The sequence below is a fragment of the Eubacterium sp. AM05-23 genome, from assembly GCF_003477535.1.
GTDB lineage: Bacteria > Bacillota > Clostridia > Eubacteriales > Eubacteriaceae > Eubacterium > Eubacterium maltosivorans.
In genome coordinates, this window is sequence record NZ_QUDF01000022.1 from 1 (window position 1) to 50,782 (window position 50,782).

Below are 50,782 nucleotides of genomic sequence, written 5' to 3' on the forward strand. Positions count from 1 at the left end.
TTTGTCTTAAATTTTTAACTTTTTGGACAATTTTTCTTGACATTCACAAAAAAAAGAACACGATGGATACTCGTGTTCAGAGTGCAGACAAACCTTAAAAGCAAGCGATAAAGCGTTAAAAAGAGGCCTTTGAATTGAGAATGGAAAATTGAAAATGGAGAATTACAGGAACAAAATGCCGTTGCATTTTGATGAGATGCGGCCGCAGGCCGCCAGCTTAATCGCTTGAGCTAACCGCGAAAGCGTACCAAAATTTTCCATTACCCATTGTCAATTCTCCATTCATATTGCCCAACCTTTATCTCCGCATCATACAATCGCCTTTTTCTTCTGTCAAAACAGCCCCGCCCTTAAAACATACTCATAAAGCTCATCTGGTTGGAGTCCGGCAGACTGTTCAGGCAGCCGAACTGCTCGAGCTTTTCGATGTTGGATTTATTGACCTTGGCGCGGGTCTGCAGATCCTCTTTGGAGATAAAGGGCCGTTTCTGAGCTTCCTCGTAAATCTGCATTGCCGCCTTGTCCCCCAGTCCGTCAATGGCGTTAAGCGGTGGCAGCAGCTCGTTGCCAACGATTTTAAACTCGCTGTAGTGGGACTCGTAGACATCCACATTTTTAAAGCCAAAGCCACGGCAGTACATTTCAAGCGCCAGCTCCAGCGAGGTCAGAAGCTGCTGGTCCTTATTGCTGGCCTTGTTGCCCTGGGCGCGGATTTCCGCCAATGTTTTTTTGACCGTCTCCTTACCGTTGGTCATCTTTTCCAGATTAAATTCCTTGGCCCGGATACTGAAGTAGGTCGCGTAGTAGGCCAGTGGATAGTAAACCTTGTAGTAAGCGATACGGAAGGCCATCATAACATAAGCTGCCGCGTGGGCTTTAGGGAACATGTACTTGATCTTTTTACAGGAATCAATGTACCAGGCCGGCACATTGTTTTCCTTCATATAGGCTTCCTCTTCATCTGTCAGGCCCTTCCCCTTACGGACATGCTCCATAATACTGAAGGACTCCTTGGGCGCCAGTCCCATTGAGATGAGGCCAAGCATAATATCGTCACGGGTACAGATAACATCCTTGATGGTCGCGGTTCCAGAACGCACAAGGTCCTGAGCGTTGTTGGTCCAGACGTCTGTCCCGTGGGATAAGCCGGAAATACGGATCAGGTCCGAAAAGGCCGTGGGCTTGGTGTCCAGCACCATCTGGCGGACAAAGTTGGTCCCAAACTCTGGAATCCCGCAGGTTCCAAGAGGAATGTCAAAATCATCTTCCTTCAGGTCCAGGGCGCTGGTTCCTGTGAACAGGCTGATGACCTTTTCGTCGTCCAGCGGAATCTCCTGCGGGTCGAGGCCTGTGATATCCTTGAGCATGCGGAGCATGGTCGGGTCATCATGGCCCAGAATATCGAGCTTCAGGAGACGCCCGGAAATGGAGTGGTAATCGAAATGGGTCGTCATGGTGCCGCATTCCCGGTCATCAGCCGGGTACTGGATCGGCGTAAAGTCATAGATATCCTTATCCTTTGGCACAACCATAACCCCGCCGGGGTGCTGGCCTGTGGTACGCTTAACGCCGGCGCAGCCCTCAATCACACGTTCCATCTCTGCTCGCGGCGCGGTGACACCATTTTCATCAAAGAAATTTTTCACATAGCCAAAGGCTGTCTTATCCGCCAGTGTTGCAATGGTTCCGGCGCGGTAGACCTTGCCCTCGCCAAAGAGCACCTCTGTGTAATGGTGCGCCTCTGGCTGGTTTTCGCCTGAGAAGTTAAGGTCAATATCCGGCTCCTTGTCGCCCTCAAATCCAAGGAAGGTTTCAAAGGGAATATCAAAGCCGTCCTTATTCATGGGATGGCCACATTCCGGGCAATCGGCGTTGGGAAGGTCAGGCCCCACCCCTACCTTTGTGCTGTCAAAGAACTCATAATGCTTGCAGTTCGGGCAGACATAGTGAGGCGCCAGTGAGTTAACCTCTGTGATCCCACACAACATGGCAACCAGCGACGATCCGACCGACCCTCTGGAACCAACCAGATAGCCATCCTCCAGGGAATGGTGCACCAGCTTCTGGGCGATCAGGTACAGGACCGAGTAGCCGTTGCCGATAATGGAGTCCAGCTCGCGCTTCACGCGCTGCTCCACAATGTCTGGCAGCGGGTCACCGTACATCTCATGGGCCTTTTTATAAACCATATCCCGGATCTCATCATCCGAGCCCTCAATGATGGGCGGGAAGGTGCCGTCAGGTATGGGCTTCACGTCGTCAAACAGTTCCGCCACCCTGCGCGGATTGGTAACCACCAGCTCATAGGCGGTCTGCGGGTCCACATAGGTGAATTCATCCAGCATTTCCTGGGTCGAGCGGTAGTAGAGCGGCGGCTGCTCATGGGAATCCTTGTAGCCCTGTCCGGCCTGCAGAATCTCTCTGAAATAAGCGTCGCTGGGGTCCACAAAATGGACGTCCCCGGTGGCGACCACCAGCTTGCCCTTTTCCCGCCCAAGCTCAATGATTCGCCTGTTAACATCAGCCAGCTCTTCCATGGAGTGCACGGTCTCATTCCGAAGGAGATATTCATTATTTCCCAGAGGCTGTACCTCAAAATAATCATAAAAATCAGCGATTTCATCCAGACGGTTCTTGGGCACATTCTTCAGCACTGCCTTGTAGAGCTCCCCGGCCTCACATGCGCTGCCGATGATCAGATTTTCCCGGTGGGCTGCCAGCAGGGATTTCGGTATCCTGGGCCTTCTGTAAAAATAATTGATGTGCGCCTCGGAAACCAGCTTGTACAGGTCCTTCAGCCCCGCCTGATTTTTGGCGTAAATAATAATATGGTAGGTATCGCCGGATTTTATGATCTGCTCTACGTCCATCAGGCCGTTGAGCCCGGCCACCTCATCCACATCCTGTTTCTGGGCCAGCTCCATGAGCTTGACGAAAATCTTCGCCGAGCACACCGAGTCGTCCAGAGCACGGTGGTGGTGTCCCATATCTACCTTAAAATAACTCGCCAGCTTTTTGAGGTTATGCTTGTTGATGGTTGGAATCAGCGTCCTGGACATGGCGAGTGTGTCAATATAGGTGATATTGTTCTCCAGATGGTGCGCATTAAGCGCAATCTCCATAAAGCCCATATCAAATTTTGCGTTGTGAGCCACCAGAATGAGATCGCCGCAAAATTCATGAAAGGCCCTGACCGCCACCTCTTCTTCCTCTCCGGCTTCTACCATCTGGTTGGTAATCCCAGTAAGGTTGGTGATAAACGGCGGAATGGGGCGGTGTGGGTTGACGATCTTGGAGAAGGTATCCACGATATGCTTGTTTTTAATCTTGACCGCTGCGATCTCGATGATATTGTCCTTGCCTGGGATCAGGCCAGTGGTCTCAAGGTCGAAGAAAACAAATTCGCCTTCAAAGCTTTCGTTCTGTTCCCCGGTTACAATATACTGGTCATCGTCCACCAGATAGCCCTCGACGCCGTACAGCACCTTGATGCCGTATTTTTTGCTCAGGGACATCATTTCAGGGTAAGCCTGAAGCACGCCGTGGTCAGTGATACCGATGGCGTCATGACCAAAATCATTGGCCTGCTTCATAATTTTAGCCACCTTGCTCACCGCGTCCATGGAGCTGTACTGGCTGTGAAGGTGAAGCTCGACACGTTTTTCCTCTGCGTTGTCACGCCTTACCGGCGCTGCGGCCACCTCCATATTTTTAGGTGTCAGCACCTTTTCGTGGGAGTACTCATCATAATTGATATTGCCCTCAACCTTAAACCAGCGGTCCTTTTTCAGATTTTCCTTGATCATGCCCACATTCTTCTTCCGGGCGAAAATCTTACAGGAGACACTGCCGTGTTCATCGGTAATGTTAAAGGTAAAAAGGGTCGTTTTATCAGTAATTTCCCTGGAATCAATGCCAAAGACCCGGCCGCTGACCACGATGTTGGTGCTGTCAAGCACCGCGCCGGTACTAAAGTCAATTTCTCCCATGGACTGGGCCGGACGCTTGATTCTGTCCCCCATAACCACTTCGCCAACGCCCAGCACTCGGGCTTCCTCCTCTTTGCCGTCCTTTTTACCGGACGCGCCGCTACCTGCCTTGGCCGGCGGGGTATCCTTTATAACTTTTAAGCGCTTATTGAGCGCATCCTCTTTCTTTTTGGCCAGCGCGTCATAATCCACATTTTCCATAAGCTTGTGGACTGACTGCTTCGTCCCGGTTTCTTTATTTCCCTCATCCTCTGGCGAGATAATAACGCTCAGACTCTTGGTATAATCAAAAATATCCACGAGCTCTCTCTGGACTGAGATGCTGTCACATTCAGGAATTCGGGTTTTAAAGGTAAAAACCAGCTCCTGGCTCGCAGAATTCACCTCGACACGCTGGGGCTTAAGCCCATATTTTTTAATGAGTTCTTCCAAATCATTTTGTTTGTGTATAATCGGATTCAAGGCGTCCACCTACATTCTTTTGATTTCTTCCATCAGGGCATCGATGATTTCGTCCTCTGCCACTGTTTTAAAAATTTCCCCTTTTTTAAAAAGAACCCCTTTTCCTTTTCCACCGGCAATGCCGATATCCGCTTCCTTTCCCTCTCCCGGGCCATTGACCACGCAGCCCATCACCGCGACCTTCAAGTCCTTTTTCACATGCACAAGCCGGCGGTTCATTTCCTCCGCGATGCCGATCAGGTCAATCTCTGTGCGTCCGCAGGTCGGACATGAGACAACCTCCACCATGCCTTCTCCGCTCTGGTACATGCCAATGGACTTTAAAATATCCCTGGCCACATAGATTTCATCCACCGGATTGCCCGTGATGGATACCCGGATCGTATCCCCGATACCATTTAACAGCATATAGCCAATGCCAATGCCCGATTTAACCGCCGATGTCCGCAGGACGCCGGCCTCCGTAATGCCCAGATGCACTGGATAATCGTATTTCTCAGAAAAAAGTGTGTAAGCGTCAATGGTAAAACGCACATCCGACGCCTTCATGGATACGACAATGTTGTTAAAATCCAGCTCCTCGAGATAAGCGATATGTTTTTCAGCGCTTTCCACCATGGCTTCCGGTGTGGGGTGCCCGTACTTTTCAAGCAGCTCCTTTTCCAAAGAGCCCGCGTTCACCCCGATACGGATAGAAATATTGGCCGCTTTGGCCGCTTCCACCACCAGACGCACCTTCTCCTTATCCCCGATATTCCCAGGGTTAATCCGGAGCTTGTCCACGCCTCCCTTAATGGCCTCCAGCGCCAGCTCATAATTAAAATGGATATCTGCCACCAGTGGAATGGATATCTGTTTTTTTATGTCTGCGATGGCTCTGGCTGCCTCCAGATCCGGCACAGCCACCCGCACGATGTCGCAGCCGGCAGCCTCCAGATCCTTTATCTGGCGCACCGTCGCCTGAACATCTCTCGTGTCTGTATTGGTCATGGACTGGATCAGTATGGGATGATCTCCCCCGATCATACGGTCTCCGATGGGTACCTCTCTGGTTTTATGACGTCGTATTTCCATATTTTTCACCTTACTTATTAATATTTTCAAAATTAAAAGCCCCAATTCACTGCTGCTTCATTGGGGCAAAACGTATCCTTGATTTTAGTTGATAATTGAGCGTTGATAGTGGATCGTTTTTGAACCCTTTTTCTGACGAAAAAACGAGTTAAACAGCGGCACAGGCCGCTATCTAATCAAATGTGCAGCGCGCATTTGCACCAAAACTTTCCACTTTCCATTTTCAACTACAAGAGCTGCTCTCTAAATCTTTTCCTCTCAGCAAACAACGATATCCAACTGAATCCTCAGCCGATTATCCGCATCACGTCATTCACCGCAATGACCACAGCCAAAAGCATCAGGGCCATAAAACCGATGTAATTGATCATGTTTGCTTTTTTAGGATCAAGATCCCGTCCAACCAGCTTTTCGATAATGATAATCATAATCTGTCCACCGTCAAGCGCCGGAAGCGGCAGTAAATTGATAACGCCCAAATTGACTGAAATTAAAGCCGTAAAAGACATCAGCGCAATGATTCCATACTGGAAAAAGTCGTGCACCATGCTGACCATACCGATAGGGCCTGCCACATCGTTCATCCCCACCTGTCCGGTCACCAGCATATAGAGGCTCTGGTAGATGGTGATCCCAAATTTGCCTGTAGTTTCCAGGCCAAGGCCTAAGGCCTGTAAAATATTGGCTCCTTTAAACAGATAAATCAGCACCAGCAGCACAAAGGCGAACACGATGTTCATGGCCGCGCCAGCCACTAAAATGATAAAGCGCTGTCCCTTTGTCTTGTTGGAGAAGCTTCTGGGATCATCCGGGTCGATCGGTTCCCGAACCTCAGCGTCCTCTGCCGCTGTGTCCTCATCCGACTCACCAGTATCGCCCTCTCCTCGCATTTTGCAGAAGCCGCCCAGCGGCAGCGCCCGAATCGAAAACTGGGTTTCCTTTCCCTGCTTTGAATAAACCAGCGGACCCATGCCAATGGAAAATTCCTCGACGAAAACGCCAACCTTTCTGGCGGCGATAAAATGGCCCCATTCGTGAACCACTACCAGTATGGATAAAATAAGCAGTGTCAGCAGAACCATCAACACATTTGTTAATATAGTCATAATTTTAATACCTCACGCAAGTCCAGCGGTGTAGGTTGCGAAAATATAAACAAGGGGAATGATAAAAAGAATGCTGTCAAAGCGGTCTAAAATGCCGCCGTGTCCAGGCAGTATCTTTCCAAAATCCTTAATGCCCATCTTACGTTTAATCATGGAGGCTGTCAAATCGCCGCACTGGCCCGCAATGGAGCCCACAAAGCCGACCGCCGCATATAAATAAACCGGCAGATCCATCTGAAAGCCAAATTTCATGATGACGCCGTAAAGCACCATGCAGACAGCCGAGGTAATCAAACCGCCAACGGCTCCGGCAATGGTCTTTTTAGGGCTTATCTCCGGCGCCAGCTTTGTTTTACCGATGGCGCGCCCGACAAAATAGGCCGCCGTATCGGTCGAAAACGCAATGACAAAAACCATCCACATATAGTAGATGCCCAGCTTAATATTTTCAAACATCATCAGATAACCAAACAGCACTGGAATGTAAATCAATCCAAAAAACGTTATAATCCCGCGGTAAATATCTGTTTTTCCATTTAATATTTCAAAACAGAATACAATGATCATGACGACCATGAGCGTCGGCACCAGCGAATAGTAGTCCAGCTTCATGGATACCAGAATAATCACACTCAAAATCTCAACAAAGGGCAGGCTGATCTTGTTCTCAAGCTGCCGGTTAAAGGCGCCTGAAAATTCAATCAAAGCAACTCCAGAAAGCACGAGACAGGCCACAAAGAGAAAGTAACCACCCAGATAGAGCAAACCGAAAAGAACAGGCAATCCAACAACTGCCGTCAATACTCTCTTTTGCATCTCAACCTCCCGCCTAAGCCGTGCCGAAGCGTCTGTTTCTCTGCTGATAAGCCTCTATCAGCTTATAAAAGGCGTCGTCGTCAAAATCCGGCCACCAGATATCATCAAAGAAAAACTCCGTGTAAGCGTTCTGCCAGAGCAGAAAATTGCTGAGACGGCTTTCTCCGCCGGTCCGGATCATAATATCCGGGTCCGGCAGATCTCTTGTATACAAGTGGGCTGAGATCATCTCCTCAGTCACATCCTCCGGCGCTGTCCCTTCCGCCATAATTTCCCTGACCGCGTGCACAATTTCATCCCGTCCGCCATAATTTAAAGCGACGTTTAAAATCAAACCGTCATTGTCCTTTGTCAGAGACTCCGCGTTAGCCGCTGATTTCTGAACATCCTTCGGCAGACGGCTCTTTTCACCGATGATCCGAACCTTCACATGGTTGCGGTGCAGCTCTGCGATTTCCTTCATAAAATATTCGACAGCGATCCGCATTAGCCCGTCGACCTCTTCCTGACTGCGCTTCCAGTTTTCTGTAGAAAAAGCGTACACTGTCAGTATTTTTATTCCCATATCAGAGGCCAGGTGCACCGTATTATGCAATGCCTTCATCCCGGCATTATGGCCAAACAGCCTTGGTTTTCTGCGCTGTTTGGCCCAACGCCCATTGCCGTCCATAATAATGGCAACGTGCACCGGCATATTTTCTTCTGATATATTATAGTCTTCTATTCCCATGTCACACCTCATTCATTGTATCTTGTAACATTATAATCTATTTGAGCTCTTTTGTAAATTAACACTTCGGACAGATTAATAATTTATCTTTTGTTTAAGCTTCAAAATAAAGTTTACATTCAATACCCATTACCCATGTAGAACAAACCTTATTATATTAATGTTATACTTAATAAAAAATATGTTATTTTTTATCCAAGAGCCCTTTACATTTTTCGTAAAACGTGCTATATTATATAATATAATTCTCATTTTCACACATTTCCCAAAGGCCTCTGGTATTGTACCAGGGGTTTTTACTTTATCGGACATTAAAAAAATGCCCCGAGAGGCATTCTTTTACCTGCTAAAAAATAGGACCGTTTAAATGCAGACCGCATTCTTCGTTTTCACAAACCCAGTCTTTTCCATTGCCATTTACTTTAGCGCCACATACCGGACAAATGCCGACACCGCCTTTAGGCCAGGTGAACTCAGTAAGCTCCATTTCCAGAAATTCGGTTGGCGCATCCTCACCCTGTACCTTGACAAATTTTAAAATCGGCTTCTTTCCTAACATATTAAGCATCTCCTCACTAAACAAATTTATAAGCTAAGTGTAGCATAAACCCCATAGCGATTAAAGATAAAATGTAAGCGTATTATGTGTTTTTTTTACCAATGCGCTTAAACAGGGACTTTCAGGCTTTCATTTCTTCTCATAAACGGAAATCCGTTTATTTTCCGTTTATGACCATTTCCTCAAGCTGTTTTAAATTATTGCTAGAGCTTTTAACAAAATATTCACTAACCATTTGAGGCACCTTTTGTTTATCCTCTTCAAAGACGCTTAAATAGGTATTATAGATTAATTTCACATCCGTATGCCCGAGTATTTGAGCCGCTGTTTTGGCATCAATCTTATTTGTACGAATCATCATAGTTGTAAAAGTATGACGATACTTATGTGGCGAATAATATGGAATGCCTTTTTTCTTTGAAAAAAGTTTTAACTGATCTGTAATATTTCGTGGCGTTTGAATTTTACCGTGGACAGACACAAAAATATACTTTTCCGTATTTAGTTTCTTAGTTTTTTCTTTTCGCCGTTTTTGATTAAAATCATGTAACTGCAAAAGTCGGTCCAAAACAAATCTCGGTGCATAAACGATACGGTTTGAAGTGGGAGTTTTAGGTGGATTGATCGAATACTTTGGCTCAAACTTACTAAAATCTTCAGGAATTTCAGGGCTGAGTGAGTAGGCTTTATAAATTTTGATACTGTTATTTTTCAAATTAATATCATCTACTGAAACACCGAGAAGCTCACTAATTCTTAAACCTGTAAACAACAGGGAAACGATGACTGTATGAAGCTCCAAATCGTTTTGTGTTAATGCCATCAATTTTTGACAATCCTCAATTGGTATTGCCTCGATCTTTTTTATTAGTTTATTGTTAATCGGAATACGCGGCTTTCTTTTTCCTTGTAAGGGATTGTTCTCAATGTAGCCACGGTCAACAGCATATTCCATTGTTTCATTAATCTGATATAATTCATTTTTAGCTGAATTTACACAAATTCCATCTTTTGAGTTCCCAAAACCATGCACTCGTTTTTTTAGATATTGTTCAACTAAAGAAGTCGTAATTTCGTCCAGTGTATAATCCTTAAAAAATTTTTTTAGACTTACAAATCTTATCTGATAAGTACCCAAGGTACTATCAGTAACATACCCTCTTTTACAATCGTTCATAAAATCAATCATAACGTCAATAAACTTTAGGTGAGATTCTGGTTTTTGAGATTGCAAAGTCTGGTTTTGAAGTCTGACAATTTCATTGTTTAATGAAGCATAATATCGATAAACGGCTTCATCTCTCAACCGAATGGCTACTTCTTTATCCTTCGCAGTTTTAGAAAATCTTAAAGGTTTACCATCACTCTTTTTTCCTATCTGTATTGTTGCTTCCCATGAACCGTTTTTTTTCTGCCTTACGCACCCCTCACCCTTTGGTGCACGTTTATAATTCAAAGTACTATTTAGCATTTACAAACCTCTGATTCCTAACCATCTGCCTTCATTTTACTTGAAAAGAACAAGGTTGTAAAATCTGCGTTGTCGGAACTGTTAACGACCATATAACTAAGTTAAGAGGAGTTATCCCCTTGCGTTTCTGTGTGAAATAAAATGAAGGTAAAATTGATTCGTAAATTAAACGTCTTGCATTTTCTTTTGCTATTCCAAAAAAGTCCTGTAGATCTGTAGTCGTTAAAACTTCTTTTCCATATTTATGATTAATTCTATTTGCTTCTAAATACAACAGATCTTTATCTACATAAAATATGCTGTTGCTTTCATTTTTATTATTAATCAAATTCATATTTTTATTATTGCTAATTAAGTTTATTTTTTTCTGATTATCTTGGATAGCTTGAATAATTTTTTTCATATCTCTTTGTTCTTGCATATTAACTGATAAGTGATTCACACTATTTCTCCTGATTAATAAAGTTAACCTGTATTAGTGATATAATTGCAGACTAACTGTTATGTAATTCCGGTTTGCCATGCACCACCGGCGGGGCATTATCTGAATAAGGTTTTTGGTGAGAAAACCACGAAAGTAAAGCGAATCCCTCTTCCTCCACTCCTTATCACAAGAAGTACAGCACGTAACCGTCGCATTGCCCTTTCTCCAGCGTCATTGCGAAAAATCTACCACGATTTTTTTATAGACATGGTTTATCGACAAGCGCCCATTCTAGCGTCGCTCCATGCCGGATCAAGGGGTTTACCCAGATAATCTTCATTCAATTTTCAAAGACCAACCTCAAGACTTTTTCTTTCTTATTTCGTCTTTCACTATTATTACAAATTTAAAAGAGTGTTTTGCCAATTTCTTAATTTTTTGTGTGTTATTTTTCATACATAAATCTTGGTTGAAAGGGGTGATTGAACACTTAATCTATTCGGAATGCTAGTATTTTTATGATTAATTTTGTTTCCAGACGCCGACGCATATCCTCATCAATCATGTAATGTTGATTTCCTTGTTCATCATAAATCATATGGCAGGATAACTTATTGATATACCTTGCATAAAAAGATAAAACATCATGGACCGCTTTGGCATCTCCATTAACGGCTGATTCAATCGTGCTGAAAGGAAGTATACGCTCAGGAATCTTATTCTCAAATTTATTCATATACTACCTCTTCCATTTTTCCTTTCAAGATTCCCAATGCTTTTGTTCGATGGTATTGAACAATGCTACGAGAAACATTCATTTCATCTGCTATCGCCTGGTCGGTCATATCTAAAACATATGAAGCTAAGATAATGTTTCTTTTAAACGGAGGCAGTTCAAACAAAGCTTTACTAATGTTATCGGCATTTATATAAATCATATCTCCAAAAACACAAAATAAATACTGATTTGTTAAATATTCATCTTGAATAAATAACTGCGATTTTTCTTTTTCAGTTAGTTCTGAAAAAAAAACCAGATTATTTTGTTTTCTTTTGTTTTCATTTGAAATATTAATGGCTTCATTTTTTAAAACCTTTTTACAATAGCTATCAAATGTATGCTGTATTCTTTTTTCATTATCATTAGTATCTTTATTTTTCATATTCCTCTTTCCTTACTATAAAATAAATCCACTCAATCTCCCCTTTCACTATTACTACAAAAATTGATCGTTTATCTGCCAATTTCTTAAGAAAAAAGAGCTAAAAATGAATAAAATCATTTTTAGCTCTTTTTATCATTACCTTATCTTTATTAACACTATATTTTCTACTTTTAATTGAACAAATTAAATAGATTGATTGCTATGTGTTTTTCTCTAATAAAATTAGAGTTTCAAAAAATAGTCACTACAACAAACTTTGCTGTCAATTCATATCTTCTTTCTTCATGTTTTTGTGCACTATATTGATATTAAAAAAACAAAAATATTAAGATTTTAATCTCTACTAAGACTCCGCCGCATTCAAATACCGTTTTGAGTAAATGCTATACCATTGTAGAATGAGAATCCGCCTGATAGCGCAACAGCGCCTTGACAGTATTTTCCTGAATCTCCTGAACCATTTCGTCAAACATCGCAAAACCTTCCTTAGTGTACTCTTTTACCGGATCGTTTTGCCCATAGCCTCTTAAACCAATCCCCTGCTTTGACTGATCCATATTGTCAATATGGTCCATCCATGCCATATCAACTACCTTTAAAAGAATCTCACGTTCAATCTGGTCTCGCTTTTCACTTCCGAGTACAGCTGAAAGCTGTTCCAGATGTTCACTAAAGAGCTGTCCTATTTTTTCCTCCAGCATTTCCCGTCTTTCAAGTTCATTAACAAAATCAAAATCAATCCCCGGGAAGAAGTTTTTTTCAAGAGCATCCTTCACACCTTCGATATCCCAGTTATCAGTGATCGGATCACTCAAAAAAATATCCAGTACAGCTTCAAAAATACGCTGACCCATAGAAAGGATCTGTTCATGTATATCTTCACCATCCAGAACCTGCTGACGTTGCTTATAAATAATCTCACGCTGCCGGTTCATCACATTATCATATTTCAAAACATTTTTTCGGTCATCAAAATTCTTGCTCTCCATTTTTCTCTGGGCGTTTTCAATTCCCTTTGTCAGCATTTTGCTGGTAATCACCTCACCCTCCTGAAGGTCAATGACCTGGCTCAGCTTTTTACTCCGCTCATCCCCGAATATTCTCAGCAACGGGTCCTCAAGGGATAAATAAAACCGGGACTCTCCAGGATCACCCTGCCTTCCGGAACGTCCTCTCAGCTGATTGTCAATCCGCCTGCTCTCGTGTCTTTCGGTTCCAATAACATACAAACCGCCAAGAGCCTGGACACCTTCCCCCAAACTAATGTCCGTACCTCGTCCGGCCATATTGGTCGAGATCGTTACCGCACCAAGCTGACCGGCCTTTGAAATAATTTCAGCCTCTTGCTCATGATATTTGGCATTCAACACAGTGTGTTCAATTCCCTCGCTGTGAAGATAGCCACTGAGCTCCTCTGATTTTTCAATAGACACTGTGCCAATCAGGACAGGCTGTCCCTTCTCATAACACTTTCTTATATCCTCAGTCACTGCCTTGAATTTTGCCGTTTCAGTCGCGTATATTGCATCCTCATGATCCACCCGGATCATCGGCTTATTAGTGGGGATCGTAACCACGTTTAAATTGTAAATAGATGAAAATTCATCCTCCTCCGTTTTAGCGGTCCCTGTCATTCCTGCCAGTTTATCAAACATACGAAAATAATTCTGAAACGTGATCGTGGCAATGGTCTGTGTTTCTGCATTGACCTGCACATTTTCCTTCGCCTCAATGGCTTGATGCAGTCCATCCGAAAAACGGCGTCCCGGCATGGTACGCCCTGTAAATTCATCCACAATCACCACTTCACCGTCAGCCACAATATAGTCCTTGTCCAGCTGCATCATTTTATGTGCGTAAAGGGCTTTGTTGATACAGTGAAAAAGCTCCATATTGACAATATCCGCAATGTTATCAACGCTGAAAAACATCTCTGCCCGTCGAATTCCTTTTTCCGTCAGCTGTACAGATTTCAGCTTTTCATCCTTTTCATAATCCTCTTCCTTCAACATTTTAACAAAGCGGTTCGCCAGACGGTAGAGCTTACTCTCAGGCCCGCCCGGTCCCGCAATAATAAGAGGCGTTCTCGCTTCGTCGATCAATACGCTGTCCACCTCGTCGATAATAGCATAGTGGAGACTGCGTTGAACCTGGCCGTCAAGGCTCAGAGCCATGTTATCTCTCAAATAATCAAATCCAAACTCATTATTTGTGCCATAAACCACATCAGACGCATAGGCTGCTTTCTTTTCCTCAGGAGATTGTCCGCTGACCACAAGACCGACCTTCAAGCCTAAAAATTCATGAATTTTGCCCATAAGCTCCCGGTCACGCTTTGCCAGATAGTCATTGACCGTCACAACAAAAACGCCCTTTCCCTCCAAGGCGTTGAGGTAAGTTGGCAAAGCGGCCACCAGAGTCTTTCCTTCACCGGTCTTCATCTCTGCGATATTTCCCTCATGCAGTACCAGACCGCCGACCAGCTGAACAGGAAAGGGCTTAAGGCCAATAGACCGGTAAGCCGCCTCTCTGACAACTGCAAAGGCCTCCACAATTAAATGATCCAGCGTTTCTCCATTCCGAAGCCTGTCCCGGAACACAGCTGTTTTATCCTTTAGCGCACGGTCGCTAAGCACCGCAACCTCACTTTCAAGCGCGAGTATCCGTTCCACTGTTTTATGAAGCCTTTTTACATCACGCCTGGATGGGTCAAAAATCTGATTTAAAGCTGTCAAAATACTTCTCCTTTGTTATCTCTATAGATTCTGCTTCCTAGCCCGTCAATCAACATATTCTGTTTTATATTGAAATTCTTCGCAATAGTCAGCCACCTTTGAATTTCTTTTACAGTACACAACCGTATTGCCTCTGTTAAAAAGCCAGTCTCCCATAACCTCAGGATCATGCAGAAGTACTACTTTTTTAAGCCTCGGGCATCCGTGAAACGCCCATTTTTCAATTATTCTGACGCTTTCCGGAATCTGAATGCTTTCAAGAAATTTACACTTTAAAAAAGCACTGTCGCCAATGGTCACCAGCCCTTCCGGCAGTGTCAAAGTATTAAAGGCACAGCCGACAAAAGCTTCCCTTCCGATTATTTTTAGTCCTGGCGGCAGGGTTACCCTCTGCAGCTGTTTACAGCCGTAAAAGGCACGAAACGTAATCTCCTCAATTTTTGGTGGGATCGCCACCTCCTGAAGATTATCGCAATCGATAAAGGCGTTCTCCCCTATTGTTTCCAGCGCTTCTGGAAGTTCAATTTTTTTTAAAGCACGGCAGAGCTTAAAAGTCCTCGGCCGAATTATCTTTAGCCCTTTAGGAAGATTGATCTCACGCAGCTTACGGCATTCCATAAAAGCAGCTTCACCAATATCCCGCAAGGTACATGGCAAATTGACTGAAGTCAGCTGTGTACAGCCTCTAAAAGCCCCTTCTCCAACAGATGTCACCGAAGCTGAAAGTTCCAGACGGTGAATTTTTGTAATATTCATACAAGCTTTTGACGCTATGCTATAGTATTCATTTCCAATGACGAGATGCTTAACCTTATTCTGTCTCGCAATGGGTGTCGTGTAAGCTTTCTTTTTTTGATTGTTTGGCTTAGAGGGATGCCTGAGGGCGGTATATTCCCCTTGATGTGTATTTTCTGCCATATTGTTTCCTTCCTCGCGTGTTTTTTACTTCTTTAATCTTACTGACTATTGATTCCAGTGTTTTCAAATCCGGTTTTCTCCACCTCGATCTCCGGTCTCAGCGGGATAGTCCGAAGCTCTGTACATCCTGCAAAGGCATAATCACGAATCTCCTTTAAAAAAGGAGGCAGCAGCACCGACTCCAACGCGGTACACCCTTCAAAGCAATGGTCGTTTATGCTCGTAATACGCGTACATGCCGATAAATCAATGGACTTTAAGGCATTACAATCTCTGAAAGTCTCAAAGCCTAGATCAATAAGATTTTTCGAGAAAAATATACTTTCCAAATGAACGCACTTCATAAAAGCGCCATCCTCAATGACCGTCACGCTGTCCGGGAGAACAACGGTTTTAATATCCTCATTTCCAGCAAAGGCATCCTCCTCAATTTGAATCACGCCTTCAGGAACCATTAAAACGCCATTGGCACATAAGCCCGCAGCGCTCTCCCTGTTAAGATAATATGGAACCTTCATCTCTCTTTCCCTTCTTTTATCAGTCTTTAATCAAGCCGTATTTTACCTTGATCCGCTCCAGCTTTTCAATTAAAGGTCTGGCTCCGAAAAACAGGAAAATGACTGTCGAGCAGGCATAAATCAAGTTAAAGGGCGCCCCCGAAAAATATAAGGGCAGTGCAGATTTCCAGGTAACATCCGTCTGATACATGAACACACTGGCTGTATCCATTAAAAAGCCATAAATAAAAAAGGTGGACATAAACCCAAAAAGGCAGAGCGGCCCTTTCTTCATCGTTAATCTTCCTTTTTTAAACAACAGCCCTGCTAAAAAGCCAATAATACCCGTTGCAAACATCTGCCAGGGTGTCCACGGCCCCTGCCCTATTAAAAAATTTGAGGCAAGCATGGATATCGCCCCAACCAGAAAGCCAGACTCAGCGCCAAAACAGACTCCTGCTACAATGACAACCGCAATGACAGGCTTAAATTGAGGCAGCATAAAAAACGCAGCACGCCCCGCCACCGCAATGGCTGCCAGAACCGCCAGAATGATCAGTTCCCTGGCCTGCGGCTTTCGCCCCTCAAACACCATTAGAAAAGGAACCATCGAATAAACCATGATCATCAGGCTTATAAAAAAATACTTCCGGTCTCCAATGCGGATACCGATAAAAATCGTGAGCGGAATGAGCACAAAGATCATCAAAAGTGCTGCCCAGGTACGCTTAGAGAGTTTTCGGTCTCTCGGTTTTTCAACCAGGCTGCCGTCATCCGGCCGCACCCATAGCTCACGGCTGCTTCGGACAGGCACCGCGTTTTCTCTTTTTTTAACGTCAATTTTTTCCTGCGTTTTACTTCCATTTAAAAAATCATCTAAAAATCGGTCTGAAGATTCATTTGGCAGCATGTGATCACATCCTTAACAGTAATAGCATTTTCAAATAAATGCCGTGACAGACGGTTGGCCGAGGTCGTATAAAAGCTGTTCCCTGAAAAAAAAGCTCGCGGCGTGCTCGCTGTCACAATATTGCCCTCAAAAAACAATCCACAGGTGTCTGCGTATTGCGCGCAAAACTCCACATCGTGTGAAACCATCACAATCGTCACGCCGTGCTCCTGAAGCCGCTTGAGAATTTCAGCCAGTTCCCGCTTAAAATGGTTATCCAGCCCCTTTGTCGGCTCATCCATGAGCAGAATACGCGGTTTCAGCAGCATAATTTTTGCAAGTGCCAGCCGCTGCTGTTCACCGCCTGATAAATCGTATGGATGCTGCTGCATAAGATGTTCGATATGCATCAGCTCCGCCATGCCCTCAACCGCAGTGCGCTTGTCCATATCGCTGTCAAACCCAGCCTGTCTGCGCTCATTCATACCACCGATGGCCTCAAACAGATCCATCTCCACAGTCTTTTTAACAAAAAGGCTCTGCGGACTTTGCGGTAAAACGCCTAAAAAGCCCTGAAAAAGCTCCTTATCTGAATACTTGCGCACCTCCTTACCCTCGAGCTTAACCTTTCCGCGATAGGGTCGGTTAATGCCCGAGATCAAAGACAGGGTGGTTGTTTTTCCCGTACCGTTCCCGCCTACCAGCGCATACAGCTGACCCCTCTTTATTTCCAGCGACAAATCACGCACAACATCCGGAAGATTTTTATCATACCTGAACCAGACATCTTTTAACTCGACTACCGTCTCTTCCGCTTCAAAATGATCCTCCTCAATGGGAATGCTTTTTTTCTCAACCGTTTTTCCTTCAAAAAGCTCCGACAGCCATTGCCTTCCCTCCCGCACTGTCAGCGGGCAGGGCAAATCATTGTCGATTCCGGCGTAAATCTGCATGGGCGCAGGCATGGACAAAAACATATCATGCCCCATGCCCCGCAGCTCTTTTCCGATTTCCCTCGGCAGACCCTGGGCAATCACGATCCCCTGATCCATTACAATGACCTTGTCCGCCGCAGGAAAAATATCCTCAAGACGGTGTTCTGTCATGACAATGGTCGTGCCCAGATCCCGGTTAATCTTTTTAACAGTTTCCAGAAAATCTGAAGCCGCAATGGGGTCAAGCTGTGAGGTCGGCTCATCCAGAATCAGCAAAGAGGGGTGCATCGCCATAATGGCCGCCAGGTTTAACAGTTGCTTCTGTCCGCCAGACAGCTCACTCACGTTTCGCCTGAACCATGCCTGAATCCCAAAATAAGAAGCCATTTCTGCCACTCTCAAGCGAATGGTTGGGGTATCATAACCCAGACTTTCAAGGCCAAAGGCCAGCTCATGCCATACCTTATCTGTTACAATCTGATTATCCGGATTCTGGAGCACAAAGCCAATCTCCGAGCTCTGTGTCCGGATATCCACCTCCGAAAGCTCTGTTCCTTTAAAACAAATTTCACCTGTCCGTGCTCCGTGGGGAGTAAGCACAGTCTTAAAATGCCGCAGCAGCGTACTTTTCCCGCAGCCGCTTTTGCCGCACAAGACAACAAAATCCCCATCATTTATTTCCAAATTGATATCATTAAGCGCCGGATTCTCCATTTCCGGATAAGTGAACATCAAATTTCTAATTTCTACTTCTGCCATATTATTTTAAGCAGCCTTGCTGCTTAAGCCTCCTTCATTTTTTCATACAATGTTGATACGATGGTCTTTAATCCCGCTTCACGGGCCATTTTTAAGGTGAGGGAATTTTCCGGACATTCTAAAATCGTTCGTGCCGCGAAGCTCTTAGGTGAAAAATACGCAACGTTAGCGCCTGTCTTCACATATTTAATTTTTTTACAGTTTGTAAAAGCATTTTTCTCAACAATTGAGACATCAAGCGGCAGGCTGAACGAAGCCAGCCCCTGACAGCCGTAAAAGGCATATTCATTGATTCTCAATAGTTCAGCGGGCCAGTTTATTCTTTCCAACCGCTCACAATTCTGAAAACACCCCTGGTCAATGATCCGGATAGACTCAGGCAGCTGAACTTTTTTTAAACGCCGGCAATCCCGAAAAGCCCTGGCCGGAAGTACTGTAATCCCTTCCGGAAGACTTATTTTCTCAAGTCTCCGGCAATTCGCAAAACAGCTGTGGCCTAAATACCTCAAGCTTTTCGGAAGCACAATTTCTTCCAGCGCGTCACAATTAAAGAACGCGCCCTCACCGATTTTCTCAGTACCCTCCGAAATGATGATTCTGCGAAGCTGCTCTTGATTCGCATATTGAAAATTTTCGATCCGCTTTCCAATGTGCACCGCTGATTCTTCCATCAGCACATCAGGTACAGGTGCTCTGTCAATCTGGCGGTGGTGAACAACCCTTAATGCCGTCCATCCCTCAACCGTCTCCTCCGAATAACCAATGCTTTTGAAAAAAGCGATCATCGCCTTATCCTCTGGCGGACAAAACAGCGTAACGGTCTGCATCAAAAAAGGTTTCAGCACCATTCCCCGGTGCAGATAAATGCTTCTTATTTTGCTGCCGGCAAAAACCTGATTGTTCAACGCTGCCTTTCCAAGAAAGTCAACGCGTTTCAGACGTTTTGTATCCCGAAAGCTAAAACGCTCAATACATACTGCATTCTCCGGAATGGTTAAGGCCTCCACCGGACACCCCTGAAAAGCGCCCTCTCTCACAGTTTTCAAGCTTTTGGGAAAAACAACTTCCTCCAGCCTCTTACAATCCGCAAAGGCTTTCTGTCCAATATATTCCACACCCTCTCCGATAAGAACCTTTTTAAGCTTTTCACGCCCGCAGTAGGCTCTCGGCGGTATTTCTCTGATACCAAAAATCAACAGGAAAGCGTCCTTTGAATAACCCTCAAATTCAAAAACCGCCGCCTCTGGATTCCGGTAAAGATAAAGTGCAAAACCATCCTGTTTTCGGCATAATATAAAACCTCCGGCTTCCATCCGGAGCCGGGAATCCTGATTCCATCGACAAACAACCCGTGCGTTTGAAGGGAAGACGGCCTGCCCAAATACCGGGATCCCGCCTTGAAATATTATTTTAGTTAAATGAATACAGCCTGCAAAAACATAACTGCCAATTTTTAAAAGCGATCTCGGCAGCACCAGCCGGCGCAGCTGTTCGCAATGCAGAAAAGCGCCATCCCATATCTGCTCAAGCCCTTCTGGTAAAAACAGCTCTTTGAGCCCAGCACCGTCAAAACAGTGGCTCTCAAGGCACGCCAACGGCCCTTTAAAAAGCAGCCGCTCAAGGCTTTCACAGCGGTAAAAAGCGTAAACCCCAATGGTTTTTATTTTTTCACCAAGCTCAATGGTTTCCAGAGAACGGCAGTTCCAGAAAGCACCGTCTTCGATACGTTTCACATGTTTAAGGCCAGTCACGCGCTTAAGCATAATGCAGTTTTTAAACAGCTCCTTTGATACCACCGTAAGACTTGAGGGCAGCCGAACGCTTTCCAACGCCTTACAGCTGCCAAAGGCCTCATCGCCAATAGACTCAATCCCGTCAGGGAGCACGACCTCCAAAAGGGACTCACAACCACAGAAAGCACGCTCATCAATGTGCAAAAGTGTCTTTGGCAGAACGATTTTGGTAATATTTTTCATATCCTTAAAAGCAGATACCTCAATGTCCGTAAAACCATTGGGGATAACAACCTCACCGCTTAAACAGTTGTTCAGGACATAACTTCTTCGCAAAACGGCTTTTGGCGAGCTCCGTCCAAATCCAATTTCCACTGTCCTCTGGATCAAAGCGTCTCAACTCCTTCACATCGCTCCGGCGCTTCAGGAATACTCCTCTTAAGCCACCGCCACTTGAGTTCAGCGGCGCCGTCAATGATAACCGGCATCATACAAAAGACAAAATAAAGCAGATAGGTCAAAAAACTGCCCAGCGTCAGCGGCTGCAGCCCAGACAGCTTAATCTGGGGATTATACTGTGCAAAGGCAAACCCCTGGGAAACACCTGCAGTTACGCAGGCCAGGACTGCCAGCATAATGACAGACGCCACCATATCCCGACGGTCAAAGCGGTAAATGGAAAAGGCAGTCCTGCCCTTGAGCCCATATCCCCGCGCCTTCATACTGTCTGCAGTTTCAATCGCATTTTCAAGCGCCCAGGTAATCATAATCGACAGAATAGTCACTCCATGCCGGGCCCGCTGAAAAATATTGCCGTTGCTCAGATCGCGCCCAATACATTTCTGTCCATTGCTGATCACCTTGATCTCCGCGATAAATTTGGGGACAAAACGCAGCACCATTGACAGGACCAGAGAAAGCGCAGGAATGAGCCTTCCAAACAAAAAGATAAATTTATCCGAGGTCATCACTTTACTGTAGCAGGAAAACCAGATAAAAACCGTAATCAGGGTTACCCCCATCATAATCCCATAGATGATGGACTCCATTGTCACCGGATTGCCGTTATTGAGATAAAACAAAATTGTAACCCCATAATGGTTAAACATCGGGTTAATGAGCATTACAATGATAATGATCGGCAAATAAATTAATGCAGCCTTCAGCGCTTTAAGCCAGCCCTTTAAAATAGCCGAATAGATAAAAGCGGAAAACAAAGAGACCGCCAAAAATACCGGATGAAGTATAAACATGCTAAAAACAAGCACCACGGTAAAATAGCCAAAATTAATAACCGGATGATAGCCTGAAAAAGAATCTTCCATATAAATTTCTCCTCGATTTTATAATACAATATTTGGCGGAAGCAGAGATGGTTTGCTCCCGCCGCCTGTCATCACACCCTTTGTTCTTATTTGTGTAACAGTACAGAACACTGATTTTTGAATGAAGCGGTGCAGGCATCTGCCCGAATGCTGCCCGTACGATTTCACCGCTTCACCCAACAATAGAAAAGATAGGGATGACAAGACGCTTAAAAGAGTAAGTTGTATGCGAAAGCTCCCCTAAGCGCCTTTTTAAAGGCTTATTCCATAAACCTTTAAAAAAGCACTCAGCTAAAAGCCGGTGACGGAGCGCATATCCAGGCGCTCCATCACCCTTTAATTTTTTTTACCACATACTGTTGTCGCCGACATCACGTCCGAGGTCACAGGTATAAACCCAGTTGATCACATCGCCGTTTTCCACAGTATACTGGCTGCACCCATAGTTCGGGAACCAGCCATTCACGTTGTACATCCAGCCGGAAACCTCACCGCAGTCAAACTCATAGAGCTGGTTGATGCCTTCCACATAGGCCGAATTGTAAGCCGGTGTAAAGCTGGATTCCATATGAATACCGTTGTCACGGCACACCCGTTTCAGCACATCGTGGACACTTTCACCTTCGCTGAACTGAACCGTCGTCGGTTTTAAAATCCAGCCATCCGAAGGCACAAAGCTTTCCTTGCCTTTGGTCAGGTTGCCCATGTTGTTGAGAATGGTCGAACAGCTGATGGAAATAGTACAGCTGTTGCCACCAGAGCCGGTGCTGCCGCTGCTGCCTGGTGTTGTTTCATCACTGCCTCCTGCTGCCGCTGTCGGTACCGGAGCAATGGTCTTTCCAGCCACGATATAGTAATCGCCGCCGGTTTCCACAATATTCATGGTCATCTTCGTGGTTTCAGAAGTATTGTCAAAGGTCACGTTGCTCATCTTGGCAGGCTGGCCGTTGTTCAGCTTACACAGAACAGCCGAATCCGCGTCCCATTTTTCCGGCAGCGTAACAGTGAGCTGCGGCACTGTAATGAGCCCTTTATTGCCCGTCAACGTGATGCCCAGACCGTAGGCGGCATCTCCGGCCGCGGCCTTAACATTATTGAGTGTGTCACCCTCCGTTGTAAAGTCTACCTTCAGGTTCTGATCCTCAGGATTATGGATATCCTTGCCGTTAAAGCTCCAGGTATACTGGTAGCCATACATGTTGCTGCCGTTAAAGGTCACCACTTTATCCTGTCCTTCAATGGAACGGAACTGTGCCGCTGTCACAACACCATTTTCCGGCAGCGGATTTGTATCCGCCAGCTGAACCACTTCCTCATCCGAACTTCCCTCGGTCAACCCGCTGATCGGGTCTTTGCACCCGGCCAGTGTCAGTACGGTCAGCATGAGAAGCGCCAACAGTAAAATCCCTTTTTTCTTAAAACCTCTTTTCATTTTGTATCCCTTTCTTATCTGTTCCAGCCTTTTAATAATACAGACCAAATTTAATCTTAACCCGCTCCAGCTTCTCAATCATCACTGGGCCCAGCAACGCCCCAAAGAAGGCTGTTCCCAGCCCATGCACCGCGTCGTAGGGTGCGCCGGAAATATAGAGCAGTTTCATGGAGCCCCAGTCAAAGCCCATTCCAGAGCCCGAAATGCCCGAGGACATAACCAGGGCTGCAATGTTCATGATGCCGCCATAGATGATAAAGGTGGCCAGAAAGCCAAAAACCGCCAGGGTCAGCCGGTCAACCGGCAGACGCCTGCGCTGGAGCAGCACACCGGCCAGCAGGCCAAGGGCGCCAAAGCCGTAAAGCCACCAGCCCACAAAAGGTCCCTGGGCGCCGGTAAGTATCCAGATACCAAAGCCCAGGGCCAGCGATACCACAATACAGATCAGCGGCCCCATAACCACCTTAAAATTGACTTCCTTTTTCGAAAATTCCTGATCCTTGTTAAAGCAGAGCCCGCCGAGAAATCCCAGAAGCCCCCAGCAGAACATCTGCCAGGGCGTCCAGGGCCCCTGGCTGGCAAACATGTTGACGACCAGCCTGGCCATAGCGCCAGTCAGAAATCCCTCTTCAGGCCCCAGGCAGATGCCGGCAATAATCACCAGGGCCGTCCCGGCCTGGAATGGCCCCAGCATAAAGCACGCCAGATTTCCGCAGGCCGTAATAGCTGCCATCACAGCGATCACAACAATCTCCCGCGCGTCGGGCCGGCGTCCCTCAAACCGCATGACAAACGGGATGGCCGTGTAGAAAATAATCAGCAGGCTGATAAACAGGTATTTCCGGTCATCCAGAAAGCGAATGCCGAACCAGATGGTCAGAGGGATCAGCAGGAAAATGATCAGCGCTGAAACCAGCGTCCGTTTTCTTTTTGCCGTATGTGTGCGGATATTTTCCGCTGCTCGATCCATCATGGCTTTTTAACCAGCTTGGGCCAGAGCCCGCATCCCGTAATATACAGCACCGCCATCGCCACAGCCGTACAGCTTAGCACAACCGCCGCTTTTTTTAGCTGTTCCGTACCCGACGGCGTTTTCGACACACTTTTGCTGTATGGCAGCATGGCGCCGTCAAAATCCCAGGGCTTAAACTCGTCCTCAGCCTGACCTGCCGTTTTTCCGGAAGCTCTGGCTGTCATGCCGTCGCTGCCCTCCTTATTGCCCTTCTGCACACCTAAACGGCCCTCTACAGCCGCCGCTTCCCGTACACCCTCAGAGGTGCCGGTCAGAGCCATCAGATGTCCCCGGTCGTTCCGGTAGTAAATTGTACCATCCGCATCACAGTTGAGGCTGCTGGTGGTATATTCCTGCTCATCGCCATCGGCACGGTAAATGACCTCTGCCTGCGGCGTGGTATTTCCCGCCCAGTCCTTCACGCGGACAATGGCACCGTCGTGGTTGTTGACCGTGATATAAAGGTAAACCGTCTGCTGCCCGTCTGCCGTATAGGCAGTGGTTAGCAGCGGCGAGGCCTTTGACGGACCGCCGATATCTGTCTGATAGATCGTTCTGAGAGAATCCGCGTCCAGAACAGCCAGCTTTCCATTCTCCGTATTACTCTGGTCAATGACCGTAGACTTGTTATAATCCTCCTCATGACCAGAGCCGTTTACCTTTTGGGTAGTCACGTACACACGGCCATTATAAACCACCGGCGATGTGGTCGAGGCCGCCGGCAGATCCGCAATTTTAGCCCCTGTGTAATGCCCGTCGCTGGTCACACCGATTTTGTAGCATTTCCCGCCGCCGGTAATCCCGTTGGAAGTGACACCGCCGCCCGCTGTAAAATAAAGGGCGTTAGTCCCCGCGTCATAGGCAATGCTTGAGCGGATAACGCCGCCGGTAGCATACCGGTCGATGAGCGCGCCCGTGGACTTATTCCTGGACTGAAGTACGCCAGAGTCCCCGCCGAAGATCACCGCGTTGCCAACAACGGTCGCGCCGCTCCAGTAATAGCCGCTGTCATCATCGGAGACCCATTTTGCACGCCGGATACCGTTGGTCTGGTAAATATCGCCATTGCTCGTGGTATCCACGCAAAAAAACTTCCCTTTATTGGTCGAACCGCTCCAGGTACCCGAGTAGATAAAGCCATCCGCATAGGTTACCTGGCAGTTGCTCTGCCCGCCAAAGCTCTCGGTCCGCCAGAGCGAATCCAGGGTATCCGCGTTAAAGGCCTCAATGGTTCCGTCTTCCTCCGGCACAAAGATCATACCGTCACCGTAGGTGGCGTAGGAGAAAAAGCCTACTTTCATGGCCAGCTTGGCTTCCTTGACAATGGCCCCGGTATTTTTATCCAGCTTGTAGAGCTTATTGTTCTGGGTGGAAACAAAAACATAGTTGTCCACCACCAGCGGCGTACCGGCAGTCATCTGCTTGCCCCCCACATTGATATCGCTGTTGATCCATTTTTCTGTGAGGTTGTTTCCCGCGTTTGGCAGGCTGGCGTCCACAATGGCCATGTTGCTGTTGTTCTTCCTAAAGGTGGGCCAGTAGCTCTCAAAATCCACATACCGGTTCATCTTTACTGTCACCGTACACTGGTTTTTAATCCCGCAGACCTCAGCGGTAATGACCGCCGTGCCTTTTATGTGCCCGGTGACAATGCCCTTATCATCCACACTGGCCACTGACGGGTCCGAGGAGGTATAGGTCAGCCGGCTTTTATCCGTGGTGTTGTATGGTGTAAAGCTCAGCACACTCAGCTCAAAGCTGGGATTTGCAATATCCAGTAAAAGTGTTTTCTCCGTATCGGTCAGCGTAAAGCGCTCAATGGCGATGCGATGGTCCGACACCACCGTAAAGGTGGAAAAGCTGCCCGTTGAAAAGCTGAAGTTTTTATTCTGGGCGTCGTAGGTGATCAGGGCATTGCCCTTTTCATCCTCAAAGCCGATACGCTCGCCGTTATGCAAAAGAGTCAGCTGTTCATGTTCGCCGAGGGTCGGGGGGGTATAATTCTCTGAGGGGATTGCGATCTTAAAAGTCTTACCCTGAGTGTCGTATTCTGGTATGGCATCCGCGCTTTCCGCAGCGCCAAAATCCTTCAGCTTAATTTCATACTGGCTTTCAATGGCCGGGTCCAGATACTGGGCGTCGTTTTCGAGGGCTGTCTGCTGCTCAGAGGTGACTTCCGCCTTCTGCGCTTCCACCTTTACTGTCCACGGCAGTGTCAGGGAACGCCCCTTGACCATGACGCCGTTATCCGATGCGTTGACATCTTTTAAAGTGTCTGTCACCTTTTTCATTTTCTTTTCAGCCTGATCATAGATTTCCTGATCCTGGGTTAAAAAGTCCTCATACTGTCCAACAGCGTTCAGCGCTTTTTCGGCCTGTACCAGATCAAAAAGACTCTGATCGTCAGGCTTTCCGCCGCTGTCGATTGCCGTCTGAACCGCCTCAACCGCAGACTCGCAGGCGTCAGCCGTCACAGCCAGCACCTTGCTGTAGCCGCCGTTAATGGCAAGCTGAATATTGGCGTCCTGCTCCGGCGTTAAAACAGACTGCTGTACGCTTGTCAGGTTATGGTAAGCATCCTCGACCACCTTTACCTCGTCCAGAGTCGGGCTGGGATTGGTGTTTAAAATCGCTGCCAGCCGAACCACTTCTCTGGCCGCGGCAATATCATCATCCGTAATGTCCGGCGGGTCTACCGGGTCGTCCTCGGTGACGGTTACCCGGCAGGATGCGGTAAAGCTGCCCACCTGCGCTGTGATCACCGCTTCACCTTTTGCCACCGCTGTAATGCGGCCATTGGCGTCCACCGTTGCCGTTTTTTCATTATCCGAGCTCCAGGTGACGGTTTTGTCATCCGTGGTATCTGCCGGATTATAGCTGACCTTGAGCGCGGTTGTCTTTCCCTTGCGCAGGCTTACTTCAGTCTGGTTCAGACTGATACCCTGCAGAGGCTTTTCGGCGCTTTCCTCGCTCACGGTCACCTCACAGCTGGCGGTGAAATTGCCCAGGGTTGCGGTGATTATAGCGGTGCCGATACTGTCGCCGTAAATCCGCCCATCCTGTTCAACATAGACACAATCCCGGTCACTGCTGGTCCATTTTACACCCTCATCCACCCGGCAGTCTTCGGGAGTATAACCGACGCTCAATTGATCCTCGCCGCCGTAGCTGAGGCTTAACTTGTCACGGTCAAGCGTGATCGCCTGCAAATTTTTCGATGCTATGGCGGATTCCAAATATGCCTGTGCCTGATCAAGGTCATTCTGATCTGTAATGCCCGGATCAATGGTTTCAAGGGTCTCCATGGCGTGGCTGTAGGCGTCTGCTATGAAAGAAACTTCGAGCAATTCTTCTTTATCCGCCCTTCCGTTAAACGCCGCGATGGCCTTTGTCAAGCTGTCCCGGTTGGGTATGTCAAGACCATACTGCCCGGCATTGTAAGGGTCACCGACATCCGCACCGGTTCCCCACATGGTAAACTGGACACGCATCACATCGCCGTCTTTAAGAATGTAACTGTCCATTCCATAATTGGGAAAAACACCGTTGACCGAGTACATCCATCCCGAATGCTCTGTGTAGGAAAACTCACCCAGATCCGGATATTTCGCATTACCGTCATTATTGTCATTGGTAATCTTATAGCCGCTCATATCGGTAATGTAATAAGGAATATCGAGTGTACCCGAATCCGCATTTCTCAGGGCAGTAACATAAAAGCTTTCTGATCCTTCCTTCTGCGTATAGCCACCGGTGGGTTCCAGCATCCGGTCAAGAACATCCTTGGAGGTATCCCCCGCATAAATCGGTATTTGAACCGGCTCGACAAAATAACCCTGACCAATGGTAAACCGCTCAACACTAAAAGTGATGGTTCCAGTCTGCGCGCCGGAGGCCTCTGCCCGGGCCGATCCCAGCAGCAGCGCCATTGCCGCTATCAAAACACACATTAAGCCTCTAACTTTTCTCCTTAATCCTTTCACTGTCGTTTCTCCTCTTTTTTATTTCAAAGATACCTGTTACTGCCCCCTTTAAAAGGAGGCAGGGGCTGATACCCTTTTATTTTAAATTAATGCTCTGTTTTTCTTTGTCTGCGATAAAAAACTACTCCGCAGAGTCCGATAAGCGCCAGCATTGCCACTGCCTGCAGCGCGCCATTGCTGATCTCATCCTCAGTATAAGGTAAACCTGTTACTGGATTAATGGTTCCGCCGGAGGCATTGTTCTTATTGCTGTCACTGCCCGTAGTCCCGGCGTTTGACGCTTGATTGCCGTCTGTGCTCGGGCTTTCATCCTGTCTGTTCATTCCCACAACGGTGAACTCAGAAAAGCTCTTGGTGGTAAAGGTAATCTTTCCATCAGCATCTGGGGTTACAGCCTGCCAGGTAAAGCTCCCGTCTGCACCTTTGTGGCCTACATAGTAGGCGTCGTATTTAAGCTGAGCCGCCTTAAGCGGGATGGTAACGGTAAAGCTGCCGTCCGCATTTTCTGTCACTTCTGGTGTAATGTCGGCCAGGAAAAGAATTTCTGTTTCCTTCGCGTTTGCAAATTCACTGGCATTCTTGATGGCTTCATCAACACCGGCCACGGCTTCCTTATCCTTTGACTTGTCGTCAACCTTGATGCCTTCACCAGGCTGAAGTCCATTGACCACAACACCGGTCTTTTCATCGGTGGCCACGGTCACCAGCTTAGAAGCGGCTGCATTAAGATTTGCTGCCGCGGTATCCACCTGTTCCTGAGTACTGTCATTCAGGTTTCCGGCAACCTTTTCGGCTGCGGATAAAGCTTCCTTCACAACGGCATAACTGTCAGCGGTGTAATGACTTTCATCTAATTTCTTAGCTGCTTCGATTGCTTTGGTTAAGTCTTCGGTTTTTGCTGCCTTTGGCACTAATCCCTTTGTCGCATTCTGCAGGTCGGTCAATACCTTTTCCGCTTCTGCGGCCGGTACCTGGCCTTTTGCCAGACGGTCTGCCATGGCGTCGGCATTACTAAGGGCTTCCGCTACAGCTTTCCAGCTGCTGCTGGTGTAGGTTTCTTCCTTGAAGGATTCGCGCACCTGTGCAACCGCAGCGTTAAAGGTGTCCTTGTCTGCTGCAATCACCAGCTTGGCAACCGCGTCATTCAGATTTTTAACGGCTGCGGAAACCTCTGCATCGGTTGCGTTTTCCTTGCCAACCAGGGCTCTTGCCGCGCTCAAAGCATTTTCAACACTTGTCTTAGTGTCTGCCATGTAGGTGACATCTTCTCTGGCAAGTGCTGCTTCCGCTGCCTGAATGCTGGCAGCCAGCGCTTCCTGGTCACCCTTGGCACTCAGCCCCGCAATGGCGTCTTTAACTGCTTGCGCAGCATCCGCCACTGTTTTCTGGTTTTCCGTGTTATCTGCGAGATCCGCGTCCAATACACTCTGGGCGCTGGCGACCGCTTCGGTCAGAGCCGCGTAGCTGTCCGGCGTGTACAGGGCTTCATCGTAGTTCTTCGCTTCAGCGACTACCGCTTTCAAGGCCGTTTTATCAACCGCTTTAACCAGCTGTTTCATTGCGTCGTCCAGAGCCTTGACCTGCGCGGCAACTTCTTCTTTTGTGTTTTCAGTTGTTATTTCCTTTGCCGCAGCAATGGCTGCTTCCAGGTTTTGATAACTTGCCGCTGTGTACAGGCTGCCGTCAATGGTTTCGGCTTCGGCGATTTTGCTGGTCAGCTCGCTGATGTCTGTCGGCGGAGCTGTGATCATGATCTCTCCTACATTGTTCGTAACGGTTGGTGTTACTTTAGTTCCATCAAGATTGCCATCCAGTAAATACATAGCTGTGACTTTAGCTTCAAAGCTCGCGTTTCCAGTGATATCCTCTTTTGCTTTAAACACCATAGACATGATAATCGTATCAGGTGCCACAATATCAGAATCCAATTGACTTATATTAACCATGACAGCAGAAATATTTTTGTTATCATTAACCATATTACTGCCTGTCTTTATAGGCGTTTCGCATGATATGCACTCAACCTTACTGCTATCGTAAACCACCTGGGCATTCATAACACCAAATGGTTCTGCACAATTTAAGGTCAGTGTAAATTCCTTCCCTTGTTCGATTTTCTGTTCGTTGTTTTCGCCTTGCATATTTAAGGAAACTTCTCTTTTTGGGGTGTTCTCTTCCGCAAAAACCGGCGAAATACAAGCCATGACAAGACAAAAACTAAGGAAAATCGCTGTTAGTTTGCTGAATTTTCTTTTTTTCATTGTTTTTTTACCTTTCAAAATGTTCTTAAGCCTACGTTATGTTGCATAATCCAAGTAACATCTAAACCATCTACTATTCCATCCGAATTAACATCTGCGGCCTTTATAGCCGTTTCATTTAAAACTCGGAATCCAACATTGTACTGCATAGCCCATGTAACATCTAGTCCATCGATTTCTCCGTCACCATTAACATCACCAAGAATAAAACTCATTTCCAGCGCGTCCATGGCGTTCTTCAGGCTGGCGTAAGCGGCCAGGCATTCTGCGTCGGTGGTGTTCGGATTGGCGTATACGGTGTTGGCGCTGTCCCGGGCTTCCGCAAAGGGTTTCCAGGTTTCTTCGGTATAGCCGGTTTCCTTTAGGGTGTTGGCTTTTTCCAGCTGCGTCTGGAGCAGGGCTTTACCCTGGCCGTTGACAGCATCCGTCAATTTCTTGACATCCTCCTGGTTCATGCTGGCCTTCTTGCCGTCGCTCAAAGCCTGGTAAGCGCTCCACACAGCGCCCACAGCTTCTTTATCACTGGTGTCCATGCTGTCAATAAGGTTTTTGACATAGGCGGTTCCCTTGACGTCACGGCAGTCGTAGATGCCGGTTTGCCCTGCTTCTGCGCGTTTTAAGGCTGTGACGCCGCGGATGATCTGTTCCGGGCCGATGCCGGATGTTAGCGTATCTTCTCCAACCCGTTTTTCATAATCAATTCGGTTTATAATATTGTCATACATTGTCTGATTACCCACAACAAATCGAGAATCAAACGCTGTAATTCCTGCCATACCCAAACATATCTGTGCTTGGGCATTTGTCCATGCATTTCTAATATCCCAATGATTGTTATCGCTAGTAAGGCTTAAACAGAAACCGCCCCAAAAACTGCCGATATAGCTTTGTGATCGCTGAAATCTCGGAAGCAGTTCATTCTCTATTCGTACCTTTACTGCATAGTAATCGTCTCCCGGCTTTGCATTCGGGTCGTAGTATTGAAAAATTGGTTGTATATACATTGACCACATATCTGCGACATCATTAGCATCTCCGTTTTGAACGACACCTGTAGCATCAGTTTTTTGAACAGCCATATCATTGATAACCTGTTTAATATCGTATCCATTATCATTTTCAAAATCATAGCAACCATAAGCTAAAGCTCGTGTAGGCTTTGCCATATATGCCTTGTTATCATCATAAAGAGCAGCATCAGTTATAATATCTATTAAATTATAGCCTGCTACATCGCGTGGATCATATCCTATAGCTGTAATCATCATAATGTCTTTACAGGTATCGGTTGTGATAAAGCCGTTTGTTTTACCGGAATTTCGATAATTCTCATATTTTTTTAGAATTATATTTTTATAATACTCATCATAAAAATTTTCATTTACTTTTTTTGAGTCCGAACGTATCAAAGCAAATATCAAATAAGGATCATAAGCTTTTTGTGCACTTATTTCTCCTTTTCCAAAAATTTTTTCATCTTCAAATAAAATTTCACAGGCTTCATCTATTTTTGCGTTTAATTCCTGTTTACGAGTTTCCGTTAACGCTGGGGTTTTATCTGAAATTGTCAAACTACCCCATGCTGTAGCTGTTTGATATTTTACGTTTCCCTCTTGTGTATAAGCTGTTTTATCAAACAGATTAGTGGGAAGAAAATAATCAACCTCATCATTTTGATCATATGACAATGAAATGTCGTTTTTATCATTAAAACGTGCTACACCTTGTGCATGTTCACCTAAGACACCTACATATTCGGCTCCATTTTTTACAGCGTCAAATTCAACCTTCAAATGATATGGATTATCGCCGGCATTCTTTACAACAATATCCTTAACATTTGTTCTTAATACTGGAAGTTCTCCGGTTACACTTATTTTGTTATAGTCAATAACCATTGGCTCCAGTTGAATTTCAAGTTCTGCAACGATCCTGGCTTTTAATTTTGTATTTTCCCTGTTGAGCGTTGGGTAGTTTTTTCCTTCTTCAATCTGCCATATCGTATCAAAGTCCCAATTTTTGAAATTGCTCTTTTTCTTCATCTCGCTGGAACGAACGCCGGTTCCACCAGAATTTATATTTTCCTCCTCTAATCCCAGCGCAATCTTGTCATAATAACAATCTGTATTAGTTCTATATGAGTTGAAAGGAATCGACAACATTTGGTTCTTTTCAACAGAAAATCCAGTAATTTTTCCCGCGTAATAACAGTTTGCGCTATTACCTGAAGACACCGTATTTAAAGTGATGTTTTTAAAAGTATCGTTTTTTTCATAGCTAACCGTACTATAACAATTTTCCGCTAAAAATTTATCCCTTTCAGTACCAAAATAATTTCCTAAAGAGAAACCTGAACCAATCATCCCACATGAAATACTGGCTGTTGTTTCAAGGTTGATTTTTACATCACCATTAGTGGCACACCGTGTCATATAGGCGCCCATTACATTATTTGCGATAATTCCAATAGAGCGGTTTATCTTTCCAGTTGTATCATTTGGTAAATTTAAAGATCCAGACGCTTCTGTAATCTGTTGCTTAGTCTCAATGGTTAAATTGCCAATCTGACAATTGTTCCCCAACACATCAAACAAACCCGAAGTACTATCTGTATAATTTTTAATGGTATAACCCATACCATTAAAAGTTCCATCAAATATATAAACATATTCTTGCGTGTCTTTTAATGCGGTATCTCCATCACTATAGAGGCGGTGAACAGGGTAAGGCATTAAACCAGAGGCATCGATATCATTGGTCATGATAACTGTGGTGTTACTGTAATCTACATGTTTTGCCAGATCCATTCTCAGGGTATTGAGATCATCGACGTCCCGCACCAGGTAGTTTCCGGCCTCGTCCTTTGTCAGGGAGGGCTCGCCGCCCCGGTATATCTGGTCAATAACTTCTGGATCATAGGAGCCGTCGGGCCTTTCGCTGGTGGTTTCAGCTGCTACTGTCTGCGCCTCCTGCAGGGTCCCGTCCGCATAGGTGTCTCCAATGCGCTCCAGCTGATGCAGACCCTCGGGCATTTCCTCTGCCAGGGCGGACAAAGGCAGACTGCCTGCCAAAAGCAGCAGCACCAGCAGCAGGCTCAGCATACGCTTCCATTCTTTTAGTTTCATCATTTTATCCTTATTTTATTTATTTTTTTATTTACGCCTAAGGCTCTCCCTGTTGGGGAGAGCCTGTTGTGACCTGATAGAAAATCCAGTGCTTTCTAAAAGTCGAGGTTATTTAGTTGTCTTTCTGCGGTAAACCACGAAGGCTACCAGTCCGGCTGCCGCCACCAATGCGGCTGCTGCCAGGACAGCGCTCGGGCTGTCGGCTGTGATGCCTGTGCCAACGCTTGCGCCGCTGCCTTTTGCTGTGCCGCTGCTATTCTGGCTGCTGTTTTGGCCTGCGCCGTTATTGTTTGAGCCGCTGTTTTCATCCGGCTTGTCGTCGCTGGCATTCTTAAAGCCAACGATGCCAAAATCGGAAAAGCTGCTCACTGTAAAGGTAAGGGTATGGCTCTCGGCATCATACACCACATCGAGGTACTCGAAACTGCCATCTTCCTTTTCATGGTAGACCTTGTAGCTGTCATAGCCCCAGGCGGCTTCCGGCAGTGCGATGGTGATTTTCACGCTCTCGCCCTTACCCAGCTGGTAGTCTCCCAGGTTGATGTCGAAAAGCGCCAGAAGCTCAGCATCCTTGTAATCTTTACGGATGTTCTTCTGCGCAGCTTCGGCTTTCTGTTCATCCTGTTTTGTGATGCTCAGCTCTGCGTTTTCTGGAATTTCAGCGGTGACCTGATAGCCCTCCGCTTCGGCCTTTTCAATTTTGATCAGGCCTGCCAGGGCTTTGTTCAAGCCTTCCAGAGCCTTGTCCACTTCCTGCTGGGCGGCGTCGCCGTTGTCCAGGACTTTTCTGGCTTCTGCCAGGGCTGTCTGGAGGGGCTCGTAGGAGGCCTGGGTATAGATCCCGCTGTCCTTTGCCTCAGCCGCGGCACAGGCCTCGGCCAGAGCCGCTTTGTCGGCTGCCATGACCAGTGCGTCCATGGCGGCTACCAGCTTTTCGGTCTGGGTGTTGACAGCTGCCTGATCTGCGTTGCCGCGGTCCAGGGCATTGGCCTCTGTCAGAGCTGCCTGCAGGGCCGCCCAGGTGCTGGCGGTGTAGTCCTCTGCTTTCAGGGCTTCGGCCGTTTTAATGGCTTCATCCAGGGCTTTGGGATCACCCTTTTTAACCAGCTGTTCCATGGCGTCTGTCAGCTTCTGTACCGCGGCGTCCACATCGGCCTGCGGTGTGTTTTCCGGATCCTGCTCGATGGCTTTGGCTTCTGCCAGAGCAGCTGCCACATCGGCCGTTTTCCAGGAATCCTTGGTATAATCGGTTTCCTTTAAGGCTTCGGCCGCCTGGATGGCTTCATTCAGGCCTGCAAAGCTTGTCTTTTCGATAAGCTTGCTCTGTGCCAGTTCTAAACCATCCCTGGCCGCGTCCACTGCCGTCTGGGTGGCGTTGTTCTGATCCACAGCCTTAGCGTTTGCCAGGGCCTCAGCAAAGGCTGACCAGCTCGCGCTGGTATAGTCCGCTTCCTTCAGCTTATCCGCCTCGGCGATGGCGCTGTTCAGCGCAGTGCTATCGGCTTTTTTGACCAGCGCTGCCTGGGCACCGTTCAATGCTTTTGCCGCGTCGGCAACTGCCTGGGTGGTCGTATTGGTTTCCTCAATGCCCTTTGCAGTATCCAAAGCGGTTTTAAAGGGCGTCCAGCTATTGCTTGTGTAAGCTTTCTCTTGAGCTTCAACAGCCGCGGCATTCTTTAACGCGGTCTGCAGAGCTTCCCAGTCTGTCTTTAACACCAGTTTGGCGGTAGCTGTTTCAAGGGCTTTGGTAGCCCTATTAACCTCTTCCTGATCAAGGTCCGGTGTGTTTTTCTGATCAAACTGGTTTGCTGCATCCAGCGCTTTTTTCTGAGCTTCCCAGGTGGCGGGTGTGTAGTCCTCTTCATCCTGCATTCCGGCATCTATGATGGCCGCTCTCATGGCGGTGAAATCCGCGTTTTTGACCAGCCAGGTGTAGGCCTCCGCCAGATTGTCCGCCGCATCGTCAAGCTTTCTTTGTTCTTCTTTTGGTGTGTCTTTAGGTTTTAATGAACTATAAACCTTATAAACAGGCTTGTATTTTTCCCAGCTGTCGCTTGTATAGATATAGTCCTGGTTTGTTATACTAAGCGCTTTATCCTTGACCGAATAATATTTTGTGGTATCTGCGTTTTCAGTCAAGTGTTTTATAGCTTCCTGCAAGCTGTCTGCCACTGTTTTTATTTTTTCAGCGTCAGATTTGTCTTTATCCAACGCCTTGGCAATGCTAAAGGCATTATCAAAGCTTGTCTGGCTGCTTGTTGTATAGACAATGTCTTGTGGTACTTCATTAGCCGCCTGCAGAGCTGCGTCTAAATTTTCCACCGCTTCTGCCCATGGACCCTGAGCGATCAGGTTATTGGTTGCATTTTTTAAAAGAGAGGTCTGCGTTAAAACAAAATCCTTCAGTAGTAAATCTGCTGTGGACAGATTACTGATTGCATCCTCCACTGTTTTTATCGCATTCTGTAGTGTTTGATAACTGCTGTCCGTGTAACGTTTATCGTCGTTTGTAATAGCTTTAGCTTCTTTTAAAACGCTCTCCAGCTCGCTGATATCCGGGGTACTCTCAGCACCGAAAGTTTTAAGTACCGGATATTTACCATCCGTTATTGTCCAAACATTTGTATCCCAGCTTTCATCATAGGTAGTGGCTTTTTTCAGTTCCTCTGAGGTTTTCCCATTGTCATAATAACTAAGATCATCGCTCCAAGAATCAGCATTAGTTGCATCTTTATTAAAAAACGCCTGTGGAGATAATTTATTATATTTAGGCGCAGTGCACATACCATAGGCTAGAATGTTGCTGCTGCCTTCTCCAGAAATATTTACTGAAGATAGGGATATGCAATGATCCATCGCAGCACTTCTGGCAACGCCATATATCGCAACTGGCGCTTCAGAATGATTAATAACAGCAATGTCCACATCAACTAAACAATTTTTAATTGGCACCTTTGAATTAGCATTTGTTCCTGGCCCGGTATAGAACATTCCACCAACATTAACACCTATAGTTCTATCCGAGGGTATTTCGATATTTATGTTACCCGTTACAACGCAATTACTAATCTCACAATACGCAAGATCCATCACTCCACCTATAAGGTTATTCGCAAACAAACCATAATTATAGGTTGATTCTTCCGTCAATTTTTCTGAACCAGTATCAATATTTCCATCTACATGCAAATTTGTAATAGTTGTTTTGACCTTTTCTTTTGTGCCATCACTATTGTAGTTATATCCAACTGCTAAACTTTGTCCAAACAATCCATAGGTGTTTCCGCTAAACCCAGTAATTGTATGACCACCACCATCAAAGCTGACGTCCCATGAACTGCTGGGTGTCATTGTCTCTGTAAAATCAATGTCTGAAAGATCAATGTCTGCCATCAGCTTGGCGCTACGTGCTTTTCCTCCGGCCACACCTTTGGACTGGTCATCTTGAATTTCACCACTTGCCACATAGTTTCGCAGGGCAATAAAGTCTTCCGCTGTGCTTATAAGTATTGTTTCTTTATCTTTAGTTTCATCAAAAGTATTAGATGTCGTTATTGCCTCTTGATTGTCATTACCTGTAGCAAGGGCCGAGTTTGAAAAAACACTCGCTAAACCGACCGTTACCACCAGCAAAAGAACTAAGCATCTTTGTAGATAGTGTTTCGTTTGCTGAATCATCTCTTTCCTCCGTTCTAGTGGCTTTAAAAAGCAAACAAGAAATAAGGAGCGTCTCCCCTTATTTCTTAATCTATTTATCTACACTGTTCTTATTGTGCGTTTGCCGCGTCTCGGATTGACTGTGTCATATCCACACGACCGCTTTCCTTGACAATCTGCAGGGTATCGTTCCAATTGTAAGAACCATCAGCGTTAACTGAATTTGGAACCCAGCTGTCTGTTAAACCGATATCTGCGCCACCGCTTAATGAGTATTCAAAGCGGATAACTGCCTGATCACCGTAACCTTTGCTGGTATCAGAAACTAAATCGTCTACTGAGTAATAATAAGGTGAAACAGAAGGAGCAGATTCGTTGTTTACAGAGAACATCCAGCCAGCAGTACCAGCATACTCAGCAGTGGATAAAGAGCCCGCTGCACCATCATTGACATTATAATCAAACATAACATCTGTTGCGCCATGTCCCTTAGCTGTATATTCGGCCTGTGAAATTGAGGCAGGCTTGTTTAAACCTGTTTTATTAAAACCTGTTAAAAAGCTTCCTGAAGCACCCCAGCTACCAGAAATAACATTGTTTGCGCCACAAGCAGTTTTCAAAACATCCAGAACTGTCTGTGCTTCTGGAGCTTTACCCGTTGCTGTTTGTACGTCTGCTGCGGTAACTTTTGTCGGACCATAAAGGATATTCTGTCCAGCTGTACCTTTAATCTGATTTAACAGATTAGCGTCCACCTGTACATAATACGTATTGTTTGATGCGTCTGCCGCCTGTGCCGGCGCTGCGAATGTCGGCGCGGCGAAAGCTACCATCATTGTTGCTGAACCTAAAATTGCCAAACCTCTTTTTGCTGATTTTGCGAATGCCATAATTAAAATCTCCTTTAAAATTTATTTTTGAATCGGGCTTTCCATAAAGAGATTGCCCTTTGGTCGAAAATGAGATATAATTATGGAGTCTATATGGAAATATCAGACTCCACGGGACCGTTTGGAAATTAGGCCTTCCAGCGGTCCTTTTTCCTGCCCTTTTAACGGCGGACAGGCGCCTCCTTCACACTTTTACCTTCTTCGATAAAGCTCACTTCCTTTCTCATTCTCACAGCATAATATTAAAAATATTATTATCTATCTAACCCGCCGCATTCCACTTTGGAACCGGCGTTATAGGCTTTGTTACGCCAGCGCTTCCGCCCAGGCTTTATCGATCACATACTCGCCCGCTCTCTCCTTAAAGCAAGGCACCAGCCTGGGTGAATTGGCCAGAGCTTTGTAGTCGGCAAAGGGGGTATCGATAAAAATCTGCTTTCCGGCATTGTTGAGCGCCCCGAACACCACTTTTTTCTTCTGGAACTCAAAGCTTCCAAACAGCACCTTATCAATGGCGATGGGAGAGTTTTCTGCCTTCAGCTTTTTGGACACGTCCTCATATATTTTATAATCCAGATAGGTGATGATCTTGTCATTCAGGTTGGACTCGAAAATATGAATCTTTTCCAGAAAGTCCATCACATCCTTCACAATGCGGATCCGGTAATTTGGAAACATCTCCAAAACCTCCGCCGCTTCGGCCTCTGTATCCAGGCCGCCCATATCCAAAATCAGCATATACTCTTTTTCCATGTCCTGGTACCTGAGCGAGTATGGCTCTGAAAAAGTCTCGCTACACTCCGGACAGGTGTGCTTAAACAGCTCGGTTTTGATGAGCTTGTCTTTCAGCGCCTCATCCAGACTGGCGTTTATGGTGTCATAACCCTTAATTTCAAAGGCTTCGTGACACTTTGGACACTCGATGGTAATGGTTTTTGTTTTGGCCATGATCTGGCCTCCTCTCTGTTTCCTGTCAAAATTTTGTATACAAAAAGGGGCTCCTATCATAGAAATCCAATTCAAATAAACCATACACCACCAAAACAATCGCTGTTTTGATCGCTACAATGTCTTTGATTTTGAATATCTGTGATAGAAGCCCCAGAATAGCCGTAGAGCGTCTATGTTTTCGATGCGTAACCCTAGTGACGAGAAATTACTACATCAAGACTGTAAAGAACAGGTTTCCGACTCGTCTGTACCGGTGGTTTCCGGCAAGCATCACGACAGCGGCTCTGTACTGGGATTCACACCCACTTCCCTCAGGTATCTTTTAAGGAATAAATAATGATTCTCTGTTAAAATACCCTAGCTGCTTAATAACCTCAAATGGCGATCAAGCTGCAATTCAATACAGTTGTTATACAAAAGCTGTAAACCGGATGACACTTTTACTATTCATCAAATTCAAGCTTTGATGAACAAAGTTTTAATCCTGCTTTTTTAGAGGGATCTTGATATTCTTGACCATTATTTTGACGGTCAGGCAATGCTTTTTCCGCCAGTATGGATAAAACCATCGTTCAGTTTCTTAATTTGCGCCTTCTGATTTTCTTTCGTGGTGTGTCCATACCGCCGGACGGTAAAGGCCGGATCATTATGCCCTAATATCTGGCTCAGCGTGCTCAGGTCAACCCCACGCTCCTGAGCCCTGGTAGCAAATGTGTGGCGCAGCGCGTGAAAGGGCAGATCAGGAAGCTGGCTTTTTACTAATACTTTTTTGTAATGCGCGTATAAGGTTCTGGGATCCAGATATTTGCCATTGCGTCCAGTTAAAACAAAACGGTGGTCGGCAGTTTCACTTTCAGGTAACTTTTTCTTTATTCCCCTCAAATGTAGAAGTAAGTCCTCAGGCAGATAAAAACTACGTATGGAGTGAAGCGATTTCGGAACCTCCGTTTTCATTTCTGTTTTTGTCATTTCTGAAGGAAAACGGTTGTTGATTCTTCGAATACTTCTTTTGACAAAGATCAGGCCCTCATCCAAATCCAGATCACCCCATTTTAAACCACAGATCTCCCCAATCCGCAGACCCGCGTAAAGGGCAAGGTATATGCCTGTCTTATAGGCTTCATCACTGCTGTTTAAGTAACGAATCAGCCGCTGCTGCTCAGAAACAGTGAAAATTTCAAGGTGAATATAGTTTAAAGGCAGCTTTACGTCTTCACAGGGATTTTTTACCAAGAGCTCATCTTTCATAGCCTGCAAAAAAGCCCGGTTCAGAAAACCGTAAATATCCTTCACGGTACCAGCGCCCAGTCCGCCTTGCTTATCCAGACGCCCCTCGCGGTAAAGGTAATTGCAAAAATCCTGTATTTTATTCCGGTCCAGCTCATTCAGGTGCATCCCTGTAAAGTAAGGCTGAACATGCTTATGAAAATAGTAAAGATAAGTGTCAAAGGTCGATGCCTTTACACTAATCAAAACATCATTATTTAGCCATTGGCTCAAAAACCCGTTGACATCATCATTTTTGCTGCTCTGCGAGCAGCGTCTGGTAACATTGGCCTGAGCCTCTAAAAGTTTCTTCTTTGTTTCCCTGTAAGTCTTACCATAGACCGAAGATTTTCCATTTTTCGACTTACTAAACGGATCATCATATCGCCCTTCATAGCGATTGTCTTTTCTTTTGTAAATATACATTTTCACTTCTCCTTAAATAAAAATATGACCATTCGTTTGACAAATTTAAGAATAAAAAACACTGGAAAAGCCCTGAAAACGGTACTTTCAGCAACTGCATTTAAAAAAGTTCAAAAAAAGTGGTTGCAAAAAATAAATAATAATGCTAGAATAAGACTTGTAAACGAGATGACAACAAATTGTATCAACCAAAGCGTTTCATCAAAGCTTGAATTTGATGAATTTCCCTTTAACTTTAAAAGATGCTCTCTGAGTATCTTTTTTATTTTTTGTTTTTGTGAATAAAATGCAACACCCTTTTGATCAACTGCTTTTAATTATCACTTTTTAATCTTCTTATTCTAGTGGTTTAAGTATATAGCAGAAATATTTATTTGAGTAGCTAAAAATACAAAAGTAAGATTTTTTTGAAAAAAGTAGGCTTTTCCTTAATTAGATGTACTGGCTCAAATAGTCGGCATATTTCTTTTTAAAGGCTTTCGCTCTTTTCTGGGCCAGAGGGATATTTGTTTTTGAGGTTAGGAATATTTTATTGCCTTTAATGTTTTTAATTTTGGTCAAATTGACGAGATAGCTCCGGTGGCAGATTTCGAGTCCCAGATTTTGATAACGCTCATAAACCTGCTTGATGCTCTCATCAATGGTAAAGACCTCCTGGTCTGTCACCACAAAATTGATCCGGTCATCGGACTTTATATAAAATACCTGATCGTTTTGAAGCATTTTTATGCCGTCCACTGTTTTAAACAGCATGTTTGGCTGTCTGAGGTTATACGGGGCATCTTGCCTGTAATCAAAAAAGGCGGTCAATTCTTTGTGAAGCTTACTGTATGTTACTGGTTTTTCGATGTATCCAAAGGGACGTGTTACGGCAAACGCTCTCAGACAGCCATTGTAATAATCGGCGTCAACCAGATAGATGATTTCTGTTGTTTTGTCGTTCTCCCTGAATTTTTCCATTATTTTTGCTTCTTTTTTCCGGTTTTTTTCAATGTCGAAAAAGATAATGTCATAGCTACCGGAAGTGCTCTCTGTTATCTGTCTTTTATCCTGATACCAAAAGCTCAGATAGGTTTTATCCATTGCTTCCAGACATTGTCTGGCTATTTGCCCGAGCTCCTGCAGTATTTTAGAATCTCTTTCGTAAAATGCAATTCGAATCACGCCTCTCATCCTTTTTAAAATATATTTTTGCTGCTTATTCTTTTAACCATCAGATTACAGCCATATAAAAAAGAACCCTATCCATAAAACTTAAACTTTTAAGAAGTTTCATAGCAACATAAGGTTCCTATTCTCATTGCTCTGACAATGCCCTGTTTGGCAGCTGATTCTATTTTATAAAACTTTCGGCAGTATTTCCCGGTATTCCTCAAGAAAGACAAATCCATCCTTCATGGTATTTTTCAGGGTGTCGTTGCTGATATCAAGAAGCCGGAACATGTGGTAAACAATTGCTTTCACCAGCTTTTTGGATTTGAAGGGCAGCTCCCGCTCGTAATAACGGATAAAAATTTCTTTTTGAGCGCCGTAAAACGCCAGAGTGTAAACTTCCATATCCTCTTCGGTATAGCTTTTATTAAAGTATTCCAACACGGAACGGTTAAACAGCTTTAAAACCATCATCCGTTTCTTTTTATTACAGTCACGCCGTGTAATTTCATAATAAAATTTCATAACATGCGGGTCCTCCACAATGCCAGCATAAAAGAGGATCATCGCGGTACAATATTTGACATACTGCATCTTTGCTTTTTCTGAGTTTTCTCCGACAAAGTCATACAGCTGCATGAAGTAGGTGTTAATGATCTCATCGACAATGTCTTCTTTCTTGTTAAAATAGTAGGTGAGGGTTCCAAGGCCTACCTCTGAGTTATTTGCAATGTCTACCATGCCTGTATTGTTATAACCCTGGGTGTAAAACAACTCTTTTGCCTGGCTCATGATATTCTTCTGCGTCTGTATCCCTTTTTTAGTCCGCTCTTTTTTTCTTTGCGGTACTTCACATTCGAGTTTTAACTCCATATTTGTCAACTCCTTTTTTCTTGCGCTGCTACCAAAAAAAACCTTCTCTGATTCAGAGAAGGAAAAACAAAGCATTAAATACTTTTTATTTGTCTTATCACTCTAAATCGGAGCTTTAAGAACTTATCACTGTGCTGGTCTTCTGGCTTTACAATATCATCCTTGTCCCCTTCCCGCTATGCTGGCAGTGGTTACTGGACAGGCTTTTTGTATTACAGCTGCGATTACAGCAAGGGCATCTCACCCTTTTCCCATAACACAGGATAGATTCTATATTTAATTGTTTTCATCATAGCTTTTTTGATGGTTTTTGTCAAGATTTACCAGGAATTTCTACTGAATATAATTGACCTTATAATCGTATATCTTGCAATAGCGGTCTATCCTAGATCCCTCATAGCAATGCACCGTCACGTCGTTCCGGTTAAAGAGCCACTCGCCCACTTCTTCGGGATCGTGTTTTATCTCGACATCCTTTAAATTGGGACATCCGTGAAAGGCCCATTTACCAATAACTTTTACTGTTTCTGGTATCTTGAGGGCTGTCAGCTTTTTACATTTTAGAAATCCGGATTCGTCGATCACCTCCAAACCCACTGGCAGATCAAGCTGCTGAAAGCTGCAGTTTACAAAGGCTTCCTTGCCGATATATTTTAAGTTTTCTGAAAATCGGATGGATTCTAAGCTTTTACACATGTAGAAGGTCCTGAAGGGTAGCTTTTCGATGGCAGTGGGAATCTCAATATGTGTGAGTTTATCGCAGTTGTAAAAGGCGTTTTCTCCAATTTTGGTAAGTTGTTTTGGCAGTTCTATCCTTTCCAGCCCACGGCAAAATTTGAAGGTGCGGTCTTTTATGGCCTTTACTCCCTCTGGAATCACAAGAGCCTGTATTCTTCGGCATTCCATAAAAGCGGCTTCTCCCAAAAGCTTGAGGCCGGAAGGCAGGTTGATGGACGAAAGCATGGTGCATCCTTCAAAGGCATGACCGCATATTTCCTTAACAGAACCGGCTACTTTAACTCTTTGCAACTTGGTCAGATTTTTAAACGCATTGACGCTGATCCGCTCAACACCTTCAGGAATGTCAGCGTACTTCACTGTTGCCTTTGGCAGATTCTTTTTTGAAAAGGCCTCTATCCTTTTTGCACTCTCACTCATTTTTACCTCCAAAATTCTCCATTTAAAATAAGTTCATTTATCGTACGAAAAACGCCGCTATATAACTATAACTAATTGCACCTTCATTAAAATGATTTTATTTCAATTTTATAGATATCATGCTTTTTCTATACCTATAGTTTCTATATTTATTCAAATGCATTTTTTATACTTTTGAAGCTATAAAATCCAACAACAGAACCTATTGTAGTCCATTTTTACGATTTTGTCAAATAATCAAAAAGCTTTTAAGGATATTCATATTTTTTACCTTATATTTATCGCAGCGCACAGGTAATATACATATAGGGGGCATGTGTATATCTATATCTAATATTTTTTCTAAAAATTCAACTTTACGCTATTGACATTACAAAAAAGGGTGCTATAATTAGAAATGTAGTCGGTTCTCCGGCACATTTTTAATGATTTCCATCATAATCGATGGTTTAAGCAGAATTGGGTGAAAATCCCAAACGGTCCCGCCACTGTAAGACGTATGTCAAGTCAGGATGCTGATCATTAAAACTGTATTACATTTGGTTACGAGGAGATAACTAAGTGTTTGGACGAAATCACAGGATTTTATTTTATTTCGTACTTTCACCGCTTATCTGCCCGGTAAGCGGTTTTTTTATACTTTTTTAGTTTATTGAATCACAGCCAATGTAAAAATTCATTTATCGAGGAGGTAAAAATGACAAAGAATCAAAGAAGGTTTGTCACACTGCTTGGCGCCTGGGCGCTTGTATTTGGGATTGTACCCGCCGCAAACGCAATGCACATTATGGAAGGTTATCTTCCTGTGGGGTACTGCATTGCCTGGGGAGTTATCTGTCTGCCCTTTTTAGCTGCTGGTTTTTTCTCGATCAAAAAAACCCTGACGGGCAACAGAAGATCCATTACACTTCTGGCCATGGCCGGCGCATTCATTTTCGTTATTTCTTCACTGAAGATTCCATCTGTAACGGGCAGCTGTTCACACATGACAGGTACGGGGCTTGGCGCGATTTTATTTGAACCAAGTGCGGTTAGTATTTTAGGCATTATTGTATTATTATTCCAGGCCATTCTGCTGGCTCACGGTGGTTTGACTACCCTTGGCGCTAACACTTTTTCAATGGCAATTGCCGGTCCGTTTGTATCTTTTGGAATTTATAAGCTCTGTCAGAAGATCAAGGTTAACCGCAAGGTCGGCATTTTCCTGGCCGCTGCTCTTGGGGATTTATTTACCTACTGTGTTACCAGCATTCAACTGGCGATGGCTTACCCGTCCGAGCAGGGCGGCGTGGCAGCTTCTGCTGTTAAATTCCTGGGGGTTTTTGCTCCCACGCAGCTGCCGCTTGCCATTATCGAAGGGATTTTAACGGTTATTATCGTTATCGCATTGGAAACCTACGCAAGCCCGGAACTCAAGTCCATTGGCTTCTTAGCATCGGAGGAAGTGTAAAATGAGCAAAAATAAAAAAACGGTTATCATTCTTCTTGTTATTGTTGCTTTATTGGTGGTTGTACCGCTTTTTGCCCTTCAGGGCGCTGAATTTGGCGGTTCTGACGATGCGGGCAGCACCATGATCGAGGAAATTCAGGGAGGTGAATATGAACCCTGGTTTACTCCTGTTCTTGAAACGCTGATCAACGGGGAACTGCCTGGCGAAGTTGAATCTCTGATTTTCTGCCTTCAGACTGGTATCGGCGTTGGTATTCTGGCTTTCTTTATGGGCCGAATGGTGGAACGCAAGAAACTGGGGAAAGAAGAAGCTGAGCTATAGTACTGACAAGAATACAAAAAATAAAACACGCCTAAACAGCGTGTTTTATTTTTTTAAATTATCCCCCTATATAAATAGGAAGACTTTTTTATCTATTGAACGTCTGATTGACTATTCTTCTTTTTTCGTTTTAAAAATTAAACATACCAGCATGGCGATTACTGTCATCCAACACAGCACTGTTATGGCTAATGCAGGCTTATTCAGATATAAGGCTGGACGAGCAAGAAAATACAGCATAACAGCGACGAGCAACGCGGTTACCAAAATAATAAGGTAGATACGTACATTTTTAAGATTATACTTATCACGTTTATACTCAAAGCAAATAAATGTGAGCCAGGCAAAAAGGCTTAAAAACAAAGCGACTCTGCCCCAGAATAAAAAAGTATGAAGCCAATTGATCACCTCAGTTTGCGATCCGCTGTAAAGGTAAGTGTCGATTCCTTTTAATACAAAATAGCCGATAAAAAATAACATCAGTTTAATATGGTTATCCACTCTTCTTTTCATGGCACAGACTCCATTCCATTTTTAAAATTTTAATCTTTATTTCCTGATCTTACTGTTTGAAAAAACCTGCAAAAGTGAGATCAGAATACCAATCCATCCAACTGTTTTGACAAAGGTAAAAAATGCCCGGTACGGACTGTAGAGCGGTACAAAGCACTGGATCAAAACGACTGCGCAGCCAAGTCCAGTGGCGATTATCAGATAATTTTTCACTTTTTTTAAATCGTAGTATCCTTTATAGGTTGACAGAATATAATAAGCAAAAGCGGCAATCATCACCAACAGCCCACAGACCTGTATAATGCCAAAGGTATAAGCGATACCGCTGAGCTGTTCAGGGGCCAGGAAGTGGCTCCCGTTTCGCTGGAGCCAGATGCTGAAGAGATTGATAGAAAGCGCCAGCAATGCCATGGCCAAAATAATATAACGCATGCCTTTATCTTTTTTCTTATCCATGTTTTTACCTCTCCTTCGTTCTTCATAACGGACAATATTTTAAAAAACGGCAACAAAAATCAAACTTTTCTCTGTAAATAGCGTATAATAAAAATCAAGGAGGAATCCTATGGAACTAAACGCTGTTTTTACTTACATTGAAATGCACCTGAATGAAGACCTCACGCTCGATGTGCTAGCCCGACATTTTGGGTATTCAAAATACTATTTTTTACGTTCCTTTCACAGGGAAACAGATACAACGCCATCGGATTACATCCGCAGGCGCAGACTGGCAAGTGCCGCATCCCTGTTAAGACATACCGACTACCCTATTTTAAGAATTGCCTTTGAGCTTTGTTTTGAATCTCAGGAAGCGTTTACACGTTCATTTAAAAAAATTTATGGATTACCACCAGGAAAATACCGCCTCCTGATGAAAGATTTAACGAAAGGATACAAAATTATGAGCGAAACAAACCCTTTTGAAGCGTGGACCCTCACAGGCAGTGCCCCGGAAAAATACCAGCTGATGTCCGATGACAGGATCTTTAACGCCGGGACCCAGTCAGCGCGCCTAAACTCGGGCACTGAAAAGATAAATGCTGGTGATTTTTGTGCCATCGCCCAGCTTTTCAGCGCCAGATATTATATTGGAAAACGCGTTCGCCTTTCCGGCTATTTAAAAACACTTTCTGTGGACGGCTATGCGGGGCTTTGGCTGAGAATAGACACCCCCTTAGGCACCGCTGCCTTTGATAACATGCATAATCGACCGGTTAATGGCACATCCAGCTGGTGCCGTTATACCTGTGTGCTCGATGTTCCCCTGGAAAGCACTTCCATTGCAATCGGCGCGCTGCTTTGCGGCAGCGGTACGCTCTGGATTGACCAGCTCCAGTTTGAGGTGGTTGATCCAAGCGTCCCACTGACCGTTCCAAGCCAGTCTGAACACCTTCCCGGTCATCCTGAAAATCTTAATTTTCAGGAAGGGTAACATTTTAATTTTTAGCGATACTTTGGTAAAAGGTCACTTCATCTCCTAACACTCCGCCCATTTTCGTAAGGGTCAATGTGTCATCTTGCTTGCTGATATGCCAGTTTCCGCTTTCTGTCAGAGCCATAGCCCGTTCAGAAAGCGGTGCTTCGGTATCCGGCATTAGCTGAAGATTCAAGTTCCACTCAGTTCTTTCAATGTTAAGGGACTCACCTTCTAAAATGTTGTAGATGCCGCCAACTGTCTCCGGATTTCCTTGTTCATCATTATAGATAAGAATAAAGGAACTATCTTCTCTGAAATGAAAGGTTTCGCGTGCGTTTTCCCGCGTCGTCCAGAAGCCTCTTATCCATTTTGCAGCAGCCACTGCTTTGGTCGGGTGGCGTAGATCATAAGATTGCTCTGCAGTCTCCTTTATTCTGAAATACCAGGTATCTATTTTGCTGCACCGCAAAGCATCGCCGCTAAAAGACCAGTCGTCATTGCTAAAGCTTGTTTTGGCATGTTCCATGGTATAGTCCTGCTCCTTGCCTCTAAGCCGTATGCTATAATTTTCCGGTCCCTCCCACGTTCCGTCTGTCAATTCGTCGGAGGTATAGGTACCATCCTCTGCAATGACCAAGGGCAAATCCGGGTTCTGATCGCTGTACCAGGTGCCTACATAGTCTTCCGGACTTTGCCCAACCGTGAACGCTAATAAAAACAGCAATATCATTAACCATATTGTGCTCGACCGAATCTTTTTCATCTCGATTCCTCCCTGTTCTCAGGCAATGAATGCTCTCAGCAGATGGCTTTTTAATTATTCTTCAACATACTCTCTTTCATAACCGAACTGATCACAGTATTCATCCACCTTTGAGCCCTTTATACACTGAAACGTGGTGCTCCGGTTAGTCAGCCATTCTCCCATGAACTCCGGATCATGAAGGATCTTGATGGTCTTGAGCCGGTTACAGCCATGAAATACCCAGTCATCAATGTATGTAATATTTTCGGGAATGGTCACATGCGTCAGATGCCGGCATCTGAAAAAGGATTTTATGCCAATACTCTCGATATTTGGCGGAATATTTAATGTCTCTATGGCTAAGTCGATAAAGGTTTCATCCAAAATGTGTCGCAGCCCTCTTGGCAGCTCAAGATTTTTCAAGCTCTTGCAGCGGATAAAAGCGCCCTCCTGAATCTCAACCAATTTGTCCGGGAACTGGATTTTACTGAGCATTTCACAGTTGTAAAAAGCCTTTCTGCCAATGTATACCATATTTTCTGGCAATACCGCTTTGGAGAGCTTTTTGCAATCCTTGAAGGTTTTCTCCTCGATCCGTGTCACGTTTTCTGGGATGACAATCTCTCTCAAACTAGTACAGCCGCTAAAGGCCGCCGTTCCGATAGATACGAGGGTTTCGGGCAGAACAACCCGCCTGAGCGCTGTACAGCCCATAAAAGCCTCTTCACCAATGGCTGTAACGCCTTCCGGTATTACTATCTCCGCAGCATAAGTTTTGTTTTTAAAGGTCCTTACCCCTATCCGCGTAAAATGCTCTGATTCTGGAATAAACACTTTTTTATTCTGGCGGTAAGCATATGCCTCATTGCGCCCAAACTCTTTATGCGGGTAGCCTTTAAGTCTGTTTTTTGGCAAATCTTTATTTTGTTCCGCCTGCACGCGCCCTGCCTTTTCCCGCTGCACCCTGTCAATCTGTTTTTGCTGGCAGTGCTCTTTTTCTTCCACACTGCTTTTAAAAATAATATCCGGTACTTTTCTCCTTTTTTTTACCCCTAATACTTCGTCGCTCATCTCTTTACCTTCTCTTATCCTTTTTTCTTTTTTACCGCTGTATCAATCCATATTTCTTTTTAATCCGTTCCAACTTTTCAATCAAGGGCTTAGATGCCACCAACAGGAAAAACACCGTTGCACCTGCATGAATCAGATTAAAGGGCGCGCCCGAAATATAAAAGGGCAGCAACACTTTCCACGATAAAGATGGCTGAAACATAAACACTGATGCTGTATCCATAATGATCCCATAGATAAAAAACGTTGATAGAAACCCAAACACACACAAGGGCATCTTTGTTGTCCGCAATAGTCCTTTTCTGAACAAGATTCCCGCTAAAAACCCTATAATGCCAAAGGCAAACATCTGCCATGGCGTCCAGGGCCCCTGTCCAAAGAAAAAGTTTGAGACAAATCCTGTGACCGCGCCCACCAGAAATCCTGATTCTGCGCCAAAGCAGACGCCCGTAATAATGACAACTGCCACCACAGGCTTAAACTGCGGCAGCATGAAAAACGCTGCCCGGCCAGCCACAGCAATGGCCGACAAAACCGCCAGAATAACCAACTCCCTGGCCTGGGGCTTCCGCCCTTCAAAAACCATAACAAAGGGAACAATGGTATAAACAATGATCATCATGCTGATAAAGTAATACTTGCGGTCCCCCATAAACTGTATGCCAAACCAGATGGTTAAAGGAATCATGACAACAATCATAAAAATCGCCGCCCAGGTCCGTTTACTTAACCGGTGGTGTGCCGGCGGCGCCGCGGGCATATCCTGAAACGCCTCATCGTCCTCTTCCTCTGTCTCCCAGATGTCTACCGCTTCTGGACGAACGGACTGTTTTTTTTCGATCGTCACCGATTCTTGTTTTCCAACAAGAAAGTCATCTAAAAACTGGTTTAAAAGTTTATCTGACAGCAAGAGATCACATCCTTTACAGTAATGGCGTTGTTAAACAAATGCCTCGACAGCCGGTTGGCCGAGGTGGTATAAAAGCTGTTGCCTGAGAAAAAAGCTCGGGGTGTGTTGCTTGTCACAATGTTACCCTCAAAAAACAGTCCGCACCGGTCTGCATACAGCGCACAAAACTCAACATCATGCGAAACCATGACAATGGTCACGCCATGCTCCTGGAGCTTTTTAAGAATATCGCCGAGTTCCCGTTTAAAATGGTTATCCAGTCCCTTGGTCGGCTCATCCATTAGGAGGATGCGCGGCCGCAGCAGCATGATCTTTGCCAGCGCCAGGCGCTGCTGCTCACCGCCGGACAAGTCATAGGGATGCTGAGACATCAGGTGGTCAATGTGTACCAGCTGTGCCATGCCCTCAACGGCTGTCCTTTTCTTCATATCACTGTCATACTCGGCGTTTTTCTTTTCTTTTGAACCGCCGATCATCTCGTATAAGTCCAGCTCTACGGTCTTTTTGACAAACAGGCTCTGCGGATTTTGGGGAGAGTTTGTGTCAAAAGTCCACCTAAATCCCCAAAATCGTGGTATAA

Annotated in this window: 38 protein-coding genes and 2 riboswitches; of the genes, 3 read left to right on the forward strand and 35 right to left on the reverse strand. The window is 45.2% G+C overall.

Annotated elements, in window-relative coordinates; translation table 11 throughout:
* Positions 1–350: 350 nt before the first annotated feature.
* The 29 genes from DW091_RS19395 to DW091_RS19535 all read right to left on the reverse strand — a co-directional run bounded on the left by DW091_RS19395 (position 351) and on the right by DW091_RS19535 (position 43,774).
* A complete protein-coding gene (locus DW091_RS19395) occupies positions 351–4,460 on the reverse strand; it encodes a PolC-type DNA polymerase III (protein WP_118519049.1) in 4,110 nt (1,369 codons plus the stop codon).
* Positions 4,461–5,525 (reverse strand): flavodoxin-dependent (E)-4-hydroxy-3-methylbut-2-enyl-diphosphate synthase, encoded by a 1,065-nt coding sequence (ispG, locus tag DW091_RS19400; protein ID WP_058695006.1) that lies wholly within the window; start codon positions 5,523–5,525, stop codon positions 4,461–4,463.
* 287 nt (positions 5,526–5,812) lie between these two features.
* Positions 5,813–6,631 (reverse strand): site-2 protease family protein, encoded by an 819-nt coding sequence (locus DW091_RS19405; RefSeq protein ID WP_058695007.1) that lies wholly within the window; start codon positions 6,629–6,631, stop codon positions 5,813–5,815.
* A 12-nt stretch (positions 6,632–6,643) separates the two neighbouring features.
* Positions 6,644–7,447: a phosphatidate cytidylyltransferase gene (locus DW091_RS19410; protein ID WP_058695008.1), complete on the reverse strand. Its 804-nt coding sequence runs from the start codon at positions 7,445–7,447 to the stop codon at positions 6,644–6,646.
* Positions 7,448–7,460: 13 nt separating this feature from the next.
* Positions 7,461–8,177 (reverse strand): isoprenyl transferase, encoded by a 717-nt coding sequence (locus tag DW091_RS19415; protein WP_074616128.1) that lies wholly within the window; start codon positions 8,175–8,177, stop codon positions 7,461–7,463.
* Between the two features lie 346 nt (positions 8,178–8,523).
* Positions 8,524–8,736, reverse strand: a complete 213-nt coding sequence (locus tag DW091_RS19420; protein WP_074616129.1) for a hypothetical protein — start codon at positions 8,734–8,736, stop codon at positions 8,524–8,526.
* Positions 8,737–8,893: 157 nt separating this feature from the next.
* Entirely contained in the window at positions 8,894–10,207 is a 1,314-nt protein-coding gene (locus DW091_RS19425; RefSeq protein WP_118519050.1) for a site-specific integrase, read from the reverse strand.
* 31 nt (positions 10,208–10,238) lie between these two features.
* On the reverse strand, positions 10,239–10,649 hold the full coding sequence (locus DW091_RS19430; RefSeq protein ID WP_118519051.1) for a hypothetical protein: 411 nt from the start codon (positions 10,647–10,649) through the stop codon (positions 10,239–10,241).
* Between the two features lie 472 nt (positions 10,650–11,121).
* The gene (locus tag DW091_RS19435) at positions 11,122–11,367 is read right to left on the reverse strand and encodes a helix-turn-helix domain-containing protein (protein WP_118519052.1); all 246 of its coding nucleotides are present in this window, start codon (positions 11,365–11,367) and stop codon (positions 11,122–11,124) included.
* Positions 11,360–11,794: a sigma factor-like helix-turn-helix DNA-binding protein gene (locus DW091_RS19440; RefSeq protein ID WP_118519053.1), complete on the reverse strand. Its 435-nt coding sequence runs from the start codon at positions 11,792–11,794 to the stop codon at positions 11,360–11,362. The genes DW091_RS19435 and DW091_RS19440 overlap by 8 nt, the downstream gene beginning before the upstream one ends.
* 386 nt (positions 11,795–12,180) lie before the next feature.
* Entirely contained in the window at positions 12,181–14,532 is a 2,352-nt protein-coding gene (secA, locus tag DW091_RS19445; protein WP_118519054.1) for a preprotein translocase subunit SecA, read from the reverse strand.
* Positions 14,533–14,577: 45 nt separating this feature from the next.
* Complete coding sequence (locus tag DW091_RS19450; RefSeq protein WP_118519055.1) at positions 14,578–15,450, reverse strand: leucine-rich repeat domain-containing protein; 873 nt, start codon at positions 15,448–15,450, stop codon at positions 14,578–14,580.
* Positions 15,451–15,488: 38 nt separating this feature from the next.
* Positions 15,489–15,968 (reverse strand): leucine-rich repeat domain-containing protein, encoded by a 480-nt coding sequence (locus tag DW091_RS19455; RefSeq protein ID WP_118519056.1) that lies wholly within the window; start codon positions 15,966–15,968, stop codon positions 15,489–15,491.
* A 19-nt stretch (positions 15,969–15,987) separates the two neighbouring features.
* The gene (locus DW091_RS19460) at positions 15,988–16,857 is read right to left on the reverse strand and encodes an ECF transporter S component (RefSeq protein WP_118519057.1); all 870 of its coding nucleotides are present in this window, start codon (positions 16,855–16,857) and stop codon (positions 15,988–15,990) included.
* The gene (locus DW091_RS19465; RefSeq protein WP_118519058.1) at positions 16,824–18,530 is read right to left on the reverse strand and encodes an ABC transporter ATP-binding protein; all 1,707 of its coding nucleotides are present in this window, start codon (positions 18,528–18,530) and stop codon (positions 16,824–16,826) included. The genes DW091_RS19460 and DW091_RS19465 overlap by 34 nt, the downstream gene beginning before the upstream one ends.
* Before the next feature lie 23 nt (positions 18,531–18,553).
* Positions 18,554–20,599, reverse strand: coding sequence for a leucine-rich repeat domain-containing protein (locus tag DW091_RS19470; RefSeq protein ID WP_207665252.1), 2,046 nt, complete (start codon positions 20,597–20,599; stop codon positions 18,554–18,556).
* A 50-nt stretch (positions 20,600–20,649) separates the two neighbouring features.
* Positions 20,650–21,588, reverse strand: coding sequence for an energy-coupling factor transporter transmembrane component T (locus tag DW091_RS19475; protein ID WP_118519060.1), 939 nt, complete (start codon positions 21,586–21,588; stop codon positions 20,650–20,652).
* Between the two features lie 346 nt (positions 21,589–21,934).
* Positions 21,935–23,020 carry a DUF4430 domain-containing protein gene (locus tag DW091_RS19480; RefSeq protein ID WP_118519079.1) on the reverse strand — a complete coding sequence of 362 codons (1,086 nt, stop codon included), beginning with the start codon at positions 23,018–23,020 and terminating at the stop codon, positions 21,935–21,937.
* Positions 23,021–23,051: 31 nt separating this feature from the next.
* Positions 23,052–23,993: an ECF transporter S component gene (locus DW091_RS19485; protein WP_118519061.1), complete on the reverse strand. Its 942-nt coding sequence runs from the start codon at positions 23,991–23,993 to the stop codon at positions 23,052–23,054.
* On the reverse strand, positions 23,990–28,015 hold the full coding sequence (locus DW091_RS19490; RefSeq protein ID WP_147365312.1) for an Ig-like domain-containing protein: 4,026 nt from the start codon (positions 28,013–28,015) through the stop codon (positions 23,990–23,992). The genes DW091_RS19485 and DW091_RS19490 overlap by 4 nt, the downstream gene beginning before the upstream one ends.
* Positions 28,016–28,101: 86 nt before the next feature.
* Positions 28,102–30,156, reverse strand: a complete 2,055-nt coding sequence (locus DW091_RS19495; RefSeq protein WP_147365313.1) for an FIVAR domain-containing protein — start codon at positions 30,154–30,156, stop codon at positions 28,102–28,104.
* Positions 30,157–30,290: 134 nt separating this feature from the next.
* Positions 30,291–33,404: a dockerin type I repeat-containing protein gene (locus DW091_RS19500; protein ID WP_147365314.1), complete on the reverse strand. Its 3,114-nt coding sequence runs from the start codon at positions 33,402–33,404 to the stop codon at positions 30,291–30,293.
* A 105-nt stretch (positions 33,405–33,509) separates the two neighbouring features.
* Complete coding sequence (locus tag DW091_RS19505) at positions 33,510–37,079, reverse strand: FIVAR domain-containing protein (protein ID WP_118519065.1); 3,570 nt, start codon at positions 37,077–37,079, stop codon at positions 33,510–33,512.
* An 89-nt stretch (positions 37,080–37,168) separates the two neighbouring features.
* The gene (locus DW091_RS19510) at positions 37,169–37,948 is read right to left on the reverse strand and encodes a hypothetical protein (protein WP_118519066.1); all 780 of its coding nucleotides are present in this window, start codon (positions 37,946–37,948) and stop codon (positions 37,169–37,171) included.
* Positions 37,949–38,254: 306 nt separating this feature from the next.
* Complete coding sequence (locus DW091_RS19515) at positions 38,255–38,896, reverse strand: CpXC domain-containing protein (protein WP_158577952.1); 642 nt, start codon at positions 38,894–38,896, stop codon at positions 38,255–38,257.
* 534 nt (positions 38,897–39,430) lie between these two features.
* A complete protein-coding gene (locus DW091_RS19520) occupies positions 39,431–40,591 on the reverse strand; it encodes a site-specific integrase (RefSeq protein ID WP_118519068.1) in 1,161 nt (386 codons plus the stop codon).
* 432 nt (positions 40,592–41,023) lie between these two features.
* The gene (locus tag DW091_RS19525) at positions 41,024–41,755 is read right to left on the reverse strand and encodes a LytTR family DNA-binding domain-containing protein (RefSeq protein ID WP_158577953.1); all 732 of its coding nucleotides are present in this window, start codon (positions 41,753–41,755) and stop codon (positions 41,024–41,026) included.
* Positions 41,756–41,929: 174 nt separating this feature from the next.
* Positions 41,930–42,616 carry a TetR/AcrR family transcriptional regulator gene (locus DW091_RS19530; protein WP_158577954.1) on the reverse strand — a complete coding sequence of 229 codons (687 nt, stop codon included), beginning with the start codon at positions 42,614–42,616 and terminating at the stop codon, positions 41,930–41,932.
* A gap of 114 nt (positions 42,617–42,730) precedes the next feature.
* Positions 42,731–42,893, reverse strand: a riboswitch (cobalamin riboswitch).
* 56 nt (positions 42,894–42,949) lie between these two features.
* Positions 42,950–43,774 (reverse strand): leucine-rich repeat domain-containing protein, encoded by an 825-nt coding sequence (locus DW091_RS19535; RefSeq protein ID WP_118519071.1) that lies wholly within the window; start codon positions 43,772–43,774, stop codon positions 42,950–42,952.
* Between the two features lie 409 nt (positions 43,775–44,183).
* Positions 44,184–44,313, forward strand: a riboswitch (cobalamin riboswitch).
* Positions 44,314–44,471: 158 nt separating this feature from the next.
* On the opposite strand from DW091_RS19535, the gene DW091_RS19540 reads away from it, so the two are divergent.
* On the forward strand, positions 44,472–45,224 hold the full coding sequence (locus DW091_RS19540; protein WP_118519072.1) for an energy-coupling factor ABC transporter permease: 753 nt from the start codon (positions 44,472–44,474) through the stop codon (positions 45,222–45,224).
* Between the two features lies 1 nt (position 45,225).
* Positions 45,226–45,546, forward strand: a complete 321-nt coding sequence (locus DW091_RS19545; RefSeq protein WP_118519073.1) for an energy-coupling factor ABC transporter substrate-binding protein — start codon at positions 45,226–45,228, stop codon at positions 45,544–45,546.
* Positions 45,547–45,657: 111 nt separating this feature from the next.
* Here the strand turns inward: DW091_RS19545 and DW091_RS19550 are convergent, their stop codons facing one another.
* Positions 45,658–46,059, reverse strand: coding sequence for a hypothetical protein (locus DW091_RS19550; protein ID WP_118519074.1), 402 nt, complete (start codon positions 46,057–46,059; stop codon positions 45,658–45,660).
* A 36-nt stretch (positions 46,060–46,095) separates the two neighbouring features.
* Positions 46,096–46,515, reverse strand: a complete 420-nt coding sequence (locus tag DW091_RS19555) for a hypothetical protein (protein ID WP_118519075.1) — start codon at positions 46,513–46,515, stop codon at positions 46,096–46,098.
* Positions 46,516–46,624: 109 nt separating this feature from the next.
* On the opposite strand from DW091_RS19555, the gene DW091_RS19560 reads away from it, so the two are divergent.
* Positions 46,625–47,491 (forward strand): AraC family transcriptional regulator, encoded by an 867-nt coding sequence (locus tag DW091_RS19560; protein ID WP_118519076.1) that lies wholly within the window; start codon positions 46,625–46,627, stop codon positions 47,489–47,491.
* 4 nt (positions 47,492–47,495) lie between these two features.
* On the opposite strand, the gene DW091_RS19565 is transcribed toward DW091_RS19560, so the two are convergent.
* The 4 genes from DW091_RS19565 to DW091_RS19580 form a co-directional block, all read right to left on the reverse strand.
* On the reverse strand, positions 47,496–48,239 hold the full coding sequence (locus DW091_RS19565) for a hypothetical protein (RefSeq protein WP_118519077.1): 744 nt from the start codon (positions 48,237–48,239) through the stop codon (positions 47,496–47,498).
* Positions 48,240–48,293: 54 nt separating this feature from the next.
* Positions 48,294–49,292, reverse strand: a complete 999-nt coding sequence (locus DW091_RS19570; protein ID WP_118519078.1) for a leucine-rich repeat domain-containing protein — start codon at positions 49,290–49,292, stop codon at positions 48,294–48,296.
* A gap of 31 nt (positions 49,293–49,323) precedes the next feature.
* Positions 49,324–50,202 (reverse strand): ECF transporter S component, encoded by an 879-nt coding sequence (locus tag DW091_RS19575; RefSeq protein ID WP_224168853.1) that lies wholly within the window; start codon positions 50,200–50,202, stop codon positions 49,324–49,326.
* A partial coding sequence (locus tag DW091_RS19580; protein WP_147365315.1) for an ABC transporter ATP-binding protein occupies positions 50,181–50,782 on the reverse strand: 602 nt, incomplete at its 5' end. The genes DW091_RS19580 and DW091_RS19575, both read right to left, overlap by 22 nt.

What these genes read in the sequence shown, in the direction of transcription:
- ispG (WP_058695006.1), bottom strand. Translation starts at nt 5,525, where the DNA reads ATGGAAATACGACGTCATAAAACCAGAGAGGTACCCATCGGAGACCGT.
- DW091_RS19405 (WP_058695007.1), bottom strand. Translation starts at nt 6,631, where the DNA reads ATGACTATATTAACAAATGTGTTGATGGTTCTGCTGACACTGCTTATT.
- DW091_RS19410 (WP_058695008.1), bottom strand. Translation starts at nt 7,447, where the DNA reads ATGCAAAAGAGAGTATTGACGGCAGTTGTTGGATTGCCTGTTCTTTTC.
- DW091_RS19415 (WP_074616128.1), bottom strand. Translation starts at nt 8,177, where the DNA reads ATGGGAATAGAAGACTATAATATATCAGAAGAAAATATGCCGGTGCAC.
- DW091_RS19420 (WP_074616129.1), bottom strand. Translation starts at nt 8,736, where the DNA reads ATGTTAGGAAAGAAGCCGATTTTAAAATTTGTCAAGGTACAGGGTGAG.
- DW091_RS19425 (WP_118519050.1), bottom strand. Translation starts at nt 10,207, where the DNA reads ATGCTAAATAGTACTTTGAATTATAAACGTGCACCAAAGGGTGAGGGG.
- DW091_RS19435 (WP_118519052.1), bottom strand. Translation starts at nt 11,367, where the DNA reads ATGAATAAATTTGAGAATAAGATTCCTGAGCGTATACTTCCTTTCAGC.
- DW091_RS19440 (WP_118519053.1), bottom strand. Translation starts at nt 11,794, where the DNA reads ATGAAAAATAAAGATACTAATGATAATGAAAAAAGAATACAGCATACA.
- DW091_RS19450 (WP_118519055.1), bottom strand. Translation starts at nt 15,450, where the DNA reads ATGGCAGAAAATACACATCAAGGGGAATATACCGCCCTCAGGCATCCC.
- DW091_RS19455 (WP_118519056.1), bottom strand. Translation starts at nt 15,968, where the DNA reads ATGAAGGTTCCATATTATCTTAACAGGGAGAGCGCTGCGGGCTTATGT.
- DW091_RS19460 (WP_118519057.1), bottom strand. Translation starts at nt 16,857, where the DNA reads ATGCTGCCAAATGAATCTTCAGACCGATTTTTAGATGATTTTTTAAAT.
- DW091_RS19465 (WP_118519058.1), bottom strand. Translation starts at nt 18,530, where the DNA reads ATGGCAGAAGTAGAAATTAGAAATTTGATGTTCACTTATCCGGAAATG.
- DW091_RS19475 (WP_118519060.1), bottom strand. Translation starts at nt 21,588, where the DNA reads ATGGAAGATTCTTTTTCAGGCTATCATCCGGTTATTAATTTTGGCTAT.
- DW091_RS19480 (WP_118519079.1), bottom strand. Translation starts at nt 23,020, where the DNA reads ATGAAAAGAGGTTTTAAGAAAAAAGGGATTTTACTGTTGGCGCTTCTC.
- DW091_RS19485 (WP_118519061.1), bottom strand. Translation starts at nt 23,993, where the DNA reads ATGATGGATCGAGCAGCGGAAAATATCCGCACACATACGGCAAAAAGA.
- DW091_RS19495 (WP_147365313.1), bottom strand. Translation starts at nt 30,156, where the DNA reads ATGCAAGGCGAAAACAACGAACAGAAAATCGAACAAGGGAAGGAATTT.
- DW091_RS19500 (WP_147365314.1), bottom strand. Translation starts at nt 33,404, where the DNA reads ATGATGAAACTAAAAGAATGGAAGCGTATGCTGAGCCTGCTGCTGGTG.
- DW091_RS19505 (WP_118519065.1), bottom strand. Translation starts at nt 37,079, where the DNA reads ATGATTCAGCAAACGAAACACTATCTACAAAGATGCTTAGTTCTTTTG.
- DW091_RS19510 (WP_118519066.1), bottom strand. Translation starts at nt 37,948, where the DNA reads ATGGCATTCGCAAAATCAGCAAAAAGAGGTTTGGCAATTTTAGGTTCA.
- DW091_RS19515 (WP_158577952.1), bottom strand. Translation starts at nt 38,896, where the DNA reads ATGGCCAAAACAAAAACCATTACCATCGAGTGTCCAAAGTGTCACGAA.
- DW091_RS19520 (WP_118519068.1), bottom strand. Translation starts at nt 40,591, where the DNA reads ATGTATATTTACAAAAGAAAAGACAATCGCTATGAAGGGCGATATGAT.
- DW091_RS19530 (WP_158577954.1), bottom strand. Translation starts at nt 42,616, where the DNA reads ATGGAGTTAAAACTCGAATGTGAAGTACCGCAAAGAAAAAAAGAGCGG.
- DW091_RS19535 (WP_118519071.1), bottom strand. Translation starts at nt 43,774, where the DNA reads ATGAGTGAGAGTGCAAAAAGGATAGAGGCCTTTTCAAAAAAGAATCTG.
- DW091_RS19540 (WP_118519072.1), top strand. Translation starts at nt 44,472, where the DNA reads ATGACAAAGAATCAAAGAAGGTTTGTCACACTGCTTGGCGCCTGGGCG.
- DW091_RS19545 (WP_118519073.1), top strand. Translation starts at nt 45,226, where the DNA reads ATGAGCAAAAATAAAAAAACGGTTATCATTCTTCTTGTTATTGTTGCT.
- DW091_RS19550 (WP_118519074.1), bottom strand. Translation starts at nt 46,059, where the DNA reads ATGAAAAGAAGAGTGGATAACCATATTAAACTGATGTTATTTTTTATC.
- DW091_RS19555 (WP_118519075.1), bottom strand. Translation starts at nt 46,515, where the DNA reads ATGGATAAGAAAAAAGATAAAGGCATGCGTTATATTATTTTGGCCATG.
- DW091_RS19560 (WP_118519076.1), top strand. Translation starts at nt 46,625, where the DNA reads ATGGAACTAAACGCTGTTTTTACTTACATTGAAATGCACCTGAATGAA.
- DW091_RS19565 (WP_118519077.1), bottom strand. Translation starts at nt 48,239, where the DNA reads ATGAAAAAGATTCGGTCGAGCACAATATGGTTAATGATATTGCTGTTT.
- DW091_RS19570 (WP_118519078.1), bottom strand. Translation starts at nt 49,292, where the DNA reads ATGAGCGACGAAGTATTAGGGGTAAAAAAAAGGAGAAAAGTACCGGAT.